We start from the raw sequence: 56,079 nt of genomic DNA, 5'->3' as shown, positions 1-56,079 counted from the left end.
CGCAGGCGCGTCTCTTCGCCGACGTCGGAAAATTCGTTGAGCGGGAACGGTGGGGTCTCGGCCTCGTTGAGCACCTTGAGCTCGTAGCCCAGCACTTCGATGGCGCCGGACGCCATGTTCGGGTTGACCGCACCGGCCGGACGGGGACGCACCTTGCCGGTGATCTGCACCACGTACTCGCTGCGCACGCGGTCGGCGGCGGCGAAGGTGTCGGCGCGATCGGGGTCGAACACGACCTGGGCCATGCCCTCACGGTCACGGATGTCGAGGAAGATCACCCCGCCGTGGTCGCGGCGACGATGAACCCAGCCGCAAAGGGTAATTTCCTGACCATCCAGGGTCTCGTTCAATTGGCCGCAATAGTGGCTGCGCATCATGATGGTGGTTTCGCTTCTCGTGATTCGTGTAGTCGTGGAGGCCTCGAGCGCCTGCCCTGAGGGCCGATACTGCAAGACCGGTCGATGCAATTCAACTCAGTCGGGCTTGTCGCCGCCAGCCAGGTTCTTCTTGGCGCCGGTCTTGAAGTCGGTTTCGTACCAGCCGGTGCCGCCCAGACGGAAGCCGGGCACCGAGAGTTGCTTCTTCAAGGCCGGCGCTTGGCAGGCCGGGCAGTCGACCAGCGGCGCGGCGCTGATCTTTTGCAGGGCCTCCAGCCGATGATCGCAGGAGGCACAGTGGTAGTCGTAAAGGGGCATGGACGTCTCTCGTCAACCGCAACGCTGAGTGTTACTGGGAGCAAAGAGCGGGATTATATATGGTTAGGGGTGGCTGTGCAGCCTGCCTGCCGCGCGAAGTCCCGGCGGCGGATCGAGCAGCCAGTTGACGCACACCACACGCACCAGGCCACTGAAGTTCTTCACGCCGCCGTGGCGCAGGTGCACTTCGCGGTCGAGGTAGGACAGCACGGCGCTCACCGAGCAGCCGTTGGCCACGGCGATACGCTCGAGGATATGCCAGTAGACGCGCTCCAGGCGCAGACAGGTGGCGAAGCCGTTGAGCCTGACCGAGCGCGAGACCGGCCGCGCCTGGCTCATGTCGAACTGGGTGTCGAAAGGGTCGATGCAGGGCTTGCTGGGCCAGCGCCCTTGGCGCGGCGCAGGCTTGAGGGTTGCCGGCAGTGCTTGCATGGTCGTCGCTCCCGATTGCACAGGTCCCGTGCGTCATTGCACGGTGCCCATGAAGCGACGCCGACGCCTGCGAGAGCAGCGGCAAGGTTTTCCTGCGGCCATGAAAATGCCCGACCCTTTCGGGACGGGCACGCGCCTTACACGGTCAGCGACCCGAACGCTGTCACTTGCCGTCGAGCAGCACACGCAGCATCCAGGCGGTCTTCTCGTGCACCTGCATGCGCTGGGTCAGCAGGTCGGCGGTCGGCTCGTCGCTGACCTTGTCGACGACCGGGAAGATGCTGCGCGCCGTGCGCACGACCGCTTCCTGACCTTGCACCAGCTGGCGGATCATCTCGTCGGCCGGCGGCACGCCGTCTTCTTCCTTGATGGACGAATGACGGGCATAGAAGGCATAGGAACCGGGCGCCGGGAAGCCCAGCGCACGGATGCGTTCGGCGATCGAGTCCACCGCCAGGGCCAGCTCGTTGTACTGCTCCTCGAACATCAGGTGCAGCGTGCGGAAGGACGGCCCCGTGACGTTCCAGTGGAAGTTGTGGGTCTTGAGGTAGAGCACGTAGGTGTCCGACAGCAGCCGCGACAGCCCGTCGACGATGGACTTGCGGTCTTCTTCACTGATACCGATATCGATTGCCATTTCATTCCCCTTGTACCGTAAATCGTGTTGATCGAATGGGCAGGTCACACTCTATCAAGACCTGTCGATGCCCGCATGCGCCATGGCAGCGCAGGCGTCCTGATTTGAGTAGCCCCCGCCTTTGCGGTTAAATAGGCAGCGTGCCACCCGTGCGGATCGTCAATGCCCGGGTGCATAGGCTGGCTCGTCGCACCCCTGCTTCACCTCTCCCGCGTGCTGCGGCGCCAGCTCTTCCTGTGATCGGCCTTATCAATGTGAGTCAATTGACATGTTCAAGATCCTTCATCTCGTGACGGGCGTCGCTGCCTTGCTGCTGGCGTTCATCCCCAGCCTGCGCATGGACGCCATGCCCTTGCTGCAACAACCCCAGGCGGTCTACCTGGGCCTGCTCGGCTTGCTCAACCTGACGCTGGCGCCGGTCATCCCGCGCCTGTCCGGTGCACGCCTGCAGGTTCAGCGTCTGAGCAGCACCTTGCTGGTGGCTGCGGTTATCCTGCAGACCATCGCCCTGCTCGCCCTGCCGGAACCGGGCGCCACGCTCTCGCTGCTGTGTGCGTTGCTGGCCGTCGCCCTGCACCTCTACGCGTGCCTGGCACGCACCCCACGCCCGGTGCGCTCGACCTCCAGCGCCACCTTCGACACCACCGAGCGTGATACCGGCACGGTGAAGTGGTTCAACACATCGAAGGGGTTCGGCTTCATTTCCAGAGACTCGGGTGACGATATCTTCGTTCACTTCCGGGCGATCCGCGGCGACGGTCACCGGGTTCTGGTGGAAGGTCAGCGAGTGGAGTTCTCGGTCATGCACCGAGACAAGGGGCTGCAAGCCGAGGACGTCATCGCCATTCCGCGCCGCTGAACGACCCTCCTGTGCGATCGCCGGGCGAATGCCTGGCGATTGTCCCCTCCAAGCCCCCGCCGCTTTCGTCACGCCTCAATAATGAGGTGGTGGCGCCTCTTCTTCGCCGACACCGAACTGACTGCTCAACTCCTCGTGACGCCTGAGCAGCTCGACCATCTGCAACTGCAGACGCTCGATGATCCGTGCCTGCTCGACCACCACGTCGTTGAGCGCCTGGAGGGTATCGTCCTGGAAGGCCTGGCGGCTTTCCAGGTCCATCATGCGTGTCTCCAGGCTCATGCGCAGGCCTCCACGAACTGGCACTCGGCGGGCAGCACTGTCCGCACGCGCTGACGGATGGCTTCGAGCTGTCCCTCGGCATACGCAAGGGCCGGCACCTTGCCCCAGACCGGGGCGGGCCAGGCCGCATCGTCCTTGCGCCGCACGACCACGTGCATGTGCAACTGGCTGACCACGTTGCCCAGGCTCGCCACGTTCATCTTGTCGGCGCGAAACGCCTGGCCCAGCCACTGCGCCAACCGCGTGGTCTCCTGCCAGAGGGTCTGCTGGTCGGCTTCGTCGAGCTGGAACAGTTCGCTGATGTCCGCACGCCGCGGCACGAGGATGAACCAGGGGTAGTTGGCATCGTTGCTCAGCAACAGGCGACAGAGCGGAAAATCGCCCAGGACATGGGTGTCCTGTTGCAGACGTGGATCGAGGCTGAACACGGGGTCTCTCCTTGCAGACGGTGAAGGCGGCCAAGGCTCGACGGCCTTACTGAGCGGGCAAGGATACATGGCTTTGGTCAACCCCGGCACGCGGCGCCCGAGGCGAGCGTGCGCACCGAAAGCGGTAACACAGCGCTACCTTTCGCACCATAAGAAGGCACATCGTCACGGGGCGCTCCTGCCGAGGTAGCACATTGCTCGCAAACGGTAACAACGCGAGCCAGACGCCCTGCCCTGCGACCGTGTACCCGTGCGCCCTGCAAGCGGACCCAGACCCCGTATTTGCGGGCAAGGTCCATGACTCGATAAAAAAATGTGAAAATTTCATTAGGGAAAACCGGGTTTGAGCACGCTTGTTGCATTTGCTCAAGCAGAGTCGGCAGTTGCTGGGAAACCAGGACACGAGATCGACAACGACAGCCTGTAGCGACCCAGGAAGAACGTCGAAAAGGTCTGTTTTTTTGCCCGTGCCGCCCATGGCGCATGCGTGAGATCGCAATGACTGCACCCACGGTTGACCAGCGGCGCGTGCCTTGAAAACGCTAGATGCGACAAGGGGTAACGAATGACACGAAAAGTGAAATCTCACCTCTCGTCAAGGCCAGGCCGGCGTGCTATATGCTGCGTCGGCATAACAAGAAAAGAGCCGCACCCATAACAAGAAACAGGGCGCGGTAGACTCTTCCTCTATAACACAAAGGAGCACATCACGATGCGCGTGATGAAGTGGAGCATGATCGCCCTGGCCGTTGCGGCGGGGACTTCGCAACTGGCCGTGGCTTCTTCTCAGGACGAAGCCAAAGGTTTCATCGAAGACAGCACGCTGACCCTCAAGACTCGCATGTTGTACTTCAGCCGTGACTTCCGTAACTCGCCTGCCGGCTCCAAGAGCCGTGCCGAAGAAACGGGCCTGGGCTTCCTGGGCACCTACGAGTCCGGCTTCACCCAAGGCACCGTGGGCGTAGGGTTCGACGCCATCGGCATGCTCGGCGTCAAGCTCGACAGCGGCCGCGGTCGCGCCGGCACCGGCCTGTTCCCGTACGGTGACGACGGCCGTGCACAAGATGAATATTCGGAAGTCGGCGGCGCCGTCAAGCTGCGCATCTCCGACACCGTGCTGAAGGTCGGCGACCAGATCACCGCCCTGCCCGTGTTCGCCACCGACGACAGCCGACTGCTGCCGGAAGTCGCCCAGGGCGCGCTCATCACCAGCAAGGAAATCAAGGGCCTGACCCTGCACGCCGGTCGCTTCACCGCCCTCAACGCGCAGAACCAGACCTACCATGACAGCCTGAACCTGAAGTCGGCCAACGTCGTCGGCGGCACCTACGCCTTCACCGACACCCTCAGCACCAGCCTCTACTACTCCAAGGTCGAGGACTACTGGCGCAAGGTGTACGGCAACGTGAACTTCGCCCTGCCGCTGTCCGACAAGCAAGGCCTGGTGTTCGACTTCAACATCTACGACACCAAGAGCGATGGCGCCGGCCTGCAGCGCGCCGCCAACGATGGCGTGACCAAGCTCGACAACACCGCCTTCAGCCTGTCCGGCGCCTACAACCTCGGCGCCCACACCTTCACCCTGGCCTACCAGCGCGTCAGCGGCGACGGCGACTATGGCTACGGCGTCGATGGCGGCGGTACCGTGTACCTGAACAACTCGGTGGCCCGCTCTGACTTCAACGCCGAGGACGAGCGTTCCTGGCAGGCCCGCTACGACCTCAACTTCGCCGAGTACGGCATTCCCGGCCTGAGCTTCATGACCCGTTACGTGCGTGGTACCGGCGCCAACACCGCCACCACCGACAACGGCAAGGAATGGGAACGCGACGTGGACGTCAAGTACGTGCTGCAGGAAGGCCCTGCCAAGGACCTGAGCTTCCGCGTTCGCCAGGCCACCTACCGCTCCTCGGACGGCGTGTACTACGGCTCGTCCTCCATCGACGAACTGCGTCTGATCGTCGAGTACCCGCTGAGCATCCTGTAAGGGTTCGGCACGCGTCACGAGGCCCGGCAGCGATGCCGGGCTTTTTCTTGGCTGACAATCGCCCCGCCCTGGGGCATCCTGTACGCTTTCGCCCCGCCCCCGTACAATGTGCGGTCATCTTCAACGTCCAGGCAATCGACACGGCCCACCATGCGCACCAGTCAATATCTGCTCGCCACCCAGAAAGAAACCCCTGCCGACGCAGTGGTCATCAGCCACCAGCTCATGCTGCGTGCCGGGATGATCCGCAAGCTGGCTTCCGGCCTCTACACCTGGCTGCCGATGGGCTTGCGCGTGATGCGCAAGGTCGAAACCGTGGTGCGCGAAGAAATGAACGCCGCCGGTGCCCTGGAAGTGCTGATGCCGAGCATCCAGCCTGCCGAGTTGTGGCAGGAGTCGGGCCGCTGGGAACAGTACGGTCCCGAGCTGCTGCGGGTGAAGGACCGCCACGACCGTGACTTCTGCGTCGGCCCGACCCACGAGGAAGTGATCACCGACCTGGCGCGCAACGAGCTGTCGAGCTACAAGCAGCTGCCGCTCAACATGTACCAGATCCAGACCAAGTTCCGCGACGAGATCCGCCCACGCTTCGGCCTGATGCGCGGTCGCGAGTTCATCATGAAGGACGCCTACTCCTTCCATGCCGACCAGGCTTCCCTGCAGGAAACCTACGACCGCATGCACCAGGCCTACACCAACGTCTTCACCCGCCTGGGCCTGGACTTCCGTCCGGTGCAGGCCGACACCGGTTCGATCGGTGGCAGCTATTCCCATGAATTCCACGTCCTGGCCCAGTCCGGCGAAGACGATGTGATCTTCAGCGACAGCTCCGACTATGCGGCCAACATCGAAAAGGCCGAAGCGGTGCCGCGCGAGACCGTGCGTCCAGCGCCCACCGAAGCGCTGCGCCTGATCGACACGCCACACGCCAAGACCATCGCGCAACTGGTTGAGCAGCACGACACGCCGATCGAGAAGACCGTCAAGACGCTCATCGTGCGCGGTGCCGAGGAAGGCAAGCTGATCGCCCTGGTGATCCGTGGCGACCACGAACTCAACGAAATCAAGGCGGTCAAGCTGCCCCAGGTCGCCGACCCGCTGGTCATGGCCACCGACAGCGACCTGCGCGACGCCATCGGCGCCGGTGCTGGCTCGCTGGGCCCGCTGAACCTGCCGCTGGAGTGCGTCATCGACCGTTCGGTCGCGCTGATGAGCGACTTCGTCGTGGGCGCCAACATCGACGACAAACACTATTTCGGCGTGAACTGGGAGCGTGACTTGCCCGTTCCGCAAGTCGCCGACCTGCGCAACGTGGTCGAGGGCGACCCGAGCCCGGACGGCCAAGGCACCCTGGTCATCAAGCGCGGCATCGAAGTCGGCCACATCTTCCAGCTCGGCACCAAGTACAGCGAAGCGCTCAAGTGTCAGGTCCTGGGCGAGAATGGCAAGCCGGTCGTACTGTCCATGGGCTGCTACGGGATCGGCGTCTCGCGCGTCGTGGCCGCGGCCATCGAGCAGAGCCACGACGACAAGGGCATCATCTGGAACGACACCCTGGCGCCCTTCCAGATCGCTCTCGTGCCCCTGCGCTACGAAACCGAAGCCGTGCGCGAGGCCACCGACACCCTGTACGCCGAGCTGACCGCAGCCGGCTTCGAGGTGCTGCTTGACGACCGTGACAAGAAGACCAGCCCTGGCATCAAGTTCGCCGACATGGAACTGATCGGTATCCCCCACCGTGTGGTGGTGTCCGATCGCGGCCTGGCCGAAGGCAATGTCGAATACAAGCACCGTACCGAGCAGGATGCCCAACCGTTGCCGCTGGCAGAGGTGCTGACGTTCCTGCAAGCGCGCGTGCGCCGCTGACCCACCCTTGCGCGAGTGAACATGTCCAAGCGAAGTACCCATACCCTGGCAGGAGCCGCCTTGAGCGGCGCCCTGCTCGTCAGCGGCTGCGCCAACCAGATGTCCCAGCGCAGCGAGCATGAAGACCGGGTCGAGCGAAAGCTGCTCGAGCACACCTTGCAGATCGACGCGGGCGAACCCCAGGTCATGGAGCTGCCGCAGCGTCGCGTCCGCGTGACCGAGCGGCGACGCTTCGAGGTCACGGAGTTCGAGGTCACTCGCCATTACGATCGCTACACGCCGTACCAGCCCTGGCGGGAGGTCTACGAGATCCCGCTGGGTGCCGTGGCGGTGGTCGCAGGGCTGGGCGCCAATGTGGTGAACGTCTTCGCCATGGGCACGCTGCCCGACAGCGTCACCCGCGACTGGCTGGACTACGGCGTGGCGGGCCTCAACCCGTTCATGAACGTGCAGTCCAATGGCCGGGCTCAGCAAAACCTCGCCAGCCTGAGCGAGACCCGCAAAGGACAACGCGAAGAATCCACCAACCTGCCCTGGGCCGAGCATCCGCTCGAGGTCAAGGCAGGCAAGCTGACCCACGAATTCGCCACCGACGACAACGGCGTGGTTCGCCTCAACCTGCTGGAGAGCCCGTTCGCCGAACAGGACCTGAGCCGGATCGGCACCCTGCACTTGCAGGCGACCGACGAAGAGGCCGGCTTGCGTGGCGACACGACGCTGCTGATCAGCGACAAGCTACGGCGCGCGCTGCCCGAGGCGCGACACCTGATCTTCGATGACCTCGAAGACGACGACGTGTCGCACTGGGTGCATCGGATCAAGCGCCTGGCCGAGCTGGGACTCGAGGAAGAGGCCAGCGATCTGGAGCAAAGCCTGGTGGAGCTCACGCGCAACGATCCCGAATTGCAGCGCGATTTCCTCCAGTCGCTCCGGCAGCAGACAGGCCGATTGGTAGCCGACCCCGGCACCCATTGACGCCCTGCCGCCGCGTGGCAGGCAGGGCCGGCCGATCGACCGGCCTGCTCTGCCACCGCTCACGACTCCTGAAACAGCTCCAGTTGCTCCGCCGCGCCTCGCAAGTCCTGCAGCCGCACCCCTACCCCCAGCAACCTGACCGGCTTGCCGCCACGGGCGAAGGCCTGGCCCAGTAGTTGGCGGTAGCTGTCCAGGTCGCGCCCGGCCCTCGACTGTTCCAGCGTGGTCTGGCTGAAGTCATGGAACTTGACCTTGACGAAGGGTTTGCCTGGCCGGTAACTGCCATCCATGCGGCCAATGCGCTCGTCCAGGGTCGCCAGCAGGCCCGGCAGCTTGTCCAGGCAGGCGTCGAGGTCCGGCAGGTCCGTGTCGAACGTGTTTTCCACGCTGACCGATTGACGGCGGCTGTCGTGCTGCACGATCCGATCGTCGATACCGCGTGCCAGGCCCCACAAGCGCTCGCCGAAACTGCCGAATTCACGCGCCAGGTCCACACGCGACCATGCGCGCAAGTCGGTGCAGGTGACGATGCCCAGGCGCGCCAGCTTGTCTGCGGTCACCTTGCCCACGCCGTGCAGGCGATTGACCGGCAGCTGCGCAACGAAGGCTTCTACCTCCACCGGCGTGATGACGAACAGGCCGTTGGGTTTGCGCCAGTCGCTGGCGATCTTGGCCAGGAACTTGTTGGGCGCGACCCCGGCAGACACGGTGATGTGCAGCGTGCGCGCCACGCGTCGACGAATGTCTTCGGCGATACGCGTGGCGCTGCCGGCGAACCAGTGGCTGTCGGTGACATCAAGGTAGGCCTCGTCGAGCGACAACGGCTCGATCAGCTCGGTGTAGTCGCGGAAGATGGCCTGGATCTCGCGCGAGGCTTCCTTGTAGGCGTCGAAGCGGGGCTTGACGATGATCAGGTCCGGACACAGCTTCAAGGCGTGCCGGGACGACATGGCCGAACGCACGCCGTAGGCGCGTGCTTCGTAATTGCAGGTGGCGATCACCCCGCGCCGCTCGGCCGACCCGCCCACGGCCATGGGCCGGCCCGCAAGTTGCGGGTCGTCACGCATTTCGATGGCGGCATAGAAGCAGTCGCAGTCGATATGAATGATCTTGCGCGTGGACATGGATGACAGACACCACTGTAGATTCATACAGATAGTACCCGATCATCGGACGCCGGGGCAGCCATCACGACTGTCGGCGCGCCGAAACCTGGGCACCGAACGGGCTGAAACCCCAGCAAGCGCGCTAACGTCCTGACCTGAAAACGCTTTTTTCAAGCAATCGCTTGACAAGGGAAGGAATATCCGTAGAATCTCATCTCACAGGCGCGGGATGGAGCAGCCTGGTAGCTCGTCGGGCTCATAACCCGAAGGTCGTCGGTTCAAATCCGGCTCCCGCAACCAACTTAGAGAAAGGCCACTGTTCACGCAGTGGCCTTTTTCGTTTCGCTCGATCAAAGGGTTTTGTCCCTCATGCGAGCGAATCGGCACTTCTTCCTTGACAGGCTCGCCATACCCTGTAGAGTGCGCACCTCTGACGCGGGATGGAGCAGTCTGGTAGCTCGTCGGGCTCATAACCCGAAGGTCGTCGGTTCAAATCCGGCTCCCGCAACCATCTTGGAAAAAGGCCACTGTCCCGACAGTGGCCTTTTTCATTTCCGCTCAAAAAACATAGGCAAATCAAACAGTAAGCCTTGACACCTCGGCCGTACGCTGTAGAATGCGCCCCACTGACGCGGGATGGAGCAGCCTGGTAGCTCGTCGGGCTCATAACCCGAAGGTCGTCGGTTCAAATCCGGCTCCCGCAACCATATCGTCAGAACAGACCCCGCCTACCTCGGTAGCGCGGGGTTTGTTGCTTTCAGCCCGCCTGCAACTGCCCTGCTGCGCTCCGGCGTCCCTCGACGCCTGGCACGCTGTCGCATTCGTCCTACCATATGAACATTCTTTAACTATCCTGAATCGATCCAACCTCTCTGCCACAGAGTACTATCAGGACACGTTTTCCAAAGGGATTTTCACTTGGCCGCATTCCGCTTTTGCTTCCACGGTGCCGCGTGGGGTATGACATGAACACGCCGGCACCCGATACCTCCTCTCCGGTCACCGCGGCACTACCTGCCGCCGCCCAACGCCTGCCGTGGCTGGACCGGCTCAGTCGCTATCGACAACCCATCGGGTTGGCGTTGACGCTGGTGCTGTTCGCGATCGCCCTGCTGGCCTGCTGGCACCTGCTCAGCGAACTGGACCTCAACGCCCTGCGCGACGCCGTCACCGAAGTCCCCGCCTCGTCGTTGTCCGGTGCCTTGCTGGCCACGGCAGTCGGGTTCACGGTCCTGCTGGGCTACGAATGGTCGGCCAGTCGCTACGCCAATGCGCCGCTACCTGGCGGCGCCCTGGCGATGGGCGGTTTCTGCGCGTTCGCCGTGGGTAACGCCGTCGGGCTGTCGATGCTGTCCGGCGGCTCGGTTCGCTATCGCCTGTATGCCCGTCACGGGCTCGGCGCGGGTGACGTGGCCCGGATGACCGTGTTCGCCAGCCTGTCGCTGGGGTGTGCACTACCGCCTCTGGCTGCCGTGGCACTGCTGAGCGACCTGCCAGCGGCCGCTCAGGCCCTGCGGTTGCCAGCCGGTGTGCTGGCCGCCATCGCCGGCACCACCCTGGCGCTGTGCGCGGCATTGGCCATCGGCGTGTACCGTCGCCGCCTGCCCGAACAGCCCCTGGCCAACAACCTGCTGGTGCAGGTCGGTCGTCACACGTTGCGCCTGCCTGCGCCGCGGCTGGCCGCCTTGCAGTTGCTGATCACCGCACTGGACGTGCTGGTGGCGGCCACCGTGCTCTACCTGCTGCTGCCTGAAGCACCGCCTTTCGGCGCCTTCGTGCTGGTCTACCTGCTGGCACTGGCGGCTGGTGTGCTCAGTCACGTGCCGGGCGGCGTCGGTGTCTTCGAAGCGATCCTGCTCGCGGCCTTCGCCAACCAGCTCGGCGCTGCGCCCCTGGCCGCTGCCCTGCTGCTGTACCGGCTGATCTACGTGGTGCTGCCCTTGCTGGTCGCCTGCGCCGTGCTGCTGGCCAGCGAAGCGCGCCGCCTGCTATTCGCTCACCAGGCGCTCAAGGCCGCCTCGGGCCTGGCCGCGCCGGTCCTGGCGATCCTGGTGTTCCTGTCGGGCGTGGTGCTGCTGTTCTCCGGTGCCACGCCGGAGATCGACACCCGCCTGGAGCACATGGGCTTTCTGATTCCGCATCGGCTGATCGATGCGTCGCACTTCGGCGCCAGCCTGGTCGGCGTGCTGTGCCTGTTGCTGGCACAGGGGTTGCGTCGTCGCCTGTCGGCCGCCTGGTTGCTGACCACCGTGCTGCTGCTGGTGGGCGCGGTGCTTTCGCTGCTCAAAGGCTTCGACTGGGAAGAAGCCAGCATCCTGACCATCACGGCGTCGCTGCTGGCGCTGTTCCGGCGTTCGTTCTACCGGCCCAGCCGTCTGCTCGAACTGCCCTTCTCGCCGGTCTACCTGGTGGCGAGCGCCTGCGTCATCGGCGCCTCGATCTGGCTGCTGCTGTTCGCCTTCGAAGACGTGCCCTACGATCGCGAGCTGTGGTGGCAGTTCACCCTCGACGCGGATGCGCCACGCGCCCTGCGCGCTGCCCTGGGCAGTGCCGTGCTGCTGGTGTTCGTCGCACTGACCTGGCTGCTGCGCACGGCCCGTCCGATGATCCATCTGCCGCCCGAGCAGGAGCTCGACCGCGCCAATCGCATCCTGCAGGCGTCCGACCAGCCCGATGGTGGCCTGGCCCTGACCGGCGACAAGGCCCTGCTGTTCCACCCCAGCGACAACGCCTTTCTGATGTACGCACGCCGTGGCCGCAGCCTGGTGGCCCTGTACGACCCCATCGGCCCGCCCCAGGAACGTGCCGAGATGATCTGGCAGTTCCGCGACCTGTGCGACGTGCACCACGCCCGCCCGGTGTTCTACCAGGTCCGTGCCGAGAACCTGCCGTTCTACATGGACATCGGCCTGACCGCGATCAAGTTGGGCGAGGAAGCCCGGGTCGACCTGTGCCGGTTCGATCTCGACGCCAAGGGCAAGGAGATGAAGGACCTGCGCTACACCTGGAACCGCGGGGGCCGTGACGGCCTGAGCCTGGAGATCCACGAGCCGGGCAAGGCACCGCTGGACGAACTCAAGGTGATTTCCGACGCCTGGCTGGGCAACAAGAACGTGCGCGAGAAAGGCTTCTCCCTGGGCCGCTTCAGCCCCGAGTACCTGCGCTACTTCCGCATCGCGCTGATCCGCTTCCAGGGTCGGCCCGTGGCGTTCGCCAACCTGCTGGAAACCCACAGCAAGGAGCTGGCCAGCCTGGACCTGATGCGGGCGCACCCCGAGGCACCGAAGCTGACCATGGAATTCATGATGCTGGGGCTGATCCTGCACTACAAGACCGAAGGCTACCAGCGCTTCAGCCTGGGGATGGTGCCGCTGTCCGGCCTGCAACCACGCCGTGGCGCGCCGCTGACCCAACGCCTGGGCTCGATGGTGTTCCGCCGCGGCGAACACCTGTACAACTTCCAAGGCCTGCGCCGCTTCAAGGACAAGTTCCAGCCTGACTGGGAGCCGCGCTACATGGCCGTCCCTGCCGGCCTGGACCCCTTGGTGGCCCTGGCTGACACTGCCGCCCTGATCGCAGGCGGCCTGACTGGATTGGTGAAACGCTGATGACTCGACGCTCTCGACTGTCTCTGTTGTGCGTAGTGCTGCTCGTGGCCATTGCGGCAGCGGGCTTCTGGTTCTGGACACGCCCGGCGCCTGCACCACACCTCGAACACCTGGCCTCGAACCAGGGTGGTGGCGACCTGATCAAGGTCACCCCGTCCGGCCAGGCCAAGGCCCGCGTGGTCATCGGCGTGCCGGCCGGCCAAGGGCTGACCGAACGGCAGCTGCTCGACCTGAGCCAGGCGGGCGCTGCGCAACTGGTCCAGGTGGTGCTGCCGGACACGGACTGCATGGCCCAGCACAAGGCCATGACCGATGCCTTCGGGGCGCTGTCCGGCACCCCGACCCTGGTCGCCGGTATCGGCGCCGGGGCCACCGAGGCCTGGCGCTGGCTGGCTGGCCAGAACGACGATCAGGCGCATGCACTCTCCGTGGACTTCAAGACCGAGCAGGCCGGGTGCGCGCAGGCCCTGCCGACCTCGGCCGCCCATGGTCACTGGAGCGTGGCCTGGAACGACAACCCGGACGACGCCAGCGCCGCGTTCGTGCGCAACCAGGCCAATGCCGACACCAGCATCAGCGACTACGACATCCACCTGCCGCAGGTGCTGAAGAACCAGCTGACCCAGGCCCTGGTCGGCCCGGACGGCACCGCCTTGAGCATTCCGGTGGTCGAGGTGCCTGCCGGCCAGGCCAGCGACACCGTCACCCTGTTCCTGTCCGGTGACGGCGGCTGGCGTGACCTGGACCGCGACGTCGCCGGGGAAATGGCCAAGCTCGGCTACCCCGTGGTCGGCATCGACACCCTGCGCTACTACTGGCAGCACAAGACGCCCGAGCAGAGCGCCACCGACCTGGTGGAGCTGATGCAGCACTACCGTCACAAGTGGGGCACCAAGCGCTTCGTGCTGACCGGGTATTCGTTCGGTGCCGATGTCCTGCCGGCGATCTACAACCGCCTGCCGGCCGAAGACCAGCAGCGCGTCGACGCCATCATCCTGCTCGCCTTCGCCCGCAGTGGCAGCTTCGAGATCGAGGTCGAGGGGTGGCTGGGCAAGGAAGGCCAGGAAGCGCCCACCGGCCCGGACATGGCGCGTCTGCCGGCGGACAAGGTGGTGTGCATCTACGGCGAAGAGGAAGCCGACGAGAGTGGCTGCACCGACAGCACCGCGGTGGGTGAGCGGGTCAAGCTGCCGGGTGGGCACCACTTCGACGAGAACTACCCTGCCCTGGCCAAGCGCCTGGTGGGCGAGATCGACGCACGCCAAGGCAAGGGCGGCACGCCCGGCCAACCCTGAGTCGGGAGGACGGGTCTGCCGGTGGAGACCTGACTTAGATCTCCACCTGCGTGCCCAGCTCGATCACCCGGTTCAACGGCAGCTTGAAGAAACGCAAGGTGCCGTTGGCGTTCTTCAGCAGGAAGGCGAACAAGGTGCCGCGCCAGCGCGCCATGCCTTCCAGGCGCGACACCACCACCGTTTCCCGGCTGAGGAAGTACGTGGTGCGCATGGGGCTGAAGTTCAGGTCGTCCCGTTGGCACAGCGCCAGCGCTGCCGGTACGTCCGGCTCGTCCATGAACCCGTAGTGCAACAGCACGCGGAAGAAGCCATTGCCGTGGTCCAGCACTTCGAAGCGCTCGGCCTCCGGCACCCGAGGACGGTCCTCGCTGATCACCGTCAACAGCACCACCTGGCGGTGCAACACCTGGTTGTGCAGCAGGTTGTGCAGCAGCGCATGGGGCACGGCGTCGGCGCGGGCGGTCAGGAACACGGCGGTCCCCTCGACCCGATGGGGCGGTTGCACGGCAATGCTGTCGATGAACACCGGCAAGGGCAGCGAGCCTTCGCCAATGCGCTCGACGAGAATCTGTCGTCCGCGCTTCCAGGTGCTCATCAGCACGAACAGCACGAACCCGGCGATCACCGGGAAGGCGCCGCCCTGCAGCACCTTGGGCAGGTTGGCGGCGAAGAACAGCCCATCGACCACCAGGAAGCCGAGCAGGACGGGCACCGCCAGCAGCGGCGGCCACTTCCACAGCAGCAGCATCACCACCGCCACCAGCAACGTGGTCATCAGCATGGTGCCGGTCACGGCGACGCCATAGGCAGCGGCCAGCGCACCGGACGACTCGAAGCCCAGCACCAGCAGCACCACGCCGACCATCAGCGTCCAGTTCACCGCGCCGATGTAGATCTGCCCCTGCTCGGCACTGGAGGTGTGCTGCACCTGCATGCGCGGGATGTAGCCCAGCTGGATGGCTTGCTGGGTCAAGGAGAACGCCCCCGAAATCACCGCCTGCGAGGCAATCACCGTCGCCAGCGTGGCCAGGCCGATCAGCGGCAGCAGCGCCCAGGACGGCGCCAGCAGGTAGAACGGGTTGCGCGCGGCGTCCGGGTCCTGCAGCAGCAGGGCGCCCTGGCCGAAGTAGTTGAGCACCAGCGCGGGCAGCACCAGCAGGAACCAGGCGCGGGCGATCGGTTTGCGGCCGAAGTGCCCCATGTCGGCATACAGTGCTTCGGCGCCGGTCAGCGCCAGCACCACCGCGCCCAGGATCGCCACCCCCATGCCGGGATGGACCACGAAGAACCGCACTGCCCAGGCCGGATTCACGGCCTTTAGCACTTCCGGGCTCTGCACGATGCCGTGGATACCCAGCGCGCCGAGCACCAGGAACCAGAGCACCATGACCGGCCCGAACAAGGTGCCGATCTTCGCGGTGCCGTGCTTCTGCACCACGAACAGCCCCACCAGCACGACCAGCGCGATCGGCACCACCCAATGGTCGATGCCGTCGAACGCCAGGCCCATGCCCTCCACTGCCGAGAGTACCGAAACGGCCGGGGTGATCATGCTGTCGCCGTAGAACAGCGAAGCGCCCACCAGACCGCACCCGACCATCAGCATGCGCAACCGTGGGTACGGCGCCGCGGCGCGTCGGGCCAAGGCCGTCAGCGCCATGGTGCCACCCTCGCCCTGGTTGTCGGCGCGCAGGATGAACAGGATGTACTTGATCGAGACCACCCAGATCAACGACCAGAAGATCAGGGCCAGGATACCCAGCACACCGTCATGGTTCACCGCCACGCCATAACCGCCCGAGAACACTTCCTTGAGCGTATAGAGCGGGCTGGTACCGATGTCGCCATAGACCACGCCGACCGCGGCCACCAACAGGCTCACCGAACGCGTGATACCCTGCCCGCCTTCGGCAGGGCTGCTTGCCTGAACCATCGACTGCTCCCACTGATGGCCTGCGAAGGCCGTGATGATCTGTTGCTGCCGGTCGGACAGTGCCTGATCGGCAGCCGCGCGGCGGATGATATTGAGGGCGCCCGGACCCACCGGGCCAACGGCGCGAAGCATAGCGCAACGTCTGCCAGAGCGGTTAGCCGCCAGGTCACGGGCGTGGCAACGTCCGCTCGAGGCAACCTGAGGCTCTCCGGCCGATCAGGACGCCGGTCAAGCCTGCACGACAGCGATGACCCCGCCAGGCGCGGGCTTGCGGGAACGTGCTACCGCAGGGGTAGCATCATCGTCATTGGAGCAAGATCAGGGCACGGGATGAATCCACCATACTTCGCATAGTATGAGGCAGGTCGCTCGGTCAGCGGGCGCACGATCAATGCGGTGGACCCGATCATCTCAGAGGCCATCAGACTTCGCTCGACCGCATCTGCGAGCAGTGCAAGCGATAAGCCGTGCCCCGCCGCCGAAGCTGTCACGCCCATGCGGCCCAGAACGGTCACAGGCAGCGGGTCGGGCGCATTGCGACGGATCCTGGCAGTCGCACCGTACTGGCGATCGATCGCACTGTTGGAAAGCGTGTAATACGCAGCGACATCATGCGTGCCCTTGAAGCATACGACGTACACCACGGCATGCTTGGCATGCCTGAGCCTTCAACGCTTTGTGACGTAAGAAGTCATTGATCGACGGCTCACCGCAGTCGAACTCAGAGATCCCATGGTGCTCAGCCAACTTCTCTGGAGGCGTCAGCTCCAAGGTTTTGGTCTTACAAGCAGGCTCTTGACGCATTCGTTGCTCCTGATGGGATGTGCATCGAGCGCTTTCTCGAATCGGTCAAACGCCTCCTCGCTAAGTACGAACAGCTTACGATCCACGATGACTTCTTCTGCACGCCGGCAGGCCGCATCAAGAATGAAGCTGGTCCGGTCAACGCTGAGAATTTCAGCGGCCGCATCAATGAGGTCTCGTCGCTTCGGATCGGCCCTCATGTTTATAGAAACAGGCTTGGCGCCTGTAGGCGTGACTCGTTCCATATTGGTAACTCCAGTTGTCTGTAAGGCAATCGATGCGCCTGTTCGCTTTCATCTTGAAAACGACGCGCCTTGGACGCTTTTCGATGCCGCACCCTCTGCTTTCACGCATTCATGAATACAGGTCGAGTCGCAAAGCGGGCGATGTCATTGATGGAATACCCTGTCGATCCCGTCAAGGCACCCGCTTGTTTGCGTCACCGCTATTCTCCGAACGAAATGAAGCGCATCGCGACAGGACTCGAGACCTTCGAGGCTGCCCTACCCCCTCGACCCTGCACGATCACCCGACACATGCGTGCCTTTTGCCGCGCCTGCGCACGCTCGTCGCATTTCCACTGGTCAAGCGACCCCGTGATCGCTAGAATTGCGCACTTTTTGATCAGAGGCGCCAGAAGCGCCCGTCAAGCTCGCCCCCGATTCCGGTGGGCGACCTGCATTCAATACCGAGGTTAGTCATGTCCACCACGCCTGCATCTTCCATCCCGAAGGTCGGATTCGTTTCGCTGGGTTGCCCGAAAGCGCTGGTCGATTCCGAGCGCATCCTCACGCAACTGCGCATGGAAGGTTACGAAGTCGTGCCAACCTACGAAGATGCCGACGTGGTGGTGGTCAACACCTGTGGCTTCATCGACAGTGCCAAGGCCGAGTCGTTGGAAGTCATCGGCGAGGCCATCAAGGAAAACGGCAAGGTCATCGTCACCGGTTGCATGGGCGTCGAGGAAGGCAATATCCGTGACGTGCACCCGAGCGTGCTCTCGGTGAGCGGCCCGCAGCAGTACGAGCAGGTGGTCAATGCCGTGCACGAAGTGGTCCCGCCGCGTCAGGACCACAACCCGTTGATCGACCTGGTGCCGCCGCAAGGCGTCAAGCTGACCCCGCGTCACTACGCCTACCTGAAGATTTCCGAAGGCTGCAACCACAGCTGCAGTTTCTGCATCATCCCGTCGATGCGCGGCAAGCTGGTCAGCCGTCCGGTCGGCGAGGTGCTGAGCGAAGCCGAGCGCCTGGTCAAGGCCGGGGTCAAGGAGCTTCTGGTGATCTCGCAGGACACCAGCGCCTATGGCGTGGACGTGCGCTACAAGACCGATTTCTGGAACGGCCGCCCGGTCAAGACACGCCTGCTCGAGCTGTGCGAAGCCTTGAGCACGCTGGGTGCCTGGGTGCGTCTGCACTATGTCTACCCGTACCCGAACGTCGACGACGTGATCCCGCTGATGGCCGCCGGCAAGATCCTGCCGTACCTGGACATTCCGTTCCAGCACGCCAGCCCCAAGGTGCTCAAGTCGATGAAGCGCCCGGCGTTCGAAGACCGCACTCTGACGCGCATCAAGCAATGGCGTGAGCAGTGCCCGGAGCTGGTGATCCGTTCGACCTTCATCGTCGGCTTCCCAGGCGAGACCGAAGAGGACTTCCAGTACCTGTTGGACTGGCTGACCGAGGCGCAACTGGACCGTGTCGGCTGCTTCCAGTACTCCCCTGTCGAAGGTGCGCCGGCCAACGAACTGGGCCTGGACGAGGTGCCGGATGCCATCAAGCAGGACCGTTGGGACCGCTTCATGGCGCACCAGCAGGCCATCAGCGCGGCCCGTCTGCAACAGCGCATCGGTCGGGAAATCGACGTGTTGATCGACGAGGTGGAAACCGAAGGTTCGGTCGGTCGCAGCTTCTTCGACGCCCCGGAGATCGACGGCAGCGTGTTCATCGACGGCGACCACGGCTTCAAGCCCGGCGACACGGTACGCTGCCGCGTGGTCGACGCCGACGAGTACGACCTGTGGGCCGAGCCTCTCTGAGGTGCGTCCCGCTGCAGGCCGCTCTGCGCAAGCGGCCTGCGCACACCGAAGGACGCACCGCATGCTGACGCTCGACACGCCTTCCGAGGCGGACCACCCAGCCCTCATGCAGCTCTGGGAGGCTTCCGTTCGCGCCACCCATGACTTCTTGCCCGAATATTACCTGCTGATCCTGCGCGATCACGTGCTGCCCAAGTACCTGCCGGCCGTCACGCTGGTGGGCTGCAAGGACCAGGACGGCCGGTTCGTGGGTTTCGCCGGTGTGGCGCAGCAGCGCCTGGACATGCTGTTCGTCGCCCCGACGCACCACGGTCAGGGCATCGGCACACGCCTGCTCACGCATGCCGTCGAAGTCCTGGGCGTGCGCACGCTGGATGTCAACGAACAGAATCCCCGGGCCCTGGCCTTCTATCGACGGCACGGCTTCGAGGTCACGGGCCGCGCCGAGACCGACGGCCTCGACCAGCCCTACCCGCTCCTGCACCTGCGTCTGCCCGATCGATAGGCGCGGCGCAGATAGCGGCCATCGAACGGCCTCGGGCAGGTACAATGCCGGTCTTATTTCCTGTCTTGCGAAACACCGACCATGAGTGAACCCGTTCGTCTCTCCAAATGCCTCATCGCGCAGCTCGGCTGCTCCCGCCGCGAGGCCGAACTGTTCATCGAAGGGGGCTGGGTCACGGTCGATGGCGTGGTCATCGAGCAACCGCAATTCAAGATCGACCAGCAACGCGTCGAATTGCTCCCGGGTGCCAAGGCCGAACCTCTGGCACCGGTCACCCTGTTGCTGAACCAGCCTGCCGGGCAGTGGCTCGAGGAGGCACGCGCCAGCATCACCATGGCCAGCCTGGGCACCACGCAGCCGAGCGACCTTCGCCCGCTGCACGGTCACTTCGCACGACAGGAGTGCGTGGCCGCCCTGCCCCCTGGAGCCAGCGGCCTGCAGGTGTTCACCCAGGACTGGCGCACCAAGCGCAAGATCGAGGCCGACCTGCGCAAGCTGGAACAGGAATACATCATCGAAGTGCGTGGCTCGGCCACGCCCCAGGCCCTGGAGCGCCTGGCGCGCGGCATGGTCCGCGACGGCCGCGAGCTGCCCAAGGCCAAGGCCAGCTGGCAGAACGAGACCCACCTGCGCCTGGTGGTCAAGGCCCCGCAGCCTGACACGATCGGTGAGCTGTGCAGCGCGCTGAAGCTCGAAATCCTCAGCCTGCGGCGCATTCGCCTCGGGGGGGTGCCCATGGGCAAGCTGCCGGTCGGGCAATGGCGGTATGTCGGCAGCCACGAACGTTTCTAGTATCGAAGGCCGTACCGCGGTGCGGCGCCTGAACAGGATTTCCCCATGAATCACAACGATGTACTGCGCAGCGTGCGCTACATGATCAAAGCCAACGATGCGCAGATGGTCAAGGTCTTCGCGCTGTCTGGCCTGACGCTGTCCACCGCCCAGGTGGCCGGCTACCTCAAGAAGGAAGAGGAAGCGGGCTTCGCGCAGTGCCCGGACACCGTCATGGCGCACTTTCTCGACGGCCTGGTGACGCACCGCCGCGGCCGCGACGACAGCCGCCCGCCCCAGCCGCTCGAGCTGCCGGTGACCAACAACACGGTGCTCAAGAAGCTGCGCGTGGCGTTCGAGCTCAAGGAGGACGACCTGCACGCCGTGCTCAAGTCAGTGAATTTTCCCGTGTCCAAGCCGGAGCTCAGCGCGCTGTTCCGCAAGGTCGGCCACGACAACTATCGCCCGTGCGGTGACCAGCTGTTGCGCAACTTCCTCAAGGGCCTGACCCTGCGCGTGCGTGGCTGACCCCATGCACCACAGCGTCTCGCCCGTGGGGTACGTGCGGTCCTGCTTCAAGGAGAAGTTCGCCATCCCGCGTCAGCCGCACCTGGCGCCTGCTGCCCGTGGCGTGCTGGAGCTGATCCCGCCCTTCGACAACGGCGAGGCCGTGGCGGGCCTGGAGCAGGTCAGCCACGTCTGGCTGCTGTTCCTGTTCCACCAGGCGCTGGAAGACACCCCACGCCTGAAAGTGCGTCCGCCTCGGCTGGGCGGCAACAAGAGCATGGGCGTGTTCGCCACCCGCGCCACGCACCGGCCCAATGGCATCGGACAATCGGTGGTCAGGCTGGACGCGGTGGAACCGGGGCGGCTGTGGCTGTCCGGGATCGACCTGCTGGACGGCACGCCCGTGCTGGACATCAAGCCCTACGTGCCTTACGCCGACAGCGTTGCCGGTGCCTGCAATCACATGGCCAGCGAGGCGCCGCCGCGCATTGCGGTCGAGTGGCACAGCGCGGCGCTGGACCACGCCCAGCAGCACGGCTTGCGCCTGGGCGAACCGCTGATGGCCCTGATCGAACAGTGCCTGGCGCAGGACCCACGCCCGGCCTACCAGAAGCCGCCTGCCGAGCGTGTCTACGGGGTGAAGTTCTGGGACGTGCAGGTGCGCTGGCATTACCCGGAGCCGGGTCGCATCGTGGTGTTGGGTTTGGAGCGCGATAGCGGGCCGTGATCGTTTCGAGCGCTGACCATGCCGTGCTGCAGGCGGCGCTTGACCGGGCGTCATCGCTGGCAAGCCAGCTCCCACTGGCCCTCATTCCAGGCAACTGCCTGCCGTCAGCGCCTCGACTGGCCACCCTGTGGGAGCGGGCTTGCCCGCGATGGGGGCGGTAGCTTCAGCGCACCGCCAGCAGGCCTGCCAAATTCAAACGAGGCCGGCCTGCTGACGGCTGGCATCACTTCTCGACGAAGGCACGCTCGATCAGGTAGTCGCCTGGATCGCGCATGCGAGCGGACACCTTCAGGCCGAAGCTGTCGAGCACTTCGCTGGTCTCGTCGAGCATGCTCGGGCTGCCGCAGATCATCGCGCGGTCGTCCTGCGGGTTGATCGGCGGCAGGCCGATGTCGCTGAACAGCTTGCCGCTGCGCATCAGGTCGGTCAGGCGGCCCTGGTTCTCGAACGGCTCGCGGGTCACGGTGGGGTAGTAGATCAGCTTCTCGCGCACGGCATCGCCGAAGAACTCGTTCTGCGGCAGGTGCTCGGTGATGAACTCGCGGTAGGCGACTTCGTTCACGTAGCGCACGCCATGGACCAGGATCACCTTCTCGAAGCGCTCGTAGGTCTCAGGGTCCTGGATGACGCTCATGAACGGCGCCAGGCCGGTCCCGGTGCTCAGCAGGTACAAGTGCTTGCCAGGGTTCAGGTCGTCGAGCACCAGGGTGCCGGTAGGCTTCTTGCTGATGATGATCTCATCGCCTTCCTTGAGGTGCTGCAGCTGCGAGGTCAGCGGGCCATCCGGTACCTTGATGCTGAAGAACTCCAGGTGCTCTTCCCAGTTCGGCGAGGCGATCGAGTAGGCACGCATGAGCGGACGGCCGCTGTCCTGCTGCAGGCCGATCATCACGAACTGACCGTTCTCGAAGCGCAGCCCCGGGTCGCGGGTGCACTTGAAGCTGAACAGGGTGTCGTTCCAGTGGTGCACACTGAGGACACGTTCGTGGTTCATGTTGCTCATCGATGGGGCTCCTGAAAAAAGACGCAACGCCGGTCACAGCGCTCTTGCGCGCTAGTGTAGTGGCAGCGAGAATATCTGGAAAATCAATTATCAAGATATATGTTATTGGTTATATAGATATGCGATTCACGCTTCGTCAACTGCAAGTCTTCGTCGCCGTCGCGCAGCACCAGAGCGTCTCTCGGGCGGCCGGGCTGCTGGCGCTGTCCCAGTCGGCGGCCAGTACCTCCATCACCGAACTGGAGCGACAGACCAGCTGCCAGCTGTTCGATCGCGCGGGCAAGCGCCTGAGCCTCAATGCTCTGGGGCATCAACTCCTGCCACAGGCCGTCGCCCTGCTCGACCAGGCCAAGGAGATCGAAGACCTGCTGGGTGGCAGGTCCGGCTTCGGTGCCTTGTCGGTCGGCGCCACACTGACCATCGGCAACTACCTGGCGACCTTGCTGATCGGCAGCTTCATGCAGGGCCACCCGGAAAGTCAGGTCAAGCTGCACGTCCAGAACACGGCCCACATCGTGCAGCAGGTGGCTCACTACGAGATCGACCTGGGGCTGATCGAGGGTGACTGCAATCACCCCGACCTCGAGGTGCAACCCTGGGTGGCGGATGAGCTGGTGGTGTTCTGCGCCCCGCAGCACCCCCTGGCCAGCGTCGGCAAGGCCAGCCTGGACATCCTGTGCCGTGAAGCCTGGATCTTGCGCGAACAGGGCTCCGGAACGCGACTGACCTTCGATCAGGCGATGCGTCACCACCGCGCCCACCTCGACATCCGTCTGGAACTGGAACACACCGAAGCCATCAAGCGCGCCGTGGAGTCAGGGCTGGGGATCGGTTGCATCTCCCGGCTGGCCCTGCGCGACGCCTTCCGGCGGGGCAGCCTGGTGCCCGTCGAAACCCCGGAGCTGGACCTGGCCCGGCAGTTCTACTTCATCTGGCACAAGCAAAAATACCAGACCTCGGCCATGCGCGAGTTCCTCGAACTGTGCCGCACCTTCACCGCCGGCGTACAGCGCAGCGACGAGATCGTGCTGCCGTCGATCGCGTGAGCCTCAGAGCAGAATGATGCCCCAGACCAGGGCGATCGCCGTCAGCGCCACCAGCTGCGCGGCACTGCCCATGTCCTTGGCGTTCTTCGACAGCGGATGACGGTCCAGCGAAATCCGATCGATCGCCGCTTCCACGGCAGAATTGAGCAGCTCCACGATCAGCCCCAACAGGCAGACGGCGACCAGGATCGCACGCTCGGCGCGGCTCACCGGTAGCCAGAACGCCAGCGGCACCAGAATGACGTTGAGCAGGACGAGCTGGCGAAAGGCGGCCTCGCCCAGAAAGGCGGCGCGCAGGCCGTCCAAGGAATAGCCTGCGGCGTTGACGATGCGTTTCAGGCCCGTGCGGCCTTTGAATGGCGACATGAAGACATACTGTACCGTGAAAGGGTCCGCATTCTACTGCGGACACGACCGAGAAAGGACGCCTGTCGACGCTTCAATGAGCGGCGACTGATTCCAGTTGTTGCAGCAGCAAGGCCGCCTGGGTCCGTGTACGCACGCCCAGCTTGCGGAAGATCGCCGTGACATGGGCCTTGATGGTGGCCTCCGACACGTTCAACTCATAGGCGATCTGCTTGTTGAGCAGGCCTTCGCAGACCATGGTCAACACGCGGAACTGCTGGGGCGTGAGGCTCGCCAGCCCTTCACTGGCCGCCTTGGCCTCGGGGGACACATCGACCTTGTCGAACGCCTGGGGAGGCCACCAGGCATCGCCGTCCAGCACCTGCTGCACGGCGTTCTGGATCACGTCGAGGGTACTGGACTTGGGGATGAACCCGCTGGCCCCGAACTCACGGGACTTGACCACCACGGCGGCCTCTTCCTGGGCGGAGACCATCACCACGGGAATCTGCGGATACTGCCCGCGCAACAGCACCAGCCCGGAGAAACCATAGGCACCGGGCATGTTCAGGTCCAGCAGCACCAGGTCCCAATCGGCCTTTTCCGCCAGGTGCGTTTCGAGTTCGGCGATGCTCGCCACCTCGACCAGGCGCACATCAGGCCCCAGGCCCAAGGTCACGGCTTGGCGCAACGCGCTACGGAACAGCGGGTGATCGTCGGCTATCAGGATGTCGTAGGTGGCCATCGGTTCATGGATCCTGTGGTGTGCCTGCAGCGGCATCGCGCAGCGGGCGGGCGAATCGGTGCGTGACGCACGGTACGGGTGGCAGGTCGAGTGGCCTGAGCCACGCGCGTCGGGGAGCGGCGCCAAGCATGCCCAGCGCGCCCGAGGCGGTCAAGCCAAAGCCGGCCGTGGGGCGTGCGAACCGGTCAGAGGAACGCGCTCAGTTGCTGGTGCGCCGCATCCTGTGGGTCGATCGGCCTATGGTGCTTGGCGCTCAGGTAATGCGTGCTGAAGACGTCCAGGTAGGCGTCCAACGCCTGGGCGGCCTGCGTATCGCCTGCCAGTTCCAGGCACATGGCCGCCACCTCGGCCGTGCAGAAATGGTCGTCGCGCTTCGAGCGTCGCAGCCGATAGCGCGACATCTGCTCGGCCTCCAGGCTCAGCACCGGGAAGCGTTCCAGGTACGGGCTCTTGCGGAACATCTTGCGCGCTTCGGTCCAGGTGGCGTCGAGCAGGATGAACAGCGGCCGCTTGCCTGGCGTTGTGCTCACCTCGGTCACCACGCGTTCGAGCGCCACGAATTCGCCGGGGAAGACAATGTAGGGCTGCCACTGCGGCTGGTCGAGCAGTGCCAGCAGGCGCTCGTCGACGTCGGTGCGTTGCCAGCCGAAGGCCGAGGTGTTCTCGATCACGTCGGCGATCAGCCAGCCGGTGTTGCTTGGCTTCAATGGCTCGGTGTCGTGCATGATCAGGCACATGCCTGCGGTGGCGCCCACGCGCGGCGTCCATTGGCACAGACAATGGCTGTGGATGACACGGCATTCGGCGCAGCGCGGCGCGCGTGAACCACGTGCGATGAACGGTTTGCTGCTGCGGGCCAGGCGCTCGGCGCGCAGTCGGGCGACAGCGTGGCTCATGGCTGAGCGACCTGTGAGGGAGCGGTGATGAACACGGGAAAGGCTCGGAAGCGGTGAACGAGACGACAGTCTACCAGAGGTCGACGGCTTGCCGCGCCGCACGAGCGATCCGCTGCGCCGGCTTGTATACTCCAGACCGTCAGCACGGAACACCCTGGCGTGACACCTGTCAAAGCGCCAGTCAACGAACAGGAGAGATGCATGCTACGCCTTATTGTCCCGACCCTGAGCCTGGCGCTCGCGTTGCCCCTGGCCGCCGAAGCTGCGTCCAAGCAGGAGTACGAGCTCTCCCAGATGCTGCACAAGGTCGCCCAGGAAAGCAGCGTCGGTACGCCGCGCGCCATCAATGAAGACATCCTCGACCAGGGCTACACCGTCGAGGGCAACCAGCTGATCAACCACTTGAGCGTACGGGCCAGCCATGCGGCCGAAATGCGCTCCAATCCGGACAAGGTGCGCGACCAGCTCGGCGCCAGCGTCTGCCGCAACACCGGCTTTCGTCAGTTGATGGCCAAAGGCGCCGTGCTGCGCTACGACTTCACTGAATACAAGACCAACCGTCCTGTGGATCAGCAAGTGTTCAACGCCGCGACCTGCGCCGGTGGCAAGAAGAAGTAAGCCGCGTGGAAGGGGTCTGAACCGTGTCGCTTCGCGACTCAACAGGCCCATTGCCCTGCTCCGCTGACCTGCGGACAGGGTGGATCGATCAGTCGTCCAGGTCCCGTCCGCTGAGCAGACGACCGATCATGTCCATGGGAAAGCCGCGGTACGCCAGAAAGCGCATCTGCTGAGCCCGGCGCTTGGGCTCGGTAGGCTGCTCTCCTGCGAACTTGCGCTGCCAGACGTCGCGCAACCGCGCCGCCCAATCGACACCGCTGTCGCGCAGGGCCTGTTCCACGTCACCTCGATCCAGGCCACGCTGACCCAGGTCCTCGCGAATCCGTGCAGGACCATAGCCAGCGTTGGCTCGGTAGGAGATGAAGTGTTCGAGGTAGCGCGCTTCGCTCAGCAATCCTTCTTCGGCCAGCCGATCGAGCGCAGGCTCGATCAGCTCATCCGAAGCACCGCGCTGGCGCAGCTTGCGTGTCAGCTCGACACGCCCATGCTCACGTCGCGCGAGCAGGTCCATGGCCGTCCGCCGCACCGCGACGGGGGTATCGAGTACGGCGGACATGGGCCGATCAGTTGCCGGTGTCGGCGTCGGCGACGTCATCGGCACTGGCTTCGGCAGCCGCTGCCTTGCCTGCTGCTTCGACGGCACCCACGTTGAGCAGCTTGTCGCGGATCAGCTTGTCGAGCTCGGCGCCAGCGGCCTCGTTCTCTTGCAGGTACTTGGCGGCGTTCGCCTTGCCCTGGCCGATCTTGCTGCCCTTGTAGCTGTACCAGGCGCCGGACTTCTCCACAAACCCGTTGGCCACGCCCAGGTCGATGATCTCGCCGTTGCGGTAGATGCCCTTGCCGTAGAGGATCTGGAACTCGGCCTGGCGGAACGGTGGAGCGACCTTGTTCTTGACGATCTTGACGCGGGTTTCGCTGCCCACGACTTCGTCACCCTCTTTCACCGCGCCAGTACGGCGGATGTCGAGACGCACGGAGGCGTAGAACTTCAGCGCGTTACCACCGGTGGTGGTTTCCGGGCTGCCGAACATCACGCCGATCTTCATGCGGATCTGGTTGATGAAGATGACCAGGCAGTTGGCGTTCTTGATGTTACCGGTGATCTTGCGCAGCGCCTGGGACATCAGTCGCGCCTGCAGGCCGACGTGCATGTCGCCCATCTCGCCTTCGATCTCGGCCTTGGGCACCAGCGCGGCCACGGAGTCGACGATGATCACGTCGACGGCGTTGGAACGCACCAGCATGTCGGTGATTTCCAGGGCCTGCTCGCCGGTGTCCGGCTGCGAGACCAGCAGGTCGTCGACGTTGACGCCCAGCTTGCCCGCGTACTCGGGATCGAGCGCGTGCTCGGCGTCGACGAAGGCGCAGGTGGCGCCGCTCTTCTGGGCTTGGGCGATGACTGACAGGGTCAGGGTCGTCTTGCCCGACGATTCCGGCCCGTAGATTTCCACGATACGGCCCTTCGGCAGGCCGCCGATGCCCAGTGCGATGTCCAGCCCGAGCGAGCCGGTGGAGATGGCCGGAATGGCCTGGCGCTCATGGTCGCCCATGCGCATGACGGCGCCTTTGCCAAACTGACGTTCGATCTGACCCAGGGCCGCAGCCAAGGCGCGCTTCTTGTTGTCGTCCATTGAAATCCTCACGTGATCGACAAGGCCCTGACGGCCTCAATACCTGTATAAGTAGACAGTATTATTCCACAGGGTGAGGCTTCCGCCTACCCCTGTCTGCAATTTACTCTGCACCAAGACGTAACAGCCCTTGGAGCGCCGCTGCCACGGTCTGTTCACGCACCGCCTGGCGGTCACCGTCGAACTGGTGCCTGACGCTGTGCACCCGTTCGCCGTCCGCCCAGGCCAGCCAGACGGTGCCCACGGGCTTGGCGGGCGAACCACCGCCCGGGCCGGCCACACCACTGACCGCCACGCTGAAACGTGCGCCGCTGCCGGCCTGGGCACCTCGCGCCATCGCCTCGACGACCGCCTGGCTGACTGCGCCCACGGTGTCGAACAAGGCCTCGGGTACGCCCAGCTGCGCGGTCTTCTGCCGGTTCGAATACGTCACATAACCGGCTTCGAACCAGGCAGAGCTGCCTGCGACACGGGTGATGGCCTCGGCGATGCCGCCGCCCGTACACGATTCAGCCGTGCTTACTTGGGCACCGAGACGGGTCAGATGTTCACCCAGATGCTGGGACAAGGCGGTGATGTCGGTCATGGCGGATCCTTGTGTGAGAACACTCACCTTAGCACCGATGGCGCCCTGCCCAGGCATCGGCCAGGCGAGCCGGAGGCGGCATCGCCCGGAGAAACCCTGTAGTATTGGCCGATCCGCTTTTGTCTAATCGACGCACCGTTTCAAGGCCTCGAATGTCCGACCTTTCTCACCATACCCCGATGATGCAGCAGTACTGGAAGCTCAAGAACCAGCATCCAGACCAGTTGATGTTCTACCGCATGGGCGACTTCTACGAGATCTTCTACGAAGACGCCAAGCGTGCGGCCAAGCTGCTGGACATCACCCTGACCGCCCGCGGCCAGTCCGCCGGGCAATCGATCCCGATGTGCGGCATCCCGTTCCACTCCGCCGAGGGCTACCTGGCCAAGCTGGTCAAGCTCGGCGAGTCGGTGGTCATCTGCGAGCAGATCGGCGACCCGGCCACCAGCAAGGGCCCGGTCGAGCGCCAGGTGGTACGCATCATCACCCCCGGCACCATCAGCGACGAGGCCCTGCTCGACGAGCGCCGCGACAACCTGATCGCGGCCGTGCTGGGCGATGAGCGCCTGTTCGGCCTGGCGGTACTGGACATCACCAGCGGCAACTTCACCGTGCAGGAGCTCAAGGGCTGGGAAAACCTGCTGGCCGAACTGGAGCGCATCAACCCGGTCGAGCTGCTGATCCCCGACGACTGGCCCCAGGGCCTGCCGGCGGAGAAACGCCGTGGCTGCCGGCGCCGGGCACCGTGGGACTTCGACCGCGATACCGCGCGCAAGAGCCTGTGCCAGCAGTTCGCAACCCAGGACCTCAAGGGCTTCGGCTGCCACAAGCTGACCCTGGCCATCGGTGCGGCCGGTTGCCTTCTGGCCTATGCCAAGGAAACCCAGCGTACCGCGCTGCCGCACCTGCGCAGCCTGCGCCACGAGCGCCTCGACGACACGGTCATCCTCGACGGCGCCAGCCGACGCAACCTGGAACTGGACGTCAACCTGGCCGGCGGCCGTGACAACACGCTGCAATCGGTGATCGACCGTTGCCAGACCGCCATGGGCAGCCGCCTGCTGACCCGCTGGCTGAACCGCCCTCTGCGCGACCTGAAAATCCTGCAGGCACGCCAGGGCTCGATCCGCTGCCTGCTCGACGGTTATCGCTTCGAGAAGCTCCAGCCGCAGCTCAAGGACATCGGCGACATCGAGCGCATCCTGGCCCGCATCGGCCTGCGCAACGCCCGCCCGCGGGACCTGGCCCGCCTGCGCGACGCGTTGGCCGCCCTGCCCGAGCTGCACAACGCCATGGCCGAACTGGAAGCGCCGCACCTGGCGCGCCTGGCTGCCATCGCCGGTACCTACCCTGAACTGGCCAATCTGCTCGAGCGCGCGATCATCGACAACCCGCCAGCGGTGATCCGCGACGGCGGCGTGCTCAAGCTCGGCTACGATGCCGAGCTGGACGAGCTGCTGTCGATGAGCGAGAACGCCGGCCAGTTCCTGATCGACCTGGAAACCCGCGAGCGTGCCCGCACCGGTCTGTCCAACCTGAAGGTGGGCTACAACCGGGTCCACGGCTACTACATCGAGCTGCCGACCCGCCAGGCCGAACAGGCCCCCGGCGATTACATCCGGCGCCAGACGCTCAAGGGCGCCGAGCGCTTCATCACCCCGGAGCTCAAGGCGTTCGAGGACAAGGCGCTGTCGGCCAAGAGCCGAGCGCTGGCGCGCGAGAAGATGCTCTACGACGCGCTGCTGGAAACCCTGATCGGTCACCTGGCGCCGCTGCAGGACACCGCGGCGGCACTGGCCGAGCTCGACGTGCTGAGCAACCTGGCCGAACGCGCCCTGACCCTCGACCTGAACTGCCCGCAGTTCGTCGAGACGCCGTGCCTGCGCATCGAGCAAGGCCGTCACCCGGTCGTCGAACAGGTGCTGACCACGCCGTTCGTGGCCAACGACCTGACGCTGGACGACAGCACGCGGATGCTGATCATCACCGGCCCGAACATGGGCGGTAAATCCACGTACATGCGCCAGACCGCGCTGATCGTGCTCATGGCGCACATCGGCAGTTTCGTGCCGGCCGTCCGTTGCGAGCTGTCGCTGGTCGATCGGATCTTCACCCGGATCGGCTCCAGCGACGACCTGGCCGGTGGCCGTTCGACCTTCATGGTCGAGATGAGCGAAACCGCCAACATCCTGCACAACGCCACCGATCGCAGCCTGGTGCTGATGGACGAAGTCGGCCGCGGCACCAGCACCTTCGACGGCCTGTCGCTGGCCTGGGCCGCTGCCGAGCGCCTGGCCGAACTGCGCGCCTACACGCTGTTCGCCACGCACTATTTCGAACTGACGGTCCTGCCGGACAGCCAGCCGCTGGTGGCCAACGTGCATTTGAAGGCCACCGAGCACAATGAGCGCATCGTGTTCCTGCACCACGTCCTGCCGGGGCCGGCGAGCCAGAGCTATGGCCTGGCCGTGGCGCAACTGGCCGGTGTCCCCGGCGCGGTCATCGCACGGGCCAGAGAACACCTGGGCCGACTGGAGACCGCCAGTCTGCCGCAGGAACCTCCTCTGGCAGCGCCGCATCCAACGGCAGCGCCCCATCAGAGCGATCTGTTCGCCAGCCTGCCGCACCCGGCCATGGACCGGCTCGGTGGCCTGGATCTGGACAACATGACGCCGCGCCAAGCGATCGAAACGCTATATCAACTTAAGAACCTGTTATAACGCGTGCCGTAACAAGCTGTTAGAATCCCGCGCGGTTCGCCAGCGCCACACGCCCAGCCTGACGTGTGGCCTCTTTCGCGAACCGCGCTGCCCTGTATCGGGGGTACGCTGCCGTTGCCTGAGGAGAAAATTAGAAATGACCTTCGTCGTCACCGACAACTGCATCAAGTGCAAGTACACCGACTGTGTAGAGGTCTGCCCGGTGGACTGCTTCTACGAAGGTCCGAACTTCCTGGTCATTCATCCAGACGAATGCATCGACTGTGCGCTGTGCGAACCGGAATGCCCGGCTCAAGCCATCTTCTCGGAAGACGAGATCCCGGCTGGCATGGAGAACTTCATCGAGCTGAACGCCGAGTTGGCGGAGATCTGGCCGAATATCACTGAGAAGAAGGACGAACTGCCGGAAGCCAAGGAATTCGATGGCACGGCGGGCAAGATCCAGTTCCTGGAGCGTTGATGCCACGCGCATGACCTTCGGGGGCCTCATCGCCTTGCGCGTTGAGGCTGGCGCCAGGCCCTGCCCCAGGGCCGCGTCGCCTTCCACGCTTTTTCGAGCGCAAAAAAAAGGGGCGGTTGCCCGCCCACTTTTCGTCCTTGGTCCCTGTATTCCCTGTCATCGTCCTGATGAACCGCGTCCTGCGATGTCCTGATCATCGTCCTTGATGACCGTGCCGCGTCCGTGGGCACAGTTCGAATACTAGCGGTTTCCGTACGCCAGACAAGGGCAAGATCTCTCAAATCAATTCAGCCGAAACACATGTTTCAGTTATAAAACCCTTTATAGATCAGTGAGTTGAAAGATTTCGTCTTTGAGAATCGACAACTGTTTACCGTGGCTCACGCTGTTTGCTTACTGTACCTGTGAGCAATCTCCTACATAGGAAGTCGTACTACGGACACTGTAGGCGCCGCTTGGGTCTCGGGCAGCGGCCAGGCCTGGGCATGGCCCATGACGCACTTCGTTTCAGGCATGAAAAAGCCGCCCTGGCCAGGGTGATGGAATGCTCCATCACACGTGCCAGGGCGGCCGTTCGGGAACGCCCATTGACCTTGTCCTGATATGCCCGAGCGCCCGTCGACCGCCCTGCTGGACGGCATGGCGCAGGGGCGGCCTAACGGAACAACGATTCGCTGGAAAGCCCGTTCTTTTCCAGGATCTCGCGCAGGCGCTTGAGGCCTTCGACCTGGATCTGCCGTACCCGCTCGCGCGTCAGACCAATCTCCAGGCCGACGTCTTCCAGGGTGCTGCTTTCATGCCCCCGCAGGCCGAACCGCCGAATCACCACTTCACGCTGCTTGTCGGTCAGCTCGCCCAGCCATTGGTCGATGCTCTGGGAGAGGTCGTCGTCCTGCAGCAGCTCGAACGGGTCGGTGGGGCGGTCGTCGGTCAGCGTGTCGAGCAGGGTCTTGTCCGAGTCAGGCCCCAGGGAAACGTCCACCGACGACACGCGCTCGTTCAACCCGAGCATGCGCTTGACCTCGGCCACCGGTTTTTCCAGCAGCGCGGCGATCTCTTCCGGCGACGGTTCGTGGTCGAGCTTCTGGGTCAGCTCGCGTGCTGCCCGCAGGTAGACGTTGAGCTCCTTGACCACATGAATCGGCAGACGAATGGTGCGCGTCTGGTTCATGATGGCGCGTTCGATGGTCTGGCGGATCCACCACGTGGCGTAGGTGGAGAACCGGAACCCCCGCTCCGGATCGAACTTTTCCACCGCACGGATCAGACCGAGATTGCCCTCTTCGATCAGGTCCAGCAGCGACAACCCACGGTTCACATAGCGGCGAGCGATCTTCACCACCAGGCGCAGGTTGCTTTCGATCATGCGTTTGCGCCCTGCCGGATCGCCTTTCTGCGACAGACGTGCAAAGTGCACCTCTTCCTCGGGCGACAGCAGGGGCGAGAAACCGATTTCGTTGAGGTACAGCTGGGTGGCATCGAGCGCGCGCGTATAGTCGATGTACTTGTGCTGTTTGGGTGAAGCGCCTTGCCTGGCCTTTGTCCGAACCGGGGAAGCAGCAGGTTCGTCCGACACCTCTTCCGTTTCCAACACGACGTCCGCTTCCATGATGAGCAGGTCGTTGTCGATGTCAAACTCCGGCACTTCTTTGCTGAGAGCCATTGTTATAGTCCTTTGCTGAGTTCGAACTCAGACTCGAGCGTCACCTTTTTCCCTGGCAGCGCTTGAGCCTGTCCCTTTACGCAAGAACAGGCTGGATGCATTCATCAGCGGCGTGGCAGAAACTGGAGCGGATCGACGGGTTTACCTTGACGACGAATTTCAAAGTGCAGCTTTACCCGATCAGCGCCCGTGGACCCCATTTCAGCGATCGTCTGCCCTGCCTTGACGGTTTGCCCCTCCCGAACCAACAGCCTGCGGTTGTGACCGTAGGCACTCACGTAGGTATCGCTGTGCTTGATGATGATCAGTTCGCCGTAGCCCCTCAATCCACTACCGGCGTACACCACTGACCCATTGGACGCAGCAAAAACAGGCTGTCCCAAATCACCTGCGATATCAATGCCTTTATTCAAACTGCCGTTTGAAGCGAATTTGCCGATGATGACCCCGTTGGCAGGCCACATCCAGCCCCCGGCCGACACCTCGGCCGCAGGAACTTTCGTCACGGTGGTGCTGCTGCCGCCCGAGGCCGTCGTGGTGGTGGTCTGGGCCACGGCAGGCGTGGTGCCGACCACGCGTCGCGTCACCGTGGTCTTGCTCGACGACGACGGGCTCGAGACGACCGTCGTGCTGCCGGAGGAGCCGCTGCTGAAACGGATGGTCTGACCGGGATGGATGGTGTAGGGCGCACCAATGCCATTGCGCGCCGCCAGCTCCTTGTAGTCCCAGCCATAACGGAAGGCGATGGAATACAGGGTGTCGCCTGGCCGGACCTTGTACTGCCCCGATGCCACGGCCTGGCGCTTGGGAGCGCTGGCGTTGCGGTCGACCACGCTCGCGCTGTTGGAGCCAGAACTGGAGCAACCGGTCAGCAGAGCCCCCAGCGCCAATACGATCGGCAACAGCAGGTTGCCGGTCCACGCCTTGCGCTGCTCAATGATTGTATGCCCCACCCGCCGCTTCCTCTCATCTGACGATCTTGATCGCAAAGTTGTCTTCCATGGCCGAGTCGAATTGCCGCGATGCCCCGTGCAGAACATGCTGGACGGCATCGTCGCGTCACCGCCTGATAGACAGGGCAATGACCGCGGAATTCGTCGACCGTGCAAAAAATCCGTCGTGGTTCAGGCCAGGGGGCCGTTCAGCAACGGCACGAAGCGCACCGTGCCGAGCACCCGCCGGGAAAACCCGTGGTCCTCGCGCACGATGAGCATCAGCTGCTGCGGCTCACCGGCCATGCCGACCGGGATCACCAGCCGCCCACCCGGCGCCAGCTGGTCGAGCAGCGCCTGCGGTACCTGCGGCGCCACTGCCGTGACGATGATGCCGTTATAAGGCGCCAGCGCGGGCCAACCCTCGCAGCCGTCGCCCCAGCGAAACACCACGTTGCGCAGGGTCAGCTGCTGCAGGCGCTCCTTGGCGCGGTCCTGCAGGCTCTGGATGCGCTCGACCGAGAACACGCGCTCGACCAGTTGCGCGAGAATGGCCGTCTGGTAGCCCGAGCCGGTGCCGATTTCGAGCACCTTGTCCAAGGGGCCGGCTTCGAGCAGCAGCTCGCTCATGTGCGCGACCATGAACGGCTGCGAGATGGTCTGGTTGTGGCCGATGGGCAGTGCGGTGTCTTCGTAGGCCCGGTGCGCCAGGGCCTCGTCGACGAACAGGTGCCGAGGCGTCTGCCGGATCGCGTCGAGCACCCGGGGATTGGACACGCCCTCCTCGCACAGCCGCTGGATCAAGCGTTCGCGGGTGCGCTGCGAGGTCATGCCGATGCCATGGTGCTGATCGTTCTCCCGACGCATCACAGCACCCCCTCCAGCCAGCCATTCAGGCACTCGAACGCCTCGTTGAAGGTTCTGTCCAGGCGCAATGGGGTGATCGAGACGTAGCCTTGCATCACGGCATGGAAGTCCGTCCCCGGCCCCCCGTCCTCGGCATCCCCTGCCACGGCGATCCAGTACCCTTCCTTGCCACGCGGGTTGACCACCTTGGTAGGTGCCGCCGCGCGCGCGCGATGCCCCAGCCGGGTGAGCTGGAGGCCACGGATCCGGTCGAGCGGCAGGTTCGGGATGTTGACGTTGAGCACGGTGCGCGGCGGCAGTTGCAGGCGCGCCTGGGCCTCGATCAGCCGCCGAGCGATGTGCGCCGCAGTCGCCAGGTTGTCCGGCTGGCGCGACACCAGGGAGAACGCCCATGACGTACCGCCGAGAAAGCGCCCTTCCAGGGCTGCGGCCACGGTGCCCGAGTACAGCACGTCATCGCCCAGGTTGGCGCCCAGGTTGATCCCCGAGACGACCATGTCCGGCGTCTCCGGCAACAGCCCGTTGAGCCCCAGGTGCACGCAGTCGGTCGGCGTGCCGTTGAGGCTGATGAAGCCATTGCTCAGGACCGTGGGGTGCAAGGGGCGATCCAGCGTCAGCGAGCTGCCGGCACCGCTCTTGTCCTGGTCCGGGGCGATGACCACGCAATCGGCATGGTCGGCCAGTGCCGCGTGCAGCGCGGCGATGCCCGGTGCGGTGACACCGTCATCGTTGGAAATCAGAATACGCATGGGCTTTCCAAAGGCCCTGCCGGCAGCAGATCGACGAGCTCGCGCACCAGTACGGTGGCGAAGCATCCAGCCGGCAGGACGAATTCCAGTTGCAGGATATCAGGCTCGGGATAATGCCACGCCAGCGCGCCAATAGGGAGTCGCAGAATGCGACGCTCCTGCTTCAGGCCGGCGTTCGCCAGCCACTGGCAGAGGGCCGCATGCTGCACGCCGATCGCCCGCTCTCGAGCCCCGGGCGCAGCCTCGGTGGCAGGCTCGCCTTCGCCCCACAACGGGCCGGTCGGGTGCAGGTCGAGCAGCGCCAGGCGCGGGTCTTCGCAGGTGTGTGCGTCGGCAGGGAAGAAGCTGCGGCTGTCGGTGAACGCCAGCAGGTCGCCCACGAGCGCACGCTGCCAGTCGCCGGCCTGCACGCGCTCGGCCAGCACCTGGTTGAACAGGAAGCTGCGTGCACTGGAGAGCAGGCGCGAACGGGTGTTGCGCTGCTCTGGCAAGGCGCCACGCTCGGCCCAGGCCTGGGCATCCTGCACGTTGCCGCCGGCATGCCCGAAGCGCTGCGCACCGAAGTAGTTGGGCACCCCGTGCCGGGCGATCTGCGTCAGCCGCGCGTCCAGGGCCGCGTGGTCGGCCGCGAGCGCGGTCAGGCGCAGGGTGAAGCCATTGGCCGAATGAGCGCCGCGCTGCAGCTTGCGTGAGTGGCGCGTCTGCTCGAGGATGCGCAGGGTCTCGTCCTGGGCACGGGTCAGGTCTGGGTCGGCCTTGCCCGGCAGGTGCAGGCTGAACCACTGGCGGGTCAGGGCCTGACGGTCCTTGAGCCCGGCGTAGCTGATGGCCCGCAGCGGAACGCCCGCTGCGCGGGCCAGCCGGCGCGCGGCCTCTTCGGTGTTCAGGTCACGCTTCTCGACCCACAGCCACAGGTGTTCGCCCTGGCCGCTCAACGGGATGTCGAGCACTTCGTCGACCTGGAAGTCCTCGGCCACCGCCTTGAGCACGGCCGTGCCGAGGGCATCGCCATAGGCCCTGGGGCCCAGCAGTTGCAGTTCGTTCATGCCGGCAGCAACAAGGCGACCGCATGCACGGCGATACCTTCCTCACGGCCCGTGAAACCGAGCTTCTCGGTGGTGGTGGCCTTGACGTTGACCTGGTCGAGCTGCACGTTCAGGTCCTCGGCGATCAAGGTGCGCATGCGCTCGATGTGCGGCGCCATCTTCGGTGCCTGGGCAACGATGGTGGCGTCGACGTTGCCGACGCTCCAGCCCTTGGCACGCACGATGCTCACCACGTGCCGCAACAGCACGCGACTGTCGGCACCCTTGAACTGCGGGTCGGTGTCCGGGAAATGCTGGCCGATGTCGCCCAGCGCCGCAGCGCCGAGCAGCGCATCGCTCAAGGCATGCAGCAGCACGTCGCCATCGGAGTGGGCCAGCAAGCCACGGGTGTGGGCGATCTGCAACCCGCCCAAGGTAATGAACGCACCGTCGGTGAAGCGGTGCACATCGTAGCCATGCCCAATACGCATAGAAAAACGCCCTGATGGATTCAGGGCGTGATTCTACCTGCTTTGGCAGCGCTTGGGCGCGCTGCCGTTCGAGGGCACAGCACGCTCAGGGAAGCGGGCTCAGACCCGCCCCAACGCCACCGCATGGTGGCGCAAGTGCTCGTCGATGAAGCTGGCGATGAAGTAGTAGCTGTGGTCGTACCCTGGCTGCAGACGCAGCGTCAGTGCATGACCGCCCTTGCGTGCGGCCTGCTCCAGCGCCTGCGGCTTGAGCTGGTTGTCGAGGAAGTCGTCACGGTCCCCCTGGTCCACCAGCAGCGCCGGGCACTGGTCGGCCGGCGTTTCGGCCAGCAGCACGCTGGCGTCCCATTCGCGCCAGCGCGCACGGTCATCGCCCAGGTAACGCGAGAAGGCCTTTTCACCCCAGGGGCAATCCATCGGATTGCTGATGGGCGAAAACGCCGAAACCGAGCGATAACGCCCCGGGTTGCGCAAGGCGCAGACCAGCGCGCCATGCCCACCCATGGAGTGACCGCTGATGCTGCGCTGGTCGGACGCCGGGAAGTGCGCCTCGATCAAGGCCGGCAACTCGTTCACCACATAGTCGTGCATGCGGTAGTGCTGGGCCCATGGCTGCTGGGTGGCGTTGAGGTAGAACCCCGCCCCCTTGCCGAAGTCCCAGGCGCCGTCCGGGTCGCCCGGCACCTGGTCGCCACGCGGGCTGGTGTCGGGCGCGACGATGATCAGCCCCAGCTCGGCCGCCAGGCCCAGGGCGCCGGCCTTCTGCATGAAGTTCTCGTCGGTGCAGGTCAGCCCGCTGAGCCAGTACAGCACCGGCAGCTTCTCGCCCTGCTCGGCCTGAGGCGGCAGGTAGACGGCGAAGACCATCTCGCAGCCCAGTGTCTGCGAGGTGTGACGATAACGTTTGTGCCAGCCACCGAAGCTCTTCTGGCAGGACAGGTTCTCCAGGCTCATGGCAGACCTCAGAAGTGGATGACGCTGCGGATGCTCTTGCCTTCGTGCATCAGGTCGAAGGCCTTGTTGATGTCCTCCAGGCCCATGGTATGGGTGATGAAGGTGTCCAACGGAATCTCGCCTTTCTTCGACATCTCGACATAGCTGGGCAGCTCGCTGCGCCCGCGCACGCCACCGAACGCCGAGCCGCGCCAGACGCGACCGGTGACCAGCTGGAAAGGCCGGGTGGCGATTTCCTGACCAGCGCCCGCGACGCCGATGATCACCGACTCACCCCAGCCTTTGTGGCAGCACTCCAGGGCCGCGCGCATCAGTTGCACGTTGCCGATGCACTCGAAGGAGAAGTCGACGCCGCCGTCGGTCAGGTCGACGATGACCTCCTGGATCGGACGGTCGTAGTCCTTCGGGTTGATGCAGTCGGTGGCGCCGAGCTGTTTGGCGATCTCGAACTTGGCCGGGTTGATGTCGATGGCGATGATGCGCGAGGCCTTGGCCTTGACCGCACCGATGATCGCCGACAAGCCGATACCGCCCAGGCCGAAGACGGCCACCGTGTCGCCCGGCTGGACCTTGGCGGTGTTCAGCACGGCGCCGATGCCGGTGGTCACGCCGCATCCGAGCAGGCACACCTTCTCCAGCGGGGCGTCCTTCTGGATCTTGGCCACCGAGATTTCCGGCAGGACGGTGTATTCGGAGAAGGTCGAGGTGCCCATGTAATGGAACAGCTGCTGGCCCTTGTAGGAAAAGCGCGTGGTGCCGTCCGGCATCAGGCCCTTGCCCTGGGTGGCGCGGATGGCCTGGCACAGGTTGGTCTTGCCGGACCGGCAGAACTTGCACTGGCCGCATTCAGGGGTGTACAGCGGAATGACGTGATCGCCGACCGCCACGGAGGTCACACCCTCCCCCACGGCCTCGACGATCGCGCCACCTTCGTGGCCGAGGATCGACGGGAAGATGCCTTCCGGGTCGGCGCCCGACAGGGTGTAGGCATCGGTATGGCACACACCCGAGGCCACCACGCGCAGCAGGACTTCACCGGCCTTGGGCATGGCCACGTCGACTTCGACGATCTCGAGGGGTTTCTTCGCTTCGAAAGCGACGGCGGCGCGGGACTTGATCATCAATGCTCTCCAGACAATGGCTCGAATCAGCCTCCGAGTGTAATTGATCAGGTTTTGATGAATAATCGGGTCACGCACAAAACATTATTGCTGCACAGGGACAATCCATGCACAGCCGCTGGGAAGGTATCGACGAATTCGTCGCCGTGGCCGAGTCGGGCCAGTTCACGGCCGCTGCCGAGCGGCTGGGTGTGTCGTCGTCCCATGTCAGCCGCCAGATCGCTCGTCTGGAGGAGCGTCTGCAGACGCGCCTGCTCTACCGCAGCACCCGACGGGTCACCCTGAGCGAGGCCGGGCAGACCTTCCTGCACCATTGCCAACGCTTGCAGGACGGCCGTGAAGAGGCGCTGCGCGCCATGGGCGACCTGGCCAGCGAGCCGAAGGGCCTGTTGCGCACCACCTGCGCCGTGGCCTATGGCGAACGCTTCATCGTGCCCCTGGTCACGCGTTTCATGGCGCTCTACCCGCAACTGCGCGTGGACGTGGAACTGACCAACCGCCCTCTGGACCTGCTGCACGAAGGCATGGACCTGGCCATCCGCCTGGGCCGCCTGCAGGACTCACGACTGGTGGCGACCCGCCTGGCGCCACGGCGCATGTACGTGTGCGCCTCGCCCTCCTACCTGGCGCGCTACGGTCGGCCGCACAGCTTGTCGGAACTGGCCCGGCACAACTGCCTGATTGGCAGCTCGGACGCGTGGAACCTGCAGCAGAATGGCCGTGAGCTGAGTCAGCGGGTGCAGGGCAACTGGCGCTGCAATAGCGGCCAGGCCGTGCTGGATGCGGCGCTCCAGGGCATGGGCTTGTGTCAGTTGCCGGACTATTACGTCCTCGAGCACCTGCACAGCGGTGCCCTGGTGCCCTTGCTGGAGGCGCACCAACCGCCCAATACCGCCGTGTGGGCGCTGTACCCGCAACAGCGGCACTTGTCACCGAAAGTCAGGCGTCTGGTGGACTACCTCAAGGAAGGGTTGGCGCAACTGCCGCAGTACCGCGGCGACTGAACCCGTAGCGCAAGGACGCCCGACCCACCTGCGCTCAGGAAGGCGTGGACCAGTGCCGGCGCAACCAGTCCAGGTCCTCGGGACGGGTCACCTTGAGGTTGTCGCCGCGGCCTTCGATCAGCCTCGGCGCCTGGCCCGACCATTCGATCGCCGAGGCTTCGTCGGTCACCGCGACCTGGGCGACCAGGCAGTCGGCCAACGCCCGGTGCAGCGTCCCCAATCGGAACATCTGCGGCGTGAACGCTTGCCAGACCGTGCTGCGATCGAGGGTCGCGCTGACGCGCCCGTCCGCGCCGGCACACTTGAGCGTGTCCCGCGCGGGCACGGCGAGCAGGCCGCCGACCGGATCGTCAGCCAGCATCGACAGCAGCCGGTCCAAATCGCTGCGCGCCAGGTTCGGCCGTGCGGCATCGTGGACCAGCACCCAGTCCTCGTCGCCAGCGCCTTGCGCCTGCAGCACCTGCAAGGCGTTAAGCACCGAATCGGCCCGTTCGCGCCCACCTGGCGCACGACGAATGCGCCCGTCATTCGCGCAAGGGAGGTGCGGCCAGTAAGGGTCGTCGTTAGCCAGGCTGACCACCACCCCCAACAATGCGGGATGCTCGAGGAAACAGGCCAGGGTGTGTTCGAGCACGGTGCGCCCGGCCACCGCCAGGTATTGCTTGGGACGATCGGCGGCCATGCGGGCACCGACCCCTGCGGCGGGCACGACGGCCCAGAAGCGAGGCAAGGGCTGGCTCATTTCGGCAACTGGTACAGGGTTTCCCCTTCCTTGACCATGCCCAGCTCGTGACGCGCGCGCTCCTCGACGGTTTCCATGCCTTTCTTGAGTTCCAGAACCTCGGCGTACAGGACACGGTTGCGCTCGAGCAGCCGCTCGTTCTCGGCATGCTGGTCAGCGATCTGCTGCGTGAGCTCCTTGACTTGCGCAAGGCTGCCAGTGCCTACCCACAGGCGGTACTGCAAGCCTCCAAGCAGCAGGAGCAGGATCAGGAACAACCAATAGGGACTGCGCATCAGGGGTCATCCGGGAGTGAAAAGGCCAGCGCTTCGGTGCGTCGGACAGCAAGAAGCCTGGCCGAGGCCAGGCTTCTTCGACAGAACGCCAGCTGAAGGGTTCGGCGCGTCAGCGCGACGCTTCAGAGCACCTGGGCAGCTGTCTTTTTACCATCTATCGCTCAGCCGCGAAACTCGGCACGACCGTGATAGGCGGCCTTGGCGCCCAGCTGTTCTTCGATACGCAGCAGCTGGTTGTACTTGGACACGCGGTCGGAACGGCACAGCGAGCCGGTCTTGATCTGACCTGCAGCGGTACCGACGGCCAGGTCGGCGATGGTCGAGTCTTCGGTTTCACCCGAGCGGTGCGAGATGACCGCGGTGAAACCGGCCGCCTTGGCCATCTGGATGGCTTCGAGGGTCTCGGTCAGCGAACCGATCTGGTTGAACTTGATCAGGATCGAGTTACCGATGCCCTTGTCGATGCCTTCCTTGAGGATCTTGGTGTTGGTCACGAACAGGTCGTCACCCACCAGCTGGACCTTCTCGCCGATCTTGTCGGTGAGGATCTTCCAGCCTGCCCAGTCGGACTCGTCCAGGCCGTCTTCGATCGAGATGATCGGGAAGCGCTCGGTCAGGCCCTTGAGGTAGTCGGCGAACCCTTCGGCGTCGAAGGACTTGCCCTCGCCGGAGAGGGTGTACTTGCCGCCTTCGTAGAACTCGGAGGCCGCGCAGTCCAGCGCCAGGGTCACGTCGGTGCCCAGGGTGTAGCCGGCGTTCTTGACGGCTTCGGCGATGGCGGCGAGGGCGTCTTCGTTGGACGCCAGGTCCGGCGCGAAGCCGCCTTCGTCACCGACCGCAGTGCTCAGTCCACGGGCCTTGAGCACGGCCTTGAGGTGATGGAAGATCTCGGTGCCCATGCGCAGCGCGTCGGAGAAGGTCTTGGCGCCAACCGGCTGCACCATGAACTCCTGGATGTCGACGTTGTTGTCGGCATGCTCGCCACCGTTGATGATGTTCATCATCGGCACCGGCATGGAGTACTGGCCTGGCGTGCCGTTGAGGTTGGCGATGTGGGCGTACAGCGGCAGGTCCTGGTCCTGCGCGGCGGCCTTGGCGGCGGCCAGCGACACGGCGAGGATCGCGTTGGCGCCCAGGGTCGCCTTGTTCTCGGTGCCGTCCAGCTCGATCATGGCGCGGTCCAGCGCCTTCTGATCGGCCGGGTCCTTGCCCAGCAACAGGTCACGGATCGGGCCATTGATGTTGGCCACGGCCTTCAGCACGCCCTTGCCCAGGTAGCGGCTCTTGTCGCCATCACGCAGCTCCAGCGCTTCGCGCGAGCCGGTGGAGGCACCGGACGGCGCGCAGGCGCTGCCAACGATGCCGTTGTCGAGCAGTACATCGGCTTCCACGGTGGGGTTGCCACGCGAATCGAGAACTTCACGACCTTTGATGTCGACGATTTTTGCCATTGTTGTAAGCACTCCAAAATTGACTAATAACAACGCAGCTGAGGAAATCGGCCACTGGCCAGGCGATCGGCAACGGGCAGGCCTGGCAACGGCGGCTTGCGGCCTGGCGGCCGGAAGCGGAACGGGCGGTACTCTACCGGAGAAATGCGTCCTGCGTGGCGAATACCGTCGGAAAATGTGCCGCCACGCCTGTGCGTGACGGCCTGGCGTCAGGGGCACCGCGAACCGGCGACACCCCTGCACCGCTCAAGCCCTCAGGCCTTGAGCTTCTGGGCCAGCGCAGCCTTGACGAAACCGCTGAACAGCGGGTGGCCGTCGCGTGGCGTGGAGGTGAACTCCGGGTGGAACTGGCAGGCCACGAACCAGGGGTGGTCCTTGGACTCGACCACTTCGACCAGCGCGCCGTCACCGGAGCGACCCGAGACCAGCAGGCCGGCGTCGATCAGTTGCGGCAGCAGGTTGTTGTTGACCTCGTAGCGGTGACGGTGGCGCTCGACGATCACGTCCTTGCCGTAGCAGTCGTGGACCTTGGAGTTGCCGGCGATCTGGCACTCCTGGGCGCCCAGGCGCATGGTGCCACCCAGGTCGGACGTCTCGGTGCGGGTTTCCACCGCGCCGGTGGCGTCGGACCATTCGGTGATCAGGCCGACGACTGGGTGGCCGCTGTCGCGGTCGAACTCGGTGGAGTTGGCGTCCTTCCAGCCCATCACGTTACGGGCGAACTCGATGACCGCCACCTGCATGCCCAGGCAGATCCCCAGGTAAGGCACCTTGTTCTCACGGGCGTACTGGACGGCCGTGATCTTGCCCTCGACACCCCGCAGACCGAAGCCGCCGGGCACCAGGATGGCATCGGCGCCTTCGAGCAGGCCAGTGCCCTGGTTCTCGATGTCTTCGGAATCGATGTAGCGCAGATTGACCTTGGTGCGGTTCTGGATACCGGCGTGGCTCATCGCCTCGATCAGCGACTTGTACGCATCCAGCAGCTCCATGTACTTGCCGACCATGGCGATGGTCACTTCGTGCTCGGGGTTGAGCTTGGCATCGACCACCTCGTCCCACTCGGACAGGTCGGCGCCATTGCACTGCAGGCCGAAGCGCTCGACGACGAAGTCATCCAGACCCTGGGCATGCAGCACGCCCGGGATCTTGTAGATGGTGTCGACGTCTTCCAGGGAGATCACCGCACGCTCTTCGACGTTGGTGAACGAGGCGATCTTGCGGCGCGAGGAGGCATCGACCGGGTGGTCGGAGCGGCAGATCAGCACGTCCGGCTGCAGGCCGATGGAGCGCAGCTCCTTGACCGAGTGCTGGGTCGGCTTGGTCTTGGTCTCACCGGCGGTGGCGATGTACGGCACCAGCGTCAGGTGCATGAGCATCGCACGCTTGGAGCCGACTTCGACGCGCAGCTGGCGGATGGCCTCGAGGAACGGCTGCGACTCGATGTCGCCCACGGTGCCGCCGATCTCGACCAGGGCCACATCGGCATCGCCGGCACCCTTGATGATGCGACGCTTGATCTCGTCGGTGATGTGCGGAATGACCTGGATGGTGGCGCCCAGGTAGTCACCCCGGCGCTCCTTGCGCAGGACGTGCTCGTAGACACGGCCGGTGGTGAAGTTGTTGTTCTGGGTCATGGTGGTGCGGATGAACCGCTCGTAGTGGCCCAGGTCAAGGTCGGTCTCGGCGCCGTCGTGGGTCACGAACACTTCGCCGTGCTGGAACGGGCTCATGGTGCCCGGGTCGACGTTGATGTACGGGTCCAGCTTGAGCATGGTGACCTTGAGCCCCCGCGCCTCCAGGATGGCCGCCAGGGAAGCCGAGGCAATGCCTTTCCCCAATGAAGAAACAACACCGCCCGTGACGAATATGTAGCGCGTCATGAAAAACCCTAGAAGTCTGCGTTAAGGCGGCCAGCGCCGCCGGAGAAAGCGAAGGAAGGCCGAAGCCCCCGATCACCTGCGTCAATCACAGTGCACCTTGAAATACTGCCGCGTCTGTACAGACCAGGGGTGAATACCCGGCATGGAGCTCGCTCGTCATTTCTGGAATCGCCCAGCAAAGAACTGCTTGGTAATCGGCAACCCCTGTGTTTTCGAAGAAGCCACAGAAGTTGTATCAAGAAGGGAGGGTAGTCTACCGGAATGTACCTTTCAGCTCAAACGCTGCGCGCAGCTTGGCGGCTGCCAGTGCAGTCGCCACTCGCCTTGGCCCAGGGCCGGCAGGTTCGCCACCGCCAGCAGGCGGTCGTCGGCGTAGAGCAAGGGCAGGCGGCAGCGGACGAACGGTGGCACGCGCGCCTCGTTGAGCAGCCGCTTGAGGTCACGCTGCCCACGGCCGGCGACGGTCAGACGCTCCCCGCCCTGCCGGTAGGCGATGCGCAGCCGGCCCGGGGGCATGCACCCTTGCAGGCTGACGTGGCCATTGCCCGGCAGCGCCAGCGAAGCGGCTGGCTGCGGCCATTCAACGCTCCCCTGCAGCGTCTCCAGCCACGGCCCCGACACCCACCAGAGGCGTCCGAAGGCACGCCGCACCTGCCCATCGGCCAGGCGCCAGATCGGCGTGGCGTCTTCGGCAGCCTCGCGCAACGTCCGCCAGCCGGCCCAGTGGCGACTGTCCGGCAGACGCGTGCGCGTCGCCAGCCAGTGGCGCAAGGCATTGCGTTGACGGGCATCGGACAGCCCGGCCAGCACGCGCAGGTCCAGCGAGTCGAGCCCCGGCCAGTCTGCCGGGTGGCCCTGGCAGGCCTGCTGCACATCGTCGCAGGCGACCTCGCTCAGCAGGTCGAGCGCTTCGCCCAGGTGATCGGCACTGCGGGCCAGGCTCAGGCTTGCCCGTGGCCAACGCTGCTCCATCAGAGGCAGGACCTGGGCCCGCAGGAAATTGCGATCGAACGCGATGTCGTCGTTGGAGGGATCTTCGATCCACGGCAGACCGGCGTCGGTGGCATGGGCGAACAACTCGGCCCGCGCCCGATCGAGCAGCGGGCGCACCAGGGTACCGGCCCCCAGCGGGCGCTGCCGGGGCATCCCAGCCAGGCCACGCACGCCTGCCCCACGAAGCAGACGGAACAGCAGGGTTTCGGCCTGATCGTTCTGATGCTGCCCGGTGAACAGCACGTCGCCCGGACCGAGCACCTCGGCGAAGGCCGCATAGCGCGCGCTGCGCGCGGCCTGTTCGAGGCTGGCGCCCGGCGCGACACGCACGTGCACGACCTCCAGGGGCACGCCCAGGCGCTCGCACACGCGCCGACACTGCTCAGGCCAGGCGTCGGCGGCAGGTTGCAGCCCATGATGGATGTGCAGCGCGCGGATCGGGGGCATGGGCCGTTGGGTGCGCTGCAAGGTCAGCAGGTGGAGCAGGACGGTGGAATCGAGGCCGCCGGAAAAGGCCACGTACCAGGTGGGGGCCGTGAGCCAAGGGGTGAGCGCCTTGGAAAGATCGAGCATCGAAGAAAGTCCTCGACCGGCGACCGGTCGTGTTCCCGATGGGCCGACGCCGTCTTTTGTGGCAGCCTTTTGTGGGAGCGGGCTTGCCCGCGATGCAGGCGCTGACGGACCCGACGCTATCGCGGGCAAGCCCGCTCCCACATGGACCGCAATACTCTGCTTCATCGCGGTGCGGCTACAGGTGCAGGAGCGGCCCCGTGCCGCGATTGGGCTCGGCAGGGCCCACATCGCACTTGGCAGAAACCATAGAATCTCCCACAAGGTCTGTGACAGTCGGGCTTACTGCGGCGTGGCCAGGGGTGAGTGACCTTGGCAATCGATCAACGATGGCGCCAGCCCACCCACTGCCCTGCTCACCGGCAAGCCGGCGATTTTTAGACGCCGTAGCTCATCAGCCGGTCGTAACGACGTGCCAGCAGCGCGTCCCGGTCGAACGTGCTCAGCATCTCCAGCTGCTCGTTGAGCTCGGCACGGAGGTTGGCTGACATCGCGGCCGGGTCACGGTGGGCGCCGCCCAGCGGCTCGCTGATGACCTTGTCGACGATGTTCAGGCTCTTCAGGCGCTCGGCCGTGATGCCCATGGCTTCGGCGGCATCCGGCGCCTTGTCGGCGGTCTTCCAGAGGATCGACGCGCAACCCTCCGGCGAGATCACCGAATAGGTGGAGTACTGGAGCATGTTCAGCTGGTCGCACACGCCGATGGCCAGCGCGCCGCCCGAACCGCCTTCACCGATCACGGTGGCGATGATCGGGGTCTTGAGCCGTGCCATGACCCGCAGGTTCCAGGCGATCGCCTCGCTCTGGTTGCGCTCTTCGGCGTCGATGCCCGGGTAGGCGCCCGGGGTGTCGATGAAGGTCAGGATCGGCATCTTGAAACGCTCGGCCATCTCCATCAGGCGGCAGGCCTTGCGGTAGCCTTCCGGACGCGGCATGCCGAAGTTGCGACGCACCTTCTCGCGCACTTCACGGCCCTTCTGGTGGCCGATGATCATGACCGGCTTGCCGTCCAGGCGCGCCGTCCCGCCGACGATCGCGGCGTCGTCGGAGAAGTGACGGTCGCCGTGCAGCTCCTCGAACTCGTCGAAGATGTGCTGGATGTAGTCGAGGGTATAGGGGCGACGCGGGTGACGCGCCAGGCGGGCGATCTGCCAGCTGGTCAGGTTGCCGAAGATGCTTTCGGTCAGGGTGCTGCTCTTGTCTTGCAGACGGGCGATTTCATCGCCGATGTTCAGCGAGTTGTCGTTGCCGACCAGGCGCAGCTCTTCGATCTTGGCTTGCAGGTCGGCAATCGGCTGTTCGAAATCCAGGAAATTCGGGTTCATAGTCATCCGTCTTGGGTCTACGGCCAGGCGGCCGGCCGGTTGATCCGTTTGGCGCCCTACCTTAAAGGATCGGGCGCATTCAGGTCGAGATTAAAAAAGCGTTCGTTCAACGGTATTGCAAAAAGACGTTCTCACGCCCGAACTGGTCACGCAGCGTCTGGATCAGCCCATCGCCAGGGTCGATGGTCCAGCTGTCGCCGAACTGCACCATGGCCTTGGCATCGCTGCCGGTGTACTCCAGGGTGATCGGGCAGGCGCCGCGGTGCCGATTGATCAGTTCGCCCAGCCAGTGCAGCCGGTCGCCCCTGAGCGCCTCGTGGGCGACCTTCAGGCGCAGGCTTTCAGCCAGGCGGGTGCGGGCGTCTTCCATGGTCATCACCTGCTTTACGCGCAGGCGCAGGCCACCGGAAAAATCGTCGTTGCTGACCTCGCCTTCGACCACCACCACCGCATCGTTCTGCAACAGGGCCTGCGCGGCCATGAAGGCCTCGGCGAACAGCGACGCCTCGATGCGCCCGGAGCGATCGTCCAGGGTGACGAAGCCCATCTTGTCGCCCTTCTTGTTCTTCATCACCCGCAGGGCGATGATCATCCCGGCGACCGTCTGGGTCTCGCGGGACGGCTTGAGGTCGACGATGCGCTGCCGGGCGAAACGGCGGATCTCGCCTTCGTATTCGTCGATCGGGTGGCCGGTCAGGTACAGGCCCAGGGTGTCCTTCTCGCCCCGCAGGCGCTCCTTGAGGGTCAGCTCACGGACCTTGCGGTGGTTGGCGTAGACATCGGCGTCGGCCTCGACGAACAGCCCGCCGAACAGGTCGGCATGGCCACTGTCGGCGGTGCGCGCGGTCTGCTCGGCGGACTTGATCGCCTCTTCCAGGGCCGACAGCAGGATCGCGCGGTTACGGTCGATGTTGGCGTGGTAGGCCTTGAGTTCGTCATGGAAGAACGGCCCGAGACGGTCCAGCGCCCCGCTGCGGATCAACGCGTCCAGGGTGCGCTTGTTGATGCGCTTGAGGTCGACCCGCGCACAGAAATCGAACAGGTCCTTGAACGGCCCGCCCTCGGCACGCGCCTCGACGATCGCCTCGACCGGCCCTTCGCCGACGCCCTTGATCGCGCCCAGGCCATAGACGATGCGCCCGTCGTCATTGACGGTGAACTTGAACTCGGAATTGTTCACGTCAGGGGCGTCGAGGCGCAGCTTCATGCAGCGCACCTCTTCGATCAGCACCACCACCTTGTCGGTGTTGTGCATGTCCGCCGAGAGCACCGCAGCCATGAACGGCGCCGGGTGATGGGTCTTGAGCCAGGCCGTCTGGTACGACACCAGGCCGTAGGCGGCCGAGTGCGACTTGTTGAAGCCGTAGCCGGCGAACTTCTCCACCAGGTCGAAGATGTTGCCCGCCAAATTGGCGTCGATGTTGTTGTTGGCGCAGCCTTCGATGAAGCCACCGCGCTGCTTGGCCATTTCCTCGGGCTTCTTCTTGCCCATGGCGCGACGCAGCATGTCTGCGCCACCGAGGGTATAGCCGGCCATCACCTGGGCGATCTGCATCACCTGTTCCTGGTACAGGATGATGCCGTAGGTCGGTGCCAGCACCGGTTGCAGCCCTTCGTACTGGTAGTCGGGGTGCGGGTAGGCCAGTTCGGCGCGGCCGTGCTTGCGGTTGATGAAGTCGTCGACCATGCCCGATTGCAGCGGCCCTGGACGGAACAGCGCCACCAGGGCGATGAGGTCTTCCAGGCAGTCGGGCTTGAGCTTCTTGATCAGCTCTTTCATGCCCCTCGATTCGAGCTGGAACACGGCCGTGGTCTCGGCCTTCTGCAACAGCTCGTAGGTCTTCTTGTCGTCCAGCGGGATGAAGTCGATGTTCACGTCGGGCAGGCCCAGCTTGGCCTGCTCGCGGTTGATGGTCTCCATCGCCCATTTGATGATGGTCAGTGTCCGCAGGCCGAGGAAGTCGAACTTCACCAGCCCCGCCGCCTCGACGTCGTCCTTGTCGAACTGGGTCACCAGCCCCCCGCCCTCTTCATCGCAGGCGATGGGCGAGAAGTCGGTCAGCTTGGTCGGGGCGATCACCACGCCACCGGCATGCTTGCCGGTGCCGCGGGTGACGCCTTCGAGCTTGAGCGCCATGTCCCAGATTTCGCGTGCGTCCTCGTCGCTCTTGAGGAAGTCGCGCAGCATCTCTTCCTGCTCGAAGGCCTTCTCCAAGGTCATGCCGACCTCGAACGGGATCATCTTCGACAGGCGATCGGCCAGGCCGTAGGACTTGCCCTGCACCCGCGCCACGTCGCGCACCACGGCCTTGGCCGCCATGGTGCCGAAGGTGATGATCTGGCTCACGGCGTTGCGCCCGTAGGCGTCGGCCACGTACTCGATCACCCGGTCGCGGCCGTCCATGCAGAAGTCGACGTCGAAGTCGGGCATCGAGACCCGCTCGGGGTTGAGGAATCGCTCGAACAGCAGGTCATAGGCCAGCGGGTCGAGGTCGGTGATCTTCAGCACGTAGGCCACCAGGGAGCCTGCACCCGAGCCTCGACCAGGGCCCACCGGCACGTCGTTGTTCTTGGCCCACTTGATGAAGTCCATGACGATCAGGAAGTAGCCGGGGAAGCCCATCTGGATGATGATGTCCAGCTCGAACTTCAGGCGGTCCAGGTAGACCTGGCGACGCGCCTCGTAGTCCGGCGTGCTGTCCTTGGGCAGGATCACCGTCAGGCGCTCCTCCAGCCCTTCGTGCGAGACGTGTCGCAGGTAGTCGTCGATGCCCATGCCGTTGGGCGTGGGGAAATCGGGCAGGAAGTGCTTGCCCAGCTGCACCTGGATGTTGCAGCGCTTGGCGATCTCGACGGTATTGGCCAGTGCCTCGGGCAGGTCGCTGAACAGCTCGGCCATCTCGTCCGGGCTCTTGAGGTACTGCTGGTCGCTGTACAGGCGTGGCCGACGGGGGTCGTCCAGGGTCCAGCCCTCGCCGATGCAGACGCGGGTCTCGTGCGCATCGAAATCGGACTGCTTGATGAAGCGCACATCGTTGGTCGCCACCAGCGGCGCGCTCAGCCGATCGGCCAGGGCCACCGCAGCGTGCAGGTGCTCTTCGTCGCCAGGGCGCCCGGTGCGCTGCACCTCGACGTAGAAACGCCCCGGCAGCATCTGCATCCAGTCGCGCAGCAGGCGTTCGGCCTCCTCGCCATGGCCATTGAGCAGGGCCTTGCCGATGTCCCCTTCGCGCGCGGCGGACAGCCCGATCAGGCCGTCGCAGGCGGCGGCGATCCAGTCGCGCTGGATGACCACCAGGCCGTTGCGCTGGCCTTCCATCCAGCCACGGGAGATCAGCTCGGTCAGGTTGCGGTATCCCTGGGCGTCCATGGCCAGAAAGCAGATGCGCGACAGCGGCGCGTCGGCCTCGGCACCGGCCAGCCACAGGTCCGCCCCGCAGATCGGCTTGATCCCCGCGCCCATGGCGCTCTTGTAGAACTTCACCAGCGAGCACATGTTGCTCTGGTCGGTGATGGCCACCGCCGGCATGTTCATCCCGGCGAGGACCTTGGCCAGCGGTTTGATCCGCACCAGGCCATCGACCAGCGAGTATTCGGAGTGCACACGAAGGTGAACGAAGGAGACCGACATGGATGTTCCTATGGCTGGGCGCAACGACAGAGGCGCGATTGTACCGTAAGGCCACGTCCTTGGCCCGGCGCACGGAAGGGTCGATCGACACGGCCCGACGACCGCGCGCATGCGGGGTTCAGAGCAATGAGCCGGCCAGCGCGCCGTGCGCTTCCCAAGCCGCGCGCACCGGGGCGAACGAGCGTCGATGGATCGGGGTCGGGCCCAGGCGGGCCAAGGCTTCCAGGTGCACCGGCGTCGGGTAGCCCTTGTGGCCGCCGATGCCGTAGCCTGGATAGATCAGCTCGAAGGCGCTCATCTCGCGGTCACGGCTGACCTTGGCCAGGATGGACGCCGCCGCGATCGCCGGGACCTTGGCATCCCCCTGGATCACCGGGGCCGAGGGCACCGCCAGGGTCGGGCAGCGATTGCCGTCGATCAACGCCAGGCGCGGGGTCAGGTGAAGCCCCTCGACTGCACGCTGCATGGCCAGCATCGTGGCCTGCAGAATGTTCAGGCGGTCGATTTCCTCGACCTCGGCCCGGGCGATGCAGAAGCTCAGGGCCTTTTCGCAGATTTCGTCGAACAGCCGCTCACGCTTGGCTTCGGTGAGCTTCTTCGAGTCGTTCAGCCCGGCGATCGGGCGCGAAGGGTCGAGAATCACTGCAGCGGTGACCACGGCGCCGCACAGTGGCCCGCGGCCGACTTCATCGACCCCGGCGACCAGCTCTTCGACCAGGGTGAAATCCAGTCCCAGTTGCATCTATCGCTCCTCGACCAGGGCCAGCACCGCGTCGGCCGCCTGATTGGAGGCATCGCGGCGCAGGCTGTGGTGAATCTGTTCGAAGTGTTCGGTCTGCCCGCGACCGTCGGCCAGCAGCGGCAGCAGGGCGTGCGCCAGCGCCTGTTCGGTGGCGGCGTCCTGCAGCAGCTCCGGCACCAGCATGCGCTGGGCCAGCAGGTTGGGCAGCGACACGTACGGGCTCTTGACCATCCGCTTGAGGATCCAGAACGTCACCGGCGACAAGCGGTAGGCCACCACCATGGGGCGCTTGTACAGCAAGGCCTCGAGCGTGGCGGTACCGGAGGCGATCAGCACCGCGTCGCAGGCGGCGAGCGCCTGGTGCGAACGACCGTCCAGCAGTGCCACCGGCAATTCGCGCCCGGCGAGCATCTGCTCGAGCTGGGCACGGCGGGCGGCATTGGCGCAGGGCACCACGAAACGCAGGTTCGGCACCTGCTCGACCAGCAGACGCGCGGTGTCCAGGAACAACGCACCGAGCCGACCGACCTCCCCGCCCCGGCTGCCGGGCATCAAGGCCACCACCGGCCCGTCGCCCAGGCCGAGTTGCGCTCGCGCAGCCTGGCGATCGGCGCTCAGGGCGATGGTGTCGGCCAGCGGATGCCCGACGAAACGCACCGGTACGCCCTGCTCTTCGTAGAAGCGCGCCTCGAACGGCAGCAGCGTGAGCATGAGGTCGCAGCCTTCGCGGATCTTCAGCACCCGCTTCTGCCGCCAGGCCCAGACCGACGGGCTGACATAGTGCACCGTCTTGATTCCGGCCCGGCGCAGCTTGAGCTCGATGTCGAGGTTGAAGTCCGGCGCGTCGATGCCGATGAACACGTCCGGTCGCTGGGCGATGAAGTCGGCGACCAGCGCCTTGCGCCGTTTGAGCAGCTCGCGCAGGCGCCCAAGCACTTCGACCAGGCCCATGACCGCCAGGCGCTCCATGGGAAAGATCGAGACCAGGCCTTCGGCCTCCATCAAGGGGCCGCCCACGCCGATGAAGCGCACGTCCGGGTGGCGCGCCTTGAGGGCGCGCATCAAGCCGGAACCGAGGATGTCGCCGCTCGCCTCGCCAGCGACCAACGCAATGCAGAGCTGGGCCATGTCAGCGCGTGATGCCGCGGGCGGAGGTCAGGATGGACTGGCGGAACAGCTCGACTTCGGCGAACTGGGTCGCCAGCGGGTCCAGTTCGTTGAGCGCCTCTTCGACCCCCAGGCCCTGGCGGTAGACGATCTTGTAGGCGCGGCGTAGGGCGTGGATCACGTCTTCGCCGAACCCACGACGGCGCATGCCTTCGAAGTTCATGCTACGGGCCTCGGCCGGGCTGCCGAACACCGTGACGAAGGCCGGGACGTCCTTGCCAATGGCAGTGCCCATGCCCGAGAAGCTGTGCGCACCGATGCGGCAATGCTGGTGCACCAGGGTGTAGCCGGAGAGGATCGCCCAGTCGCCCACATGGACATGCCCGGCCAACGCGGTGTTGTTGACCAGGATGCAGTGGTTGCCGATCACGCTGTCATGCCCGATGTGGGCGTAGGCCATGATCAGGTTGTGGTCGCCGATGGTGGTCTCGCCCCGGTCCTGCACGGTACCGCGGTGCAACGTGACGCCTTCGCGGATCACGTTGTGGTCGCCGATCACCAGGCGCGTCGGCTCGCCGTTGTACTTCAGGTCGGGGGTGTCTTCGCCAATGGACGAGAACTGGTAGATCCGGTTGTGCCTGCCGATCACCGTAGGGCCCTTGAGCACCACGTGAGGACCGATGACGGTGCCCTCGCCGATCTCGACACCGGGCCCGACGATCGACCAGGGCCCGACCTCGACGCCTTCGGCCAGCACGGCCGAGGGGTCGATGATTGCCCGTGGGTCGATCAAACTCACAGCGCGCGTTCCGCGCAGATGATCTGGGCCGAGCACACCGGCTTGCCGTCGACCGTGGCCTGGCACTCGAACTTCCAGATCTGCCGCTTGCGGCTGAGGAATTTCGCTTCCAGGATCAACTGGTCGCCCGGCAGCACGGGCTGGCGGAAGCGCAGGTTATCGGAGCCCACGAAATAATAGAGCGTGCCGTCGGCCGGCTTGGCGTCGAGCATCTTGAACCCCAGGATGCCGGCCGCCTGGGCCATCGCCTCGATGATCAGCACGCCCGGCATGATCGGGTGCGCCGGGAAGTGACCGTTGAAGAAGGGCTCGTTGATGCTGACATTCTTGTAGGCACGAATGCTCTGGGCCTCGAAATCCAGCTCCGTCACACGGTCCACCAGCAGGAACGGGTAACGGTGAGGCAAGTATTCGCGAATCTCGTTGATGTCCATCATTTCGGGGGAAGCCTGTAGTAATAATAAGGAGCGCAGGTGCTGACCACACGCCCCTCATGCAATGCCAGAGAGGAGCCAGCGAGCCACGGTTCACGCTTGCTCGGAAAATGTTATCAGCCTTCTGATGGTGGCTGTCCGTCCGAGGTCACGGCGACGACGCGTTTTTCCAGCTGGGCGAGACGCTTGGACATGTCGTCGAGCTGACGAATGCGTGCCGCGCTCTTGCGCCAGTCGGCCAACGGCTGCATGGCAGTGCCCGACGAATAGGCCCCTGGCTCGGTGATCGAGCGGGTCACCATGGTCATGCCGGAGACGAATACGTTGTCGCACACGTCGATGTGGCCGACCATGCCCACGCCGCCGGCGATGGTGCAGTGCTTGCCGATGCGAGTGCTGCCCGAGATGCCGACACAGGCGGCCATGGCCGTGTGGTCGCCGACCTGGACGTTGTGGGCGATCTGGATCTGGTTGTCGAGCTTGACCCCGTCCCCGATCACGGTGTCGGACAGCGCGCCACGGTCGATGGCGGTGTTGACCCCCACCTCCACGTCGTCACCGAGCCTGACGCCGCCGATCTGGGCGATCTTGCGCCACACGCCTTTCTCGTTGGCGAAGCCGAAGCCCTCGCCGCCGAGCACGGCGCCGGACTGGATCACCACCCGCTTGCCGATGATCACATCGTGGTACAGCGTGACCCGGGGCGCCAGCCAGCCGCCTTCGCCGATCACGCAGCGCGCACCGATCACGCAATGCGCGCCGAGAGTCACCGCCGGGCCGATGCTGGCGCCCGCCTCGATCACCACGAACGGGCCGATGCTGGCCGTGGGGTCCACGTGGGCATCATCGGCCACCACGGCGGTGGGATGGACCCCGGCCGCCGCCTTGGGCTTGGGGTCGAACAGGTGCGAGATGCGCGCGTAGGCCAGGTACGGATCGGCGACGATCAACGCATTGCCCTGGAAGCCTTCGGCATCGGCCGCCTTGAGCAACACCGCCGAGGCCGTCGAGCCGTCGAGGTACTTGCGGTACTGCGGATTGGCGAGAAAGCTCAACTGACCGGGGCCGGCCTCCTGCAAGGTGGCCAGCCCGGTGATCGCTACGGACTCGGCGCCCTGCAAGGTGGCGCCGAGGGTCTCGGCCAGTTGGCCGAGTGTGATGGTCGCGCTCATGGTCAACGGGCTTGGTTCATGCGCTCGATGACTTGGCGGGTGATGTCGTACTGAGGTTTGACATCGATGACCGCGCCGCGCTCGAGCACCAGGTCGAAACCGCCCTTCTTGATCACTTCCTCGACCGCGCCGTCGAGCTTGGGCTTGAGCTGCTTGAGCATGTCACGGTCGGCGACGGCCTTGGCTTCGTTCAGCTCCTTGGACTGGAACTGGAAGTCGCGGGCCTTCTGCTTGAACTCGAGCTCCAGGCGCTCACGCTCGGGCTGCGGCATCTTGTCGCCGCCCTTGATGATGCGGTCCTGGATGCCCTTGGCGCTGCTTTCCAGGCTCTTGAGCTTGGTCAGCTGCGGGCCGAACTTCTTCTCGGCATCGACCGCGTACTTCTTGGCGGCATCGGATTCGAGCAGGGCCATCTGATAGTTCAGCACGGCGACTTTCATTTCGGCGAAGGCCGGGGTGGCGACCAGCGCCGCGGCCACGATGGCCAGTTTGAACAGGTTGCGCACGGTGTACTCCTGCAAGATCCGTTGTCGTTGAGCTCGGGTCAGACCTTAGAAGGTCTGGCCCAGGGAGAATTGGAACACTTGGGTTTCGGCATCATCCGGCTTCTTGATCGGCATCGCCAGGCTGAAGCTTAGCGGGCC

54 protein-coding genes and 3 tRNA genes (2 of these 57 running past the window's edge) are annotated in these 56,079 nt (G+C 64.9%); 19 read left to right on the top strand and 38 right to left on the bottom strand.

All coding sequences use genetic code 11. The features are described from left to right. From aspS to G7Z99_RS11905, 4 genes are all read right to left on the bottom strand, one after another. Positions 1-377, bottom strand: the start of a protein-coding gene (gene aspS, locus G7Z99_RS11920) for an aspartate--tRNA ligase (protein WP_181094047.1). The gene continues 1,399 nt to the left of window position 1, outside the view; 377 of the gene's 1,776 nt are visible here — the first part of the coding sequence; the start codon lies at positions 375-377; the stop codon falls past the left edge of the window. Between the two features lie 96 nt (positions 378-473). Further along, positions 474-695, bottom strand: coding sequence for an FmdB family zinc ribbon protein (locus tag G7Z99_RS11915; RefSeq protein WP_181094045.1), 222 nt, complete (start codon positions 693-695; stop codon positions 474-476). A 63-nt stretch (positions 696-758) separates the two neighbouring features. Beyond that, positions 759-1,127 (bottom strand): ribbon-helix-helix domain-containing protein, encoded by a 369-nt coding sequence (locus tag G7Z99_RS11910; RefSeq protein WP_181094043.1) that lies wholly within the window; start codon positions 1,125-1,127, stop codon positions 759-761. Positions 1,128-1,290: 163 nt separating this feature from the next. Then, entirely contained in the window at positions 1,291-1,764 is a 474-nt protein-coding gene (locus tag G7Z99_RS11905; protein WP_060392898.1) for a Dps family protein, read from the bottom strand. Between the two features lie 268 nt (positions 1,765-2,032). On the opposite strand from G7Z99_RS11905, the gene G7Z99_RS20005 reads away from it, so the two are divergent. Then, the gene (locus G7Z99_RS20005; protein WP_181094041.1) at positions 2,033-2,623 is read left to right on the top strand and encodes a cold-shock protein; all 591 of its coding nucleotides are present in this window, start codon (positions 2,033-2,035) and stop codon (positions 2,621-2,623) included. Between the two features lie 75 nt (positions 2,624-2,698). On the opposite strand, the gene G7Z99_RS11895 is transcribed toward G7Z99_RS20005, so the two are convergent. After that, positions 2,699-2,905: a SlyX family protein gene (locus G7Z99_RS11895; protein WP_181094039.1), complete on the bottom strand. Its 207-nt coding sequence runs from the start codon at positions 2,903-2,905 to the stop codon at positions 2,699-2,701. After that, the gene (locus G7Z99_RS11890; RefSeq protein ID WP_181094037.1) at positions 2,902-3,333 is read right to left on the bottom strand and encodes an HIT family protein; all 432 of its coding nucleotides are present in this window, start codon (positions 3,331-3,333) and stop codon (positions 2,902-2,904) included. Before G7Z99_RS11890 ends, G7Z99_RS11895 begins: the two co-directional genes overlap by 4 nt. 712 nt (positions 3,334-4,045) lie before the next feature. On the opposite strand from G7Z99_RS11890, the gene G7Z99_RS11885 reads away from it, so the two are divergent. From G7Z99_RS11885 to G7Z99_RS11875, 3 genes are all read left to right on the top strand, one after another. Continuing rightward, positions 4,046-5,320 (top strand): OprD family porin, encoded by a 1,275-nt coding sequence (locus G7Z99_RS11885; protein ID WP_181094035.1) that lies wholly within the window; start codon positions 4,046-4,048, stop codon positions 5,318-5,320. A gap of 150 nt (positions 5,321-5,470) precedes the next feature. Next, a complete protein-coding gene (locus G7Z99_RS11880; protein WP_181094033.1) occupies positions 5,471-7,186 on the top strand; it encodes a proline--tRNA ligase in 1,716 nt (571 codons plus the stop codon). A gap of 21 nt (positions 7,187-7,207) precedes the next feature. After that, a complete protein-coding gene (locus tag G7Z99_RS11875; RefSeq protein WP_181094031.1) occupies positions 7,208-8,161 on the top strand; it encodes a hypothetical protein in 954 nt (317 codons plus the stop codon). 59 nt (positions 8,162-8,220) lie between these two features. On the opposite strand, the gene dinB is transcribed toward G7Z99_RS11875, so the two are convergent. Then, on the bottom strand, positions 8,221-9,285 hold the full coding sequence (gene dinB, locus G7Z99_RS11870) for a DNA polymerase IV (protein WP_181094029.1): 1,065 nt from the start codon (positions 9,283-9,285) through the stop codon (positions 8,221-8,223). Positions 9,286-9,490: 205 nt separating this feature from the next. Between dinB and G7Z99_RS11865 the strand changes: the two genes are divergently transcribed. The 5 genes from G7Z99_RS11865 (at position 9,491) to G7Z99_RS11845 (ending at position 14,170) form a co-directional block, all read left to right on the top strand. Then, positions 9,491-9,567, top strand: a tRNA-Met gene (locus G7Z99_RS11865). Positions 9,568-9,701: 134 nt separating this feature from the next. Next, positions 9,702-9,778 (top strand) — tRNA-Met (locus G7Z99_RS11860). A 119-nt stretch (positions 9,779-9,897) separates the two neighbouring features. Beyond that, positions 9,898-9,974: transfer RNA gene (locus tag G7Z99_RS11855), tRNA-Met, on the top strand. A 258-nt stretch (positions 9,975-10,232) separates the two neighbouring features. Beyond that, positions 10,233-12,875 (top strand): bifunctional lysylphosphatidylglycerol flippase/synthetase MprF, encoded by a 2,643-nt coding sequence (gene mprF, locus G7Z99_RS11850; protein ID WP_181094027.1) that lies wholly within the window; start codon positions 10,233-10,235, stop codon positions 12,873-12,875. Next, positions 12,875-14,170: a virulence factor family protein gene (locus G7Z99_RS11845; RefSeq protein WP_181094025.1), complete on the top strand. Its 1,296-nt coding sequence runs from the start codon at positions 12,875-12,877 to the stop codon at positions 14,168-14,170. The genes mprF and G7Z99_RS11845 overlap by 1 nt, the downstream gene beginning before the upstream one ends. A 34-nt stretch (positions 14,171-14,204) precedes the next feature. On the opposite strand, the gene G7Z99_RS11840 is transcribed toward G7Z99_RS11845, so the two are convergent. Further along, positions 14,205-16,103 (bottom strand): potassium transporter Kup, encoded by a 1,899-nt coding sequence (locus tag G7Z99_RS11840; protein WP_181094089.1) that lies wholly within the window; start codon positions 16,101-16,103, stop codon positions 14,205-14,207. A 761-nt stretch (positions 16,104-16,864) separates the two neighbouring features. Next, the gene (locus tag G7Z99_RS11835) at positions 16,865-17,152 is read right to left on the bottom strand and encodes a type II toxin-antitoxin system TacA family antitoxin (RefSeq protein WP_181094023.1); all 288 of its coding nucleotides are present in this window, start codon (positions 17,150-17,152) and stop codon (positions 16,865-16,867) included. A gap of 455 nt (positions 17,153-17,607) precedes the next feature. On the opposite strand from G7Z99_RS11835, the gene rimO reads away from it, so the two are divergent. The 5 genes from rimO to tsaA all read left to right on the top strand — a co-directional run bounded on the left by rimO (position 17,608) and on the right by tsaA (position 21,455). Next, positions 17,608-18,945, top strand: a complete 1,338-nt coding sequence (gene rimO, locus G7Z99_RS11830) for a 30S ribosomal protein S12 methylthiotransferase RimO (RefSeq protein WP_181094021.1) — start codon at positions 17,608-17,610, stop codon at positions 18,943-18,945. 61 nt (positions 18,946-19,006) lie between these two features. Further along, positions 19,007-19,450: a GNAT family N-acetyltransferase gene (locus G7Z99_RS11825; RefSeq protein WP_181094019.1), complete on the top strand. Its 444-nt coding sequence runs from the start codon at positions 19,007-19,009 to the stop codon at positions 19,448-19,450. An 81-nt stretch (positions 19,451-19,531) separates the two neighbouring features. Then, on the top strand, positions 19,532-20,242 hold the full coding sequence (locus tag G7Z99_RS11820; RefSeq protein WP_181094017.1) for an rRNA pseudouridine synthase: 711 nt from the start codon (positions 19,532-19,534) through the stop codon (positions 20,240-20,242). A 45-nt stretch (positions 20,243-20,287) separates the two neighbouring features. Further along, positions 20,288-20,749: a YehS family protein gene (locus G7Z99_RS11815; RefSeq protein WP_181094015.1), complete on the top strand. Its 462-nt coding sequence runs from the start codon at positions 20,288-20,290 to the stop codon at positions 20,747-20,749. Between the two features lie 4 nt (positions 20,750-20,753). After that, the gene (gene tsaA, locus G7Z99_RS11810) at positions 20,754-21,455 is read left to right on the top strand and encodes a tRNA (N6-threonylcarbamoyladenosine(37)-N6)-methyltransferase TrmO (RefSeq protein WP_181094013.1); all 702 of its coding nucleotides are present in this window, start codon (positions 20,754-20,756) and stop codon (positions 21,453-21,455) included. Between the two features lie 223 nt (positions 21,456-21,678). Here the strand turns inward: tsaA and fpr are convergent, their stop codons facing one another. Then, positions 21,679-22,458 (bottom strand): ferredoxin-NADP reductase, encoded by a 780-nt coding sequence (fpr, locus tag G7Z99_RS11805; RefSeq protein WP_181094011.1) that lies wholly within the window; start codon positions 22,456-22,458, stop codon positions 21,679-21,681. A 119-nt stretch (positions 22,459-22,577) separates the two neighbouring features. Here fpr and G7Z99_RS11800 point away from each other — a divergent pair, with 119 nt between their 5' ends. Continuing rightward, the gene (locus G7Z99_RS11800; protein ID WP_181094009.1) at positions 22,578-23,504 is read left to right on the top strand and encodes a LysR family transcriptional regulator; all 927 of its coding nucleotides are present in this window, start codon (positions 22,578-22,580) and stop codon (positions 23,502-23,504) included. Between the two features lie 3 nt (positions 23,505-23,507). On the opposite strand, the gene G7Z99_RS11795 is transcribed toward G7Z99_RS11800, so the two are convergent. From G7Z99_RS11795 to G7Z99_RS11785, 3 genes are all read right to left on the bottom strand, one after another. Beyond that, a complete protein-coding gene (locus G7Z99_RS11795; protein ID WP_181094007.1) occupies positions 23,508-23,870 on the bottom strand; it encodes a diacylglycerol kinase in 363 nt (120 codons plus the stop codon). A gap of 73 nt (positions 23,871-23,943) precedes the next feature. Continuing rightward, positions 23,944-24,594 carry a response regulator transcription factor ErdR gene (gene erdR / locus G7Z99_RS11790; protein WP_181094005.1) on the bottom strand — a complete coding sequence of 217 codons (651 nt, stop codon included), beginning with the start codon at positions 24,592-24,594 and terminating at the stop codon, positions 23,944-23,946. Positions 24,595-24,779: 185 nt separating this feature from the next. After that, positions 24,780-25,490 carry a tRNA-uridine aminocarboxypropyltransferase gene (locus G7Z99_RS11785; RefSeq protein WP_181094003.1) on the bottom strand — a complete coding sequence of 237 codons (711 nt, stop codon included), beginning with the start codon at positions 25,488-25,490 and terminating at the stop codon, positions 24,780-24,782. A 201-nt stretch (positions 25,491-25,691) separates the two neighbouring features. Here G7Z99_RS11785 and G7Z99_RS11780 point away from each other — a divergent pair, with 201 nt between their 5' ends. Continuing rightward, positions 25,692-26,108 carry a quorum-sensing-regulated virulence factor family protein gene (locus G7Z99_RS11780; protein ID WP_181094001.1) on the top strand — a complete coding sequence of 139 codons (417 nt, stop codon included), beginning with the start codon at positions 25,692-25,694 and terminating at the stop codon, positions 26,106-26,108. Positions 26,109-26,196: 88 nt separating this feature from the next. Here G7Z99_RS11780 and recX read toward each other — a convergent pair whose 3' ends face one another. The 3 genes from recX to G7Z99_RS11765 all read right to left on the bottom strand — a co-directional run bounded on the left by recX (position 26,197) and on the right by G7Z99_RS11765 (position 28,325). Then, positions 26,197-26,664 (bottom strand): recombination regulator RecX, encoded by a 468-nt coding sequence (recX, locus tag G7Z99_RS11775; protein WP_181094000.1) that lies wholly within the window; start codon positions 26,662-26,664, stop codon positions 26,197-26,199. Between the two features lie 7 nt (positions 26,665-26,671). Then, the gene (gene recA, locus G7Z99_RS11770) at positions 26,672-27,739 is read right to left on the bottom strand and encodes a recombinase RecA (protein ID WP_181093998.1); all 1,068 of its coding nucleotides are present in this window, start codon (positions 27,737-27,739) and stop codon (positions 26,672-26,674) included. A 103-nt stretch (positions 27,740-27,842) separates the two neighbouring features. Then, the gene (locus G7Z99_RS11765) at positions 27,843-28,325 is read right to left on the bottom strand and encodes a CinA family protein (protein ID WP_181093996.1); all 483 of its coding nucleotides are present in this window, start codon (positions 28,323-28,325) and stop codon (positions 27,843-27,845) included. Between the two features lie 152 nt (positions 28,326-28,477). Here G7Z99_RS11765 and mutS point away from each other — a divergent pair, with 152 nt between their 5' ends. Then, entirely contained in the window at positions 28,478-31,045 is a 2,568-nt protein-coding gene (gene mutS / locus G7Z99_RS11760) for a DNA mismatch repair protein MutS (RefSeq protein WP_181093994.1), read from the top strand. A 136-nt stretch (positions 31,046-31,181) separates the two neighbouring features. After that, the gene (gene fdxA, locus G7Z99_RS11755; protein ID WP_181093992.1) at positions 31,182-31,505 is read left to right on the top strand and encodes a ferredoxin FdxA; all 324 of its coding nucleotides are present in this window, start codon (positions 31,182-31,184) and stop codon (positions 31,503-31,505) included. A 655-nt stretch (positions 31,506-32,160) separates the two neighbouring features. Here the strand turns inward: fdxA and rpoS are convergent. From rpoS to G7Z99_RS11715, 8 genes are all read right to left on the bottom strand, one after another. Beyond that, positions 32,161-33,168, bottom strand: coding sequence for an RNA polymerase sigma factor RpoS (gene rpoS / locus G7Z99_RS11750; RefSeq protein WP_181093990.1), 1,008 nt, complete (start codon positions 33,166-33,168; stop codon positions 32,161-32,163). A gap of 104 nt (positions 33,169-33,272) precedes the next feature. Beyond that, positions 33,273-34,121 (bottom strand): peptidoglycan DD-metalloendopeptidase family protein, encoded by an 849-nt coding sequence (locus G7Z99_RS11745; protein WP_181093988.1) that lies wholly within the window; start codon positions 34,119-34,121, stop codon positions 33,273-33,275. Positions 34,122-34,292: 171 nt separating this feature from the next. Next, entirely contained in the window at positions 34,293-34,931 is a 639-nt protein-coding gene (locus G7Z99_RS11740) for a protein-L-isoaspartate(D-aspartate) O-methyltransferase (RefSeq protein WP_181094087.1), read from the bottom strand. Between the two features lie 35 nt (positions 34,932-34,966). Further along, positions 34,967-35,716 carry a 5'/3'-nucleotidase SurE gene (gene surE, locus G7Z99_RS11735; protein WP_181093986.1) on the bottom strand — a complete coding sequence of 250 codons (750 nt, stop codon included), beginning with the start codon at positions 35,714-35,716 and terminating at the stop codon, positions 34,967-34,969. Continuing rightward, complete coding sequence (gene truD, locus G7Z99_RS11730) at positions 35,704-36,762, bottom strand: tRNA pseudouridine(13) synthase TruD (RefSeq protein ID WP_181093984.1); 1,059 nt, start codon at positions 36,760-36,762, stop codon at positions 35,704-35,706. Before truD ends, surE begins: the two co-directional genes overlap by 13 nt. Next, the gene (gene ispF / locus G7Z99_RS11725; RefSeq protein ID WP_181093982.1) at positions 36,759-37,232 is read right to left on the bottom strand and encodes a 2-C-methyl-D-erythritol 2,4-cyclodiphosphate synthase; all 474 of its coding nucleotides are present in this window, start codon (positions 37,230-37,232) and stop codon (positions 36,759-36,761) included. The genes truD and ispF overlap by 4 nt, the downstream gene beginning before the upstream one ends. Positions 37,233-37,331: 99 nt before the next feature. Next, on the bottom strand, positions 37,332-38,186 hold the full coding sequence (gene fghA, locus G7Z99_RS11720) for an S-formylglutathione hydrolase (RefSeq protein WP_181093980.1): 855 nt from the start codon (positions 38,184-38,186) through the stop codon (positions 37,332-37,334). An 8-nt stretch (positions 38,187-38,194) separates the two neighbouring features. Next, the gene (locus G7Z99_RS11715) at positions 38,195-39,307 is read right to left on the bottom strand and encodes an S-(hydroxymethyl)glutathione dehydrogenase/class III alcohol dehydrogenase (protein WP_181093977.1); all 1,113 of its coding nucleotides are present in this window, start codon (positions 39,305-39,307) and stop codon (positions 38,195-38,197) included. Between the two features lie 107 nt (positions 39,308-39,414). Here G7Z99_RS11715 and G7Z99_RS11710 point away from each other — a divergent pair, with 107 nt between their 5' ends. Then, positions 39,415-40,311, top strand: a complete 897-nt coding sequence (locus G7Z99_RS11710) for a LysR substrate-binding domain-containing protein (RefSeq protein ID WP_181093975.1) — start codon at positions 39,415-39,417, stop codon at positions 40,309-40,311. A gap of 34 nt (positions 40,312-40,345) precedes the next feature. Here G7Z99_RS11710 and ispD read toward each other — a convergent pair whose 3' ends face one another. From ispD to bamA, 14 genes are all read right to left on the bottom strand, one after another. Beyond that, positions 40,346-41,053, bottom strand: a complete 708-nt coding sequence (gene ispD, locus G7Z99_RS11705; RefSeq protein WP_181093972.1) for a 2-C-methyl-D-erythritol 4-phosphate cytidylyltransferase — start codon at positions 41,051-41,053, stop codon at positions 40,346-40,348. Further along, positions 41,050-41,328: a cell division protein FtsB gene (ftsB, locus tag G7Z99_RS11700; protein ID WP_060392860.1), complete on the bottom strand. Its 279-nt coding sequence runs from the start codon at positions 41,326-41,328 to the stop codon at positions 41,050-41,052. The genes ispD and ftsB overlap by 4 nt, the downstream gene beginning before the upstream one ends. A 161-nt stretch (positions 41,329-41,489) precedes the next feature. Beyond that, positions 41,490-42,779 carry a phosphopyruvate hydratase gene (gene eno / locus G7Z99_RS11695; protein ID WP_181093970.1) on the bottom strand — a complete coding sequence of 430 codons (1,290 nt, stop codon included), beginning with the start codon at positions 42,777-42,779 and terminating at the stop codon, positions 41,490-41,492. Between the two features lie 254 nt (positions 42,780-43,033). After that, positions 43,034-44,662, bottom strand: coding sequence for a CTP synthase (locus G7Z99_RS11690; RefSeq protein WP_181093968.1), 1,629 nt, complete (start codon positions 44,660-44,662; stop codon positions 43,034-43,036). 270 nt (positions 44,663-44,932) lie between these two features. After that, the gene (gene tilS, locus G7Z99_RS11685; RefSeq protein WP_181093965.1) at positions 44,933-46,228 is read right to left on the bottom strand and encodes a tRNA lysidine(34) synthetase TilS; all 1,296 of its coding nucleotides are present in this window, start codon (positions 46,226-46,228) and stop codon (positions 44,933-44,935) included. Between the two features lie 374 nt (positions 46,229-46,602). Further along, the gene (locus G7Z99_RS11680; protein WP_181093963.1) at positions 46,603-47,550 is read right to left on the bottom strand and encodes an acetyl-CoA carboxylase carboxyltransferase subunit alpha; all 948 of its coding nucleotides are present in this window, start codon (positions 47,548-47,550) and stop codon (positions 46,603-46,605) included. A 106-nt stretch (positions 47,551-47,656) separates the two neighbouring features. Then, entirely contained in the window at positions 47,657-51,181 is a 3,525-nt protein-coding gene (gene dnaE / locus G7Z99_RS11675) for a DNA polymerase III subunit alpha (protein WP_181093961.1), read from the bottom strand. 118 nt (positions 51,182-51,299) lie between these two features. Next, positions 51,300-51,923 carry a ribonuclease HII gene (gene rnhB, locus G7Z99_RS11670; RefSeq protein WP_181093959.1) on the bottom strand — a complete coding sequence of 208 codons (624 nt, stop codon included), beginning with the start codon at positions 51,921-51,923 and terminating at the stop codon, positions 51,300-51,302. Then, the gene (lpxB, locus tag G7Z99_RS11665) at positions 51,924-53,051 is read right to left on the bottom strand and encodes a lipid-A-disaccharide synthase (protein WP_181093957.1); all 1,128 of its coding nucleotides are present in this window, start codon (positions 53,049-53,051) and stop codon (positions 51,924-51,926) included. A 1-nt stretch (position 53,052) separates the two neighbouring features. Then, positions 53,053-53,829: an acyl-ACP--UDP-N-acetylglucosamine O-acyltransferase gene (gene lpxA / locus G7Z99_RS11660; protein WP_181093954.1), complete on the bottom strand. Its 777-nt coding sequence runs from the start codon at positions 53,827-53,829 to the stop codon at positions 53,053-53,055. Further along, complete coding sequence (gene fabZ / locus G7Z99_RS11655; protein ID WP_060392851.1) at positions 53,826-54,266, bottom strand: 3-hydroxyacyl-ACP dehydratase FabZ; 441 nt, start codon at positions 54,264-54,266, stop codon at positions 53,826-53,828. Before fabZ ends, lpxA begins: the two co-directional genes overlap by 4 nt. Before the next feature lie 113 nt (positions 54,267-54,379). Then, positions 54,380-55,435, bottom strand: a complete 1,056-nt coding sequence (gene lpxD / locus G7Z99_RS11650; protein WP_375139150.1) for a UDP-3-O-(3-hydroxymyristoyl)glucosamine N-acyltransferase — start codon at positions 55,433-55,435, stop codon at positions 54,380-54,382. A 2-nt stretch (positions 55,436-55,437) separates the two neighbouring features. Next, entirely contained in the window at positions 55,438-55,875 is a 438-nt protein-coding gene (locus tag G7Z99_RS11645; protein ID WP_369811827.1) for an OmpH family outer membrane protein, read from the bottom strand. A 111-nt stretch (positions 55,876-55,986) separates the two neighbouring features. Next, on the bottom strand, positions 55,987-56,079 hold the end of the coding sequence (gene bamA / locus G7Z99_RS11640; RefSeq protein ID WP_181093950.1) for an outer membrane protein assembly factor BamA. The gene runs 2,259 nt beyond the window's last position; the window shows 93 of its 2,352 coding nt (coding positions 2,260-2,352); the start codon falls outside the window, past its right edge; its stop codon occupies positions 55,987-55,989.

Source organism: Pseudomonas entomophila, assembly GCF_013523165.1.
Classification (GTDB): Bacteria; Pseudomonadota; Gammaproteobacteria; order Pseudomonadales; family Pseudomonadaceae; genus Aquipseudomonas; species Aquipseudomonas entomophila_A.
The sequence above is the reverse complement of the archived record's forward strand: the minus strand, read 5'-3'. Positions and strand labels throughout refer to the sequence as shown.

Coding starts and splice junctions, on each gene's coding strand:
- mprF (WP_181094027.1), top strand. CDS start 10,233: ATGAACACGCCGGCACCCGATACCTCCTCTCCGGTCACCGCGGCACTA.
- G7Z99_RS11645 (WP_369811827.1), bottom strand. CDS start 55,875: ATGAAAGTCGCCGTGCTGAACTATCAGATGGCCCTGCTCGAATCCGAT.
- lpxD (WP_375139150.1), bottom strand. CDS start 55,435: ATGAGCGCGACCATCACACTCGGCCAACTGGCCGAGACCCTCGGCGCC.
- dnaE (WP_181093961.1), bottom strand. CDS start 51,181: ATGTCGGTCTCCTTCGTTCACCTTCGTGTGCACTCCGAATACTCGCTG.
- G7Z99_RS11910 (WP_181094043.1), bottom strand. CDS start 1,127: ATGCAAGCACTGCCGGCAACCCTCAAGCCTGCGCCGCGCCAAGGGCGC.
- G7Z99_RS11740 (WP_181094087.1), bottom strand. CDS start 34,931: ATGACCTCGCAGCGCACCCGCGAACGCTTGATCCAGCGGCTGTGCGAG.
- dinB (WP_181094029.1), bottom strand. CDS start 9,285: ATGTCCACGCGCAAGATCATTCATATCGACTGCGACTGCTTCTATGCC.
- tilS (WP_181093965.1), bottom strand. CDS start 46,228: ATGCTCGATCTTTCCAAGGCGCTCACCCCTTGGCTCACGGCCCCCACC.
- ispF (WP_181093982.1), bottom strand. CDS start 37,232: ATGCGTATTGGGCATGGCTACGATGTGCACCGCTTCACCGACGGTGCG.
- G7Z99_RS11765 (WP_181093996.1), bottom strand. CDS start 28,325: ATGACCGACATCACCGCCTTGTCCCAGCATCTGGGTGAACATCTGACC.
- eno (WP_181093970.1), bottom strand. CDS start 42,779: ATGGCAAAAATCGTCGACATCAAAGGTCGTGAAGTTCTCGATTCGCGT.
- G7Z99_RS11820 (WP_181094017.1), top strand. CDS start 19,532: ATGAGTGAACCCGTTCGTCTCTCCAAATGCCTCATCGCGCAGCTCGGC.
- tsaA (WP_181094013.1), top strand. CDS start 20,754: ATGCACCACAGCGTCTCGCCCGTGGGGTACGTGCGGTCCTGCTTCAAG.
- truD (WP_181093984.1), bottom strand. CDS start 36,762: ATGAACGAACTGCAACTGCTGGGCCCCAGGGCCTATGGCGATGCCCTC.
- G7Z99_RS11815 (WP_181094015.1), top strand. CDS start 20,288: ATGAATCACAACGATGTACTGCGCAGCGTGCGCTACATGATCAAAGCC.
- G7Z99_RS11795 (WP_181094007.1), bottom strand. CDS start 23,870: ATGTCGCCATTCAAAGGCCGCACGGGCCTGAAACGCATCGTCAACGCC.
- G7Z99_RS11780 (WP_181094001.1), top strand. CDS start 25,692: ATGCTACGCCTTATTGTCCCGACCCTGAGCCTGGCGCTCGCGTTGCCC.
- G7Z99_RS11710 (WP_181093975.1), top strand. CDS start 39,415: ATGCACAGCCGCTGGGAAGGTATCGACGAATTCGTCGCCGTGGCCGAG.
- G7Z99_RS11905 (WP_060392898.1), bottom strand. CDS start 1,764: ATGGCAATCGATATCGGTATCAGTGAAGAAGACCGCAAGTCCATCGTC.
- ftsB (WP_060392860.1), bottom strand. CDS start 41,328: ATGCGCAGTCCCTATTGGTTGTTCCTGATCCTGCTCCTGCTGCTTGGA.
- G7Z99_RS11915 (WP_181094045.1), bottom strand. CDS start 695: ATGCCCCTTTACGACTACCACTGTGCCTCCTGCGATCATCGGCTGGAG.
- G7Z99_RS11715 (WP_181093977.1), bottom strand. CDS start 39,307: ATGATCAAGTCCCGCGCCGCCGTCGCTTTCGAAGCGAAGAAACCCCTC.
- lpxB (WP_181093957.1), bottom strand. CDS start 53,051: ATGGCCCAGCTCTGCATTGCGTTGGTCGCTGGCGAGGCGAGCGGCGAC.
- fabZ (WP_060392851.1), bottom strand. CDS start 54,266: ATGATGGACATCAACGAGATTCGCGAATACTTGCCTCACCGTTACCCG.
- rnhB (WP_181093959.1), bottom strand. CDS start 51,923: ATGCAACTGGGACTGGATTTCACCCTGGTCGAAGAGCTGGTCGCCGGG.
- G7Z99_RS11875 (WP_181094031.1), top strand. CDS start 7,208: ATGTCCAAGCGAAGTACCCATACCCTGGCAGGAGCCGCCTTGAGCGGC.
- G7Z99_RS11825 (WP_181094019.1), top strand. CDS start 19,007: ATGCTGACGCTCGACACGCCTTCCGAGGCGGACCACCCAGCCCTCATG.
- surE (WP_181093986.1), bottom strand. CDS start 35,716: ATGCGTATTCTGATTTCCAACGATGACGGTGTCACCGCACCGGGCATC.
- G7Z99_RS11895 (WP_181094039.1), bottom strand. CDS start 2,905: ATGAGCCTGGAGACACGCATGATGGACCTGGAAAGCCGCCAGGCCTTC.
- G7Z99_RS11680 (WP_181093963.1), bottom strand. CDS start 47,550: ATGAACCCGAATTTCCTGGATTTCGAACAGCCGATTGCCGACCTGCAA.
- G7Z99_RS11800 (WP_181094009.1), top strand. CDS start 22,578: ATGCGATTCACGCTTCGTCAACTGCAAGTCTTCGTCGCCGTCGCGCAG.
- G7Z99_RS11840 (WP_181094089.1), bottom strand. CDS start 16,103: ATGGTTCAGGCAAGCAGCCCTGCCGAAGGCGGGCAGGGTATCACGCGT.
- fpr (WP_181094011.1), bottom strand. CDS start 22,458: ATGAGCAACATGAACCACGAACGTGTCCTCAGTGTGCACCACTGGAAC.
- G7Z99_RS11835 (WP_181094023.1), bottom strand. CDS start 17,152: ATGGAACGAGTCACGCCTACAGGCGCCAAGCCTGTTTCTATAAACATG.
- G7Z99_RS11880 (WP_181094033.1), top strand. CDS start 5,471: ATGCGCACCAGTCAATATCTGCTCGCCACCCAGAAAGAAACCCCTGCC.
- mutS (WP_181093994.1), top strand. CDS start 28,478: ATGTCCGACCTTTCTCACCATACCCCGATGATGCAGCAGTACTGGAAG.
- fghA (WP_181093980.1), bottom strand. CDS start 38,186: ATGAGCCTGGAGAACCTGTCCTGCCAGAAGAGCTTCGGTGGCTGGCAC.
- G7Z99_RS20005 (WP_181094041.1), top strand. CDS start 2,033: ATGTTCAAGATCCTTCATCTCGTGACGGGCGTCGCTGCCTTGCTGCTG.
- G7Z99_RS11885 (WP_181094035.1), top strand. CDS start 4,046: ATGCGCGTGATGAAGTGGAGCATGATCGCCCTGGCCGTTGCGGCGGGG.
- rimO (WP_181094021.1), top strand. CDS start 17,608: ATGTCCACCACGCCTGCATCTTCCATCCCGAAGGTCGGATTCGTTTCG.
- erdR (WP_181094005.1), bottom strand. CDS start 24,594: ATGGCCACCTACGACATCCTGATAGCCGACGATCACCCGCTGTTCCGT.
- recX (WP_181094000.1), bottom strand. CDS start 26,664: ATGTCCGCCGTACTCGATACCCCCGTCGCGGTGCGGCGGACGGCCATG.
- ispD (WP_181093972.1), bottom strand. CDS start 41,053: ATGAGCCAGCCCTTGCCTCGCTTCTGGGCCGTCGTGCCCGCCGCAGGG.
- recA (WP_181093998.1), bottom strand. CDS start 27,739: ATGGACGACAACAAGAAGCGCGCCTTGGCTGCGGCCCTGGGTCAGATC.
- G7Z99_RS11785 (WP_181094003.1), bottom strand. CDS start 25,490: ATGAGCCACGCTGTCGCCCGACTGCGCGCCGAGCGCCTGGCCCGCAGC.
- rpoS (WP_181093990.1), bottom strand. CDS start 33,168: ATGGCTCTCAGCAAAGAAGTGCCGGAGTTTGACATCGACAACGACCTG.
- fdxA (WP_181093992.1), top strand. CDS start 31,182: ATGACCTTCGTCGTCACCGACAACTGCATCAAGTGCAAGTACACCGAC.
- G7Z99_RS11845 (WP_181094025.1), top strand. CDS start 12,875: ATGACTCGACGCTCTCGACTGTCTCTGTTGTGCGTAGTGCTGCTCGTG.
- G7Z99_RS11690 (WP_181093968.1), bottom strand. CDS start 44,662: ATGACGCGCTACATATTCGTCACGGGCGGTGTTGTTTCTTCATTGGGG.